This is a genomic window from Pseudonocardia halophobica, from assembly GCF_027922425.1.
Classification (GTDB): Bacteria; Actinomycetota; Actinomycetes; order Mycobacteriales; family Pseudonocardiaceae; genus Pseudonocardia; species Pseudonocardia halophobica.
Window position 1 is genome coordinate 339,360 of record NZ_BSFQ01000001.1, and the last position, 56,265, is coordinate 395,624.

The 56,265-nt window shown below is 74.0% G+C and carries 54 protein-coding genes (2 of these 54 running past the window's edge); 33 read left to right on the forward strand and 21 right to left on the reverse strand.

Annotation, left to right across the window (positions count from 1 at the left end; translation table 11 throughout):
• Positions 1–948, forward strand: the 3' portion of a protein-coding gene (locus PKE99_RS01655) for a hypothetical protein (protein ID WP_156067277.1). 273 nt of this gene lie to the left of the window's left edge; the window shows 948 of its 1,221 coding nt (coding positions 274–1,221); its start codon lies beyond the left edge, outside the window; its stop codon occupies positions 946–948.
• A gap of 336 nt (positions 949–1,284) precedes the next feature.
• Here the strand turns inward: PKE99_RS01655 and PKE99_RS01660 are convergent, their stop codons facing one another.
• A complete protein-coding gene (locus PKE99_RS01660; RefSeq protein ID WP_063739673.1) occupies positions 1,285–3,963 on the reverse strand; it encodes a heterodisulfide reductase-related iron-sulfur binding cluster in 2,679 nt (892 codons plus the stop codon).
• Positions 3,964–4,484: 521 nt separating this feature from the next.
• Between PKE99_RS01660 and PKE99_RS01665 the strand changes: the two genes are divergently transcribed.
• The 11 genes from PKE99_RS01665 to PKE99_RS01715 all read left to right on the forward strand — a co-directional run bounded on the left by PKE99_RS01665 (position 4,485) and on the right by PKE99_RS01715 (position 17,114).
• Positions 4,485–4,748 carry a hypothetical protein gene (locus PKE99_RS01665; protein WP_037041961.1) on the forward strand — a complete coding sequence of 88 codons (264 nt, stop codon included), beginning with the start codon at positions 4,485–4,487 and terminating at the stop codon, positions 4,746–4,748.
• Positions 4,745–5,428: a hypothetical protein gene (locus PKE99_RS01670; protein WP_197040500.1), complete on the forward strand. Its 684-nt coding sequence runs from the start codon at positions 4,745–4,747 to the stop codon at positions 5,426–5,428. The genes PKE99_RS01665 and PKE99_RS01670 overlap by 4 nt, the downstream gene beginning before the upstream one ends.
• Positions 5,415–8,495: an ATP-binding protein gene (locus tag PKE99_RS01675; RefSeq protein WP_081923851.1), complete on the forward strand. Its 3,081-nt coding sequence runs from the start codon at positions 5,415–5,417 to the stop codon at positions 8,493–8,495. Before PKE99_RS01670 ends, PKE99_RS01675 begins: the two co-directional genes overlap by 14 nt.
• Positions 8,492–10,423 (forward strand): hypothetical protein, encoded by a 1,932-nt coding sequence (locus PKE99_RS01680; RefSeq protein WP_051736946.1) that lies wholly within the window; start codon positions 8,492–8,494, stop codon positions 10,421–10,423. Before PKE99_RS01675 ends, PKE99_RS01680 begins: the two co-directional genes overlap by 4 nt.
• On the forward strand, positions 10,413–11,003 hold the full coding sequence (locus PKE99_RS01685; protein WP_037041959.1) for a hypothetical protein: 591 nt from the start codon (positions 10,413–10,415) through the stop codon (positions 11,001–11,003). Before PKE99_RS01680 ends, PKE99_RS01685 begins: the two co-directional genes overlap by 11 nt.
• A 4-nt stretch (positions 11,004–11,007) precedes the next feature.
• Positions 11,008–12,018, forward strand: coding sequence for a C40 family peptidase (locus PKE99_RS01690; RefSeq protein ID WP_156067274.1), 1,011 nt, complete (start codon positions 11,008–11,010; stop codon positions 12,016–12,018).
• Positions 12,019–12,040: 22 nt separating this feature from the next.
• A complete protein-coding gene (locus PKE99_RS01695) occupies positions 12,041–12,481 on the forward strand; it encodes a hypothetical protein (RefSeq protein WP_037041957.1) in 441 nt (146 codons plus the stop codon).
• Between the two features lie 274 nt (positions 12,482–12,755).
• Complete coding sequence (gene dnaK, locus PKE99_RS01700) at positions 12,756–14,627, forward strand: molecular chaperone DnaK (RefSeq protein ID WP_037042443.1); 1,872 nt, start codon at positions 12,756–12,758, stop codon at positions 14,625–14,627.
• A complete protein-coding gene (grpE, locus tag PKE99_RS01705; RefSeq protein ID WP_051736945.1) occupies positions 14,624–15,358 on the forward strand; it encodes a nucleotide exchange factor GrpE in 735 nt (244 codons plus the stop codon). The genes dnaK and grpE overlap by 4 nt, the downstream gene beginning before the upstream one ends.
• 49 nt (positions 15,359–15,407) lie before the next feature.
• Positions 15,408–16,616 carry a molecular chaperone DnaJ gene (gene dnaJ, locus PKE99_RS01710; protein ID WP_037041955.1) on the forward strand — a complete coding sequence of 403 codons (1,209 nt, stop codon included), beginning with the start codon at positions 15,408–15,410 and terminating at the stop codon, positions 16,614–16,616.
• 24 nt (positions 16,617–16,640) lie between these two features.
• Positions 16,641–17,114, forward strand: coding sequence for a heat shock protein transcriptional repressor HspR (locus PKE99_RS01715; RefSeq protein ID WP_037041953.1), 474 nt, complete (start codon positions 16,641–16,643; stop codon positions 17,112–17,114).
• 38 nt (positions 17,115–17,152) lie between these two features.
• Here PKE99_RS01715 and PKE99_RS01720 read toward each other — a convergent pair whose 3' ends face one another.
• Positions 17,153–17,629, reverse strand: a complete 477-nt coding sequence (locus PKE99_RS01720) for a hypothetical protein (protein ID WP_037041952.1) — start codon at positions 17,627–17,629, stop codon at positions 17,153–17,155.
• A 188-nt stretch (positions 17,630–17,817) separates the two neighbouring features.
• Between PKE99_RS01720 and clpB the strand changes: the two genes are divergently transcribed.
• The 7 genes from clpB to pyrE all read left to right on the forward strand — a co-directional run bounded on the left by clpB (position 17,818) and on the right by pyrE (position 24,234).
• A complete protein-coding gene (gene clpB, locus PKE99_RS01725; RefSeq protein WP_037041951.1) occupies positions 17,818–20,430 on the forward strand; it encodes an ATP-dependent chaperone ClpB in 2,613 nt (870 codons plus the stop codon).
• 75 nt (positions 20,431–20,505) lie between these two features.
• Positions 20,506–20,847: a YbaB/EbfC family nucleoid-associated protein gene (locus tag PKE99_RS01730; RefSeq protein ID WP_051736944.1), complete on the forward strand. Its 342-nt coding sequence runs from the start codon at positions 20,506–20,508 to the stop codon at positions 20,845–20,847.
• A complete protein-coding gene (locus PKE99_RS01735) occupies positions 20,844–21,164 on the forward strand; it encodes a hypothetical protein (RefSeq protein WP_037041950.1) in 321 nt (106 codons plus the stop codon). Before PKE99_RS01730 ends, PKE99_RS01735 begins: the two co-directional genes overlap by 4 nt.
• Positions 21,161–22,054, forward strand: coding sequence for a hypothetical protein (locus PKE99_RS01740; protein WP_051736943.1), 894 nt, complete (start codon positions 21,161–21,163; stop codon positions 22,052–22,054). Before PKE99_RS01735 ends, PKE99_RS01740 begins: the two co-directional genes overlap by 4 nt.
• Positions 22,055–22,165: 111 nt before the next feature.
• Positions 22,166–22,843 (forward strand): TtfA family protein, encoded by a 678-nt coding sequence (locus PKE99_RS01745; RefSeq protein WP_051736942.1) that lies wholly within the window; start codon positions 22,166–22,168, stop codon positions 22,841–22,843.
• Positions 22,844–22,875: 32 nt separating this feature from the next.
• A complete protein-coding gene (locus tag PKE99_RS01750; RefSeq protein WP_037041949.1) occupies positions 22,876–23,646 on the forward strand; it encodes an SDR family NAD(P)-dependent oxidoreductase in 771 nt (256 codons plus the stop codon).
• Between the two features lie 3 nt (positions 23,647–23,649).
• A complete protein-coding gene (gene pyrE, locus PKE99_RS01755; RefSeq protein ID WP_037041948.1) occupies positions 23,650–24,234 on the forward strand; it encodes an orotate phosphoribosyltransferase in 585 nt (194 codons plus the stop codon).
• Positions 24,235–24,327: 93 nt separating this feature from the next.
• Here pyrE and PKE99_RS01760 read toward each other — a convergent pair whose 3' ends face one another.
• From PKE99_RS01760 to PKE99_RS01770, 3 genes are all read right to left on the reverse strand, one after another.
• On the reverse strand, positions 24,328–25,332 hold the full coding sequence (locus tag PKE99_RS01760) for a hypothetical protein (RefSeq protein WP_051736941.1): 1,005 nt from the start codon (positions 25,330–25,332) through the stop codon (positions 24,328–24,330).
• The gene (locus PKE99_RS01765; protein WP_051736940.1) at positions 25,332–26,663 is read right to left on the reverse strand and encodes a DUF4142 domain-containing protein; all 1,332 of its coding nucleotides are present in this window, start codon (positions 26,661–26,663) and stop codon (positions 25,332–25,334) included. The genes PKE99_RS01760 and PKE99_RS01765 overlap by 1 nt, the downstream gene beginning before the upstream one ends.
• Positions 26,664–26,820: 157 nt before the next feature.
• Positions 26,821–28,158, reverse strand: a complete 1,338-nt coding sequence (locus tag PKE99_RS01770; protein WP_037041947.1) for a ferredoxin reductase family protein — start codon at positions 28,156–28,158, stop codon at positions 26,821–26,823.
• A 422-nt stretch (positions 28,159–28,580) separates the two neighbouring features.
• On the opposite strand from PKE99_RS01770, the gene PKE99_RS01775 reads away from it, so the two are divergent.
• From PKE99_RS01775 to PKE99_RS01785, 3 genes are all read left to right on the forward strand, one after another.
• Positions 28,581–29,276: a hypothetical protein gene (locus PKE99_RS01775; RefSeq protein WP_156067270.1), complete on the forward strand. Its 696-nt coding sequence runs from the start codon at positions 28,581–28,583 to the stop codon at positions 29,274–29,276.
• Positions 29,273–31,705, forward strand: a complete 2,433-nt coding sequence (locus tag PKE99_RS01780; RefSeq protein ID WP_081923850.1) for an AAA family ATPase — start codon at positions 29,273–29,275, stop codon at positions 31,703–31,705. Before PKE99_RS01775 ends, PKE99_RS01780 begins: the two co-directional genes overlap by 4 nt.
• Before the next feature lie 151 nt (positions 31,706–31,856).
• The gene (locus PKE99_RS01785; RefSeq protein WP_051736939.1) at positions 31,857–32,246 is read left to right on the forward strand and encodes a Rossmann-fold NAD(P)-binding domain-containing protein; all 390 of its coding nucleotides are present in this window, start codon (positions 31,857–31,859) and stop codon (positions 32,244–32,246) included.
• A gap of 112 nt (positions 32,247–32,358) precedes the next feature.
• Here PKE99_RS01785 and PKE99_RS01790 read toward each other — a convergent pair whose 3' ends face one another.
• From PKE99_RS01790 to PKE99_RS01800, 3 genes are read right to left on the reverse strand one after another with little or no spacing between them, the layout of a single operon-like run.
• Positions 32,359–33,384 carry an NAD(P)-dependent alcohol dehydrogenase gene (locus PKE99_RS01790; RefSeq protein ID WP_037041944.1) on the reverse strand — a complete coding sequence of 342 codons (1,026 nt, stop codon included), beginning with the start codon at positions 33,382–33,384 and terminating at the stop codon, positions 32,359–32,361.
• Complete coding sequence (locus tag PKE99_RS01795; protein WP_037041942.1) at positions 33,381–34,064, reverse strand: iron-sulfur cluster assembly protein; 684 nt, start codon at positions 34,062–34,064, stop codon at positions 33,381–33,383. Before PKE99_RS01795 ends, PKE99_RS01790 begins: the two co-directional genes overlap by 4 nt.
• Complete coding sequence (locus tag PKE99_RS01800) at positions 34,064–35,077, reverse strand: amidohydrolase family protein (RefSeq protein ID WP_037041939.1); 1,014 nt, start codon at positions 35,075–35,077, stop codon at positions 34,064–34,066. Before PKE99_RS01800 ends, PKE99_RS01795 begins: the two co-directional genes overlap by 1 nt.
• Positions 35,078–35,259: 182 nt before the next feature.
• On the opposite strand from PKE99_RS01800, the gene PKE99_RS01805 reads away from it, so the two are divergent.
• A complete protein-coding gene (locus tag PKE99_RS01805; RefSeq protein ID WP_231498079.1) occupies positions 35,260–36,684 on the forward strand; it encodes an AAA-type ATPase lid domain-containing protein in 1,425 nt (474 codons plus the stop codon).
• 85 nt (positions 36,685–36,769) lie between these two features.
• A complete protein-coding gene (locus PKE99_RS01810; RefSeq protein WP_231498078.1) occupies positions 36,770–37,423 on the forward strand; it encodes a TrmH family RNA methyltransferase in 654 nt (217 codons plus the stop codon).
• A gap of 208 nt (positions 37,424–37,631) precedes the next feature.
• Here the strand turns inward: PKE99_RS01810 and PKE99_RS01815 are convergent, their stop codons facing one another.
• Both PKE99_RS01815 and PKE99_RS01820 read right to left on the reverse strand, forming a co-directional pair.
• The gene (locus tag PKE99_RS01815) at positions 37,632–38,330 is read right to left on the reverse strand and encodes an SDR family oxidoreductase (RefSeq protein WP_037041934.1); all 699 of its coding nucleotides are present in this window, start codon (positions 38,328–38,330) and stop codon (positions 37,632–37,634) included.
• 2 nt (positions 38,331–38,332) lie between these two features.
• Positions 38,333–39,541 carry a thiolase family protein gene (locus PKE99_RS01820; protein WP_037041932.1) on the reverse strand — a complete coding sequence of 403 codons (1,209 nt, stop codon included), beginning with the start codon at positions 39,539–39,541 and terminating at the stop codon, positions 38,333–38,335.
• A 182-nt stretch (positions 39,542–39,723) separates the two neighbouring features.
• On the opposite strand from PKE99_RS01820, the gene PKE99_RS01825 reads away from it, so the two are divergent.
• Positions 39,724–40,068 (forward strand): DUF1330 domain-containing protein, encoded by a 345-nt coding sequence (locus PKE99_RS01825; RefSeq protein WP_037041930.1) that lies wholly within the window; start codon positions 39,724–39,726, stop codon positions 40,066–40,068.
• 46 nt (positions 40,069–40,114) lie between these two features.
• Here the strand turns inward: PKE99_RS01825 and PKE99_RS01830 are convergent, their stop codons facing one another.
• The 4 genes from PKE99_RS01830 to PKE99_RS01845 all read right to left on the reverse strand — a co-directional run bounded on the left by PKE99_RS01830 (position 40,115) and on the right by PKE99_RS01845 (position 42,908).
• Positions 40,115–40,558, reverse strand: coding sequence for a hypothetical protein (locus tag PKE99_RS01830; RefSeq protein ID WP_037041929.1), 444 nt, complete (start codon positions 40,556–40,558; stop codon positions 40,115–40,117).
• A 64-nt stretch (positions 40,559–40,622) separates the two neighbouring features.
• On the reverse strand, positions 40,623–41,261 hold the full coding sequence (locus PKE99_RS01835; protein ID WP_037041927.1) for a DJ-1/PfpI family protein: 639 nt from the start codon (positions 41,259–41,261) through the stop codon (positions 40,623–40,625).
• 84 nt (positions 41,262–41,345) lie between these two features.
• Complete coding sequence (locus PKE99_RS01840; protein ID WP_037041926.1) at positions 41,346–42,350, reverse strand: GlxA family transcriptional regulator; 1,005 nt, start codon at positions 42,348–42,350, stop codon at positions 41,346–41,348.
• Between the two features lie 96 nt (positions 42,351–42,446).
• Entirely contained in the window at positions 42,447–42,908 is a 462-nt protein-coding gene (locus tag PKE99_RS01845; protein ID WP_051736938.1) for a DUF4262 domain-containing protein, read from the reverse strand.
• Positions 42,909–42,962: 54 nt separating this feature from the next.
• Between PKE99_RS01845 and PKE99_RS01850 the strand changes: the two genes are divergently transcribed.
• The gene (locus PKE99_RS01850) at positions 42,963–44,051 is read left to right on the forward strand and encodes a glycoside hydrolase family 76 protein (RefSeq protein ID WP_037042423.1); all 1,089 of its coding nucleotides are present in this window, start codon (positions 42,963–42,965) and stop codon (positions 44,049–44,051) included.
• Between the two features lie 12 nt (positions 44,052–44,063).
• Here PKE99_RS01850 and PKE99_RS01855 read toward each other — a convergent pair whose 3' ends face one another.
• From PKE99_RS01855 to PKE99_RS01870, 4 genes are read right to left on the reverse strand one after another with little or no spacing between them, the layout of a single operon-like run.
• Positions 44,064–44,774 carry a DedA family protein gene (locus tag PKE99_RS01855; protein ID WP_051736937.1) on the reverse strand — a complete coding sequence of 237 codons (711 nt, stop codon included), beginning with the start codon at positions 44,772–44,774 and terminating at the stop codon, positions 44,064–44,066.
• Positions 44,775–44,787: 13 nt separating this feature from the next.
• A complete protein-coding gene (locus tag PKE99_RS01860; RefSeq protein WP_037041925.1) occupies positions 44,788–45,513 on the reverse strand; it encodes a DedA family protein in 726 nt (241 codons plus the stop codon).
• Between the two features lie 35 nt (positions 45,514–45,548).
• Positions 45,549–45,833 (reverse strand): hypothetical protein, encoded by a 285-nt coding sequence (locus tag PKE99_RS01865; RefSeq protein ID WP_037041924.1) that lies wholly within the window; start codon positions 45,831–45,833, stop codon positions 45,549–45,551.
• Positions 45,834–45,855: 22 nt separating this feature from the next.
• Positions 45,856–46,482, reverse strand: a complete 627-nt coding sequence (locus PKE99_RS01870; RefSeq protein ID WP_081923849.1) for a SigE family RNA polymerase sigma factor — start codon at positions 46,480–46,482, stop codon at positions 45,856–45,858.
• Between the two features lie 155 nt (positions 46,483–46,637).
• Between PKE99_RS01870 and fbaA the strand changes: the two genes are divergently transcribed.
• The 3 genes from fbaA to PKE99_RS01885 are packed head-to-tail and all read left to right on the forward strand — an operon-like array spanning position 46,638 to position 49,246.
• Complete coding sequence (gene fbaA / locus PKE99_RS01875) at positions 46,638–47,672, forward strand: class II fructose-bisphosphate aldolase (RefSeq protein ID WP_037041922.1); 1,035 nt, start codon at positions 46,638–46,640, stop codon at positions 47,670–47,672.
• A 44-nt stretch (positions 47,673–47,716) separates the two neighbouring features.
• A complete protein-coding gene (locus tag PKE99_RS01880) occupies positions 47,717–48,130 on the forward strand; it encodes a DUF3151 domain-containing protein (protein ID WP_037041921.1) in 414 nt (137 codons plus the stop codon).
• Between the two features lie 27 nt (positions 48,131–48,157).
• On the forward strand, positions 48,158–49,246 hold the full coding sequence (locus PKE99_RS01885; protein ID WP_051736936.1) for an FUSC family protein: 1,089 nt from the start codon (positions 48,158–48,160) through the stop codon (positions 49,244–49,246).
• Positions 49,247–49,264: 18 nt separating this feature from the next.
• Here PKE99_RS01885 and PKE99_RS01890 read toward each other — a convergent pair whose 3' ends face one another.
• Both PKE99_RS01890 and PKE99_RS01895 read right to left on the reverse strand, forming a co-directional pair.
• Complete coding sequence (locus PKE99_RS01890; RefSeq protein WP_037041920.1) at positions 49,265–50,872, reverse strand: ABC-F family ATP-binding cassette domain-containing protein; 1,608 nt, start codon at positions 50,870–50,872, stop codon at positions 49,265–49,267.
• A 128-nt stretch (positions 50,873–51,000) separates the two neighbouring features.
• Complete coding sequence (locus tag PKE99_RS01895) at positions 51,001–51,516, reverse strand: hypothetical protein (RefSeq protein ID WP_037041918.1); 516 nt, start codon at positions 51,514–51,516, stop codon at positions 51,001–51,003.
• Between the two features lie 60 nt (positions 51,517–51,576).
• Between PKE99_RS01895 and PKE99_RS01900 the strand changes: the two genes are divergently transcribed.
• The 4 genes from PKE99_RS01900 to PKE99_RS01915 all read left to right on the forward strand — a co-directional run bounded on the left by PKE99_RS01900 (position 51,577) and on the right by PKE99_RS01915 (position 55,933).
• Complete coding sequence (locus tag PKE99_RS01900; RefSeq protein WP_051736935.1) at positions 51,577–52,005, forward strand: hypothetical protein; 429 nt, start codon at positions 51,577–51,579, stop codon at positions 52,003–52,005.
• A 164-nt stretch (positions 52,006–52,169) separates the two neighbouring features.
• Positions 52,170–52,844, forward strand: coding sequence for a lysophospholipid acyltransferase family protein (locus PKE99_RS01905; protein ID WP_037041916.1), 675 nt, complete (start codon positions 52,170–52,172; stop codon positions 52,842–52,844).
• A gap of 64 nt (positions 52,845–52,908) precedes the next feature.
• A complete protein-coding gene (locus tag PKE99_RS01910) occupies positions 52,909–54,174 on the forward strand; it encodes a DUF6986 family protein (protein ID WP_037041914.1) in 1,266 nt (421 codons plus the stop codon).
• Positions 54,175–54,331: 157 nt separating this feature from the next.
• Positions 54,332–55,933, forward strand: coding sequence for an alpha/beta hydrolase (locus PKE99_RS01915; protein ID WP_037041912.1), 1,602 nt, complete (start codon positions 54,332–54,334; stop codon positions 55,931–55,933).
• Between the two features lie 79 nt (positions 55,934–56,012).
• On the opposite strand, the gene pucL is transcribed toward PKE99_RS01915, so the two are convergent.
• Positions 56,013–56,265: the 3' portion of a factor-independent urate hydroxylase gene (gene pucL, locus PKE99_RS01920; protein ID WP_037041910.1), read on the reverse strand. 644 nt of this gene lie beyond the right edge of the window; only the last 253 of its 897 coding nucleotides appear in the window; the start codon falls outside the window, past its right edge; it ends in the stop codon at positions 56,013–56,015.

The following is a 56,265-nucleotide window of genomic DNA, read 5'->3' on the forward strand; positions in this document are numbered from 1 at the left end:
CGGGTCGGTTCGGAGCGGGACGAACGCGGCGCTCCCCGGGACGGGGACGGGCCGGGGCGTTCGTCGGGCTCCGCCGGAGGACCCGACCCGAGCGGGCGGGAGCCGCGCGGGGACCGGGCGCCGGCGGCGGAGGCGTTGCGGAGGTTCCGCCCCCGGAGCTGGCGCGGGGCGATCGGGCTCGGGATCCTGGGCGCGGCGGCCCTGCTGTTCCTCTTCGTGGCGTTCGACGACCAGGCCCGCTGGTGGGTACCGGTCGCGGCCGGGCTCGTGGTGCTCGTGCTCCTGGCGCTGCTGCGGCTGGACCGGCTGCTCAAGGGCTGGACCTGGCACGTCGCCGGGATCGCGATGCTGGCCGGGCTCGTGCACGAGACCGCCGGCAACCCGTGGTCCTGGGCCTTCGCCGCGAGCATCGGGGTGCTGATCGCCGGGCTGCTGCGCTTGCCGCGGTGGCAGCTCGCAGCCGTCGGGGCGGCGTTGTGTCTGGTGTCGTTCGTGGGCTACCAGTTCCGCGCCGCCGAGGTCCGCGACCAGGAGGCGCAGATCGCGCAGCAGGCCGGGACGCAGATGCGGGCGGGCTTCGGCTACGACCGCCCCGACCTGGTGCTGACCAAGCTCGGCGAGGGCCTGACCCCGGCCGACCCGGAGGCGGTGTGCCGGCTCCTCGACCCCGCCGCGCAGACGCAGCTGGCGCAGACCACCGGCACCGCCGACTGCGCCGCGGGGGTCGGCGTGGCCGCGACCCGTGTGCCCGCGGGCAGCCCGACCTCCGCGCCCCGCGCCTCCACCTCGCCCACCCCGGTCCCGCCGCCGGGCACCGTCCTCGCGCTCGACGGCTGCTCCACCGCCTGGGGCCTCGCCGTCCCCGCACTGGGCACCGTCGAGGTGGTGCGCACGGAGAACACCGCCAAGGCCACCTGGCGGGTCGCGAGCTTCCGCCCCTGCCCCTGACCCTCGCCACCTCAGCGGCACTCCCGCGAGTCGCGCTCCGACAGCCCGCCGGACTCCGCAAGATCACTGTTCGGGACCACGCCTGGCCAAGGGCGGCCCCGAACGGTCCGGAACGACGATCACGGCTCCTCCGCGGTGCCACTCCGACGACGCGTCATGATCACCCTCGGTCCGCCGTATCCCGAGACCGGGAACGACTGCGCCCGACCGTGACCTCCGATGATCACGTCCGCCTCGTCCCACGACTGCGCCCGCCGGCGTCCCCACCCACACAGCACCCCCGAGAACGCCACCGGCCCCGCGATCGGGGACCGCGGGGCCGGTGAGTGGACTGCGTCAGGAGGTGGAGTCGCCCTTGTCGCCGGTGCCGGAGGAGGCGTCGGTGCGGGCGTGGCCGTTGGTCTCCGGCTTGGGGCCGGAGCCGTTGCTGCCCGTGGACTCCTTCGACGCCTCGGTCGACCCGGTCGGGGGCTCCGACGGCCCGGCCGTCCCGGCCTCGGTCTCCGCGGTCGGCTCCTTGCCCGAGCCCTCGACCGCGGCGTCGTTCATCCCGGTGGTGACCTCGGACTTGTCCGCGTCGGGCCCCGTGGTGTCGGCGTCGGCGGCCTTCTCCGCGACCGCGTCCCCGGGCGCCTCGGCCGGCTTCACCGTCTCCGCCGCGGCGTCCGTGGAGGTCGAGGCGTTGGCGGCCCCGGAGTCGGCGGCGCCGGCCGGGGTGTTCTCGGTGAGCGGGGCCGAGGTGGTCTGCTCGACGTCGCCCTCGGTCGCCTCCTCGGCGGCCGGCGTCGCGACCGCGGAGTCGCCGCGCTGGACCGAGGCGAGCAGCATCTGCGCGACGTCCTGGACCTGGACCTGCTCGCCCTCGCCGCCGGCCTGCTTCTGGGTCAGGCCGTCGCCGATCATCGTGCGGCAGAACGGGCAGCCGACGGCGATCGTGCCGGCCGCGGCGGCCGCGCCGTCGCCCCCGGCGGGGGAGAGGGTCTCGAGCGCCTCGGTGGTGCGGGTGACGTTGATCCGCTGCCCGATCCGCTCCTCCATCCACATCCGCGCCCCGCCGGCGCCGCAGCACATGGAGCGGTCGCCGTGGCGCGGCATCTCCGTCAACGTGCCCACGGCGGAGACCAGCTCGCGCGGCTCCTCGTAGACCTCGTTGTGCCGGCCGAGGTAGCACGGGTCGTGGTAGGTGACCTTCTTCGAGGCGTCCGGGTCGGCGACCGGGACGAGCTTGCCGGTGCGGACCAGCTTGTTCAGCAGCTGGGTGTGGTGGATGACCTCGTAGTGCCCGTCGAGCTGCGGGTACTCCCGCGAGAGCGAGTTGAGGCAGTGCGGGCAGGTGGTGACCATCTTCCGGGTGCCCGGCTCGCGGCCCTCGAACACCGCGTTGAGCATCTCGGCGGTCTGCTGGGCCATCATCTGGAACAGGAACTCGTTGCCCGCGCGCCGCGCCGGGTCGCCGGTGCAGGTCTCCTCGGTGCCCAGGACCACGTAGTTCACCCCGGCCCGGTGCAGCAGCTCGGCGGTGGCGCGGGTGGTCTTCTTCGCGTTGTCGTCGAAGGCGCCGGCGCAGCCGACCCAGAAGATGTACTCGGTGTCGGCCGACAGCTCGCCGTCGAACACCGGGACCTCGAAGGGCAGGTCCTGGGTCCAGGCCAGGCGGTCCTTCTGGTTGGAGCCCCAGGGGTTGCCCTTGTTCTCCAGGTTCTTGAACAGCCCGGACAGCTCCGTGGGGAACTCGGTCTCGATCATGACCTGGTAGCGGCGCATGTCGACGATGTGGTCGACGTGCTCGATGTCGACCGGGCACTGCTCCACACAGGCCCCGCAGGTGGTGCAGGACCACAGCACGTCCGGGTCGATGACGCCCAGCACGTCCTCGCCGCCGACCAGCGGGCGCTCGGCCTCCTTCACCGCGGCCTCCGGGATCGCGGCCAGGCGGGCCTCGGCGTCGTCGCCGGTCAGCCCGACCTCGTCGCCGGTCATGTCCTTGCGCCCGCCGGCGAGCAGGTACGGGGCCTTGGCGTAGGCGTGGTCACGCAGCGCGTTGACCAGCAGCTTCGGCGACAGCGGCTTCTCGGTGTTCCACGCCGGGCACTGCGACTGGCAGCGGCCGCACTCGGTGCAGGTGGTGAAGTCGAGCAGGCCCTTCCAGGTGAAGTCCTCGACCCGCCCGGCGCCGAAGGTGTCGGTGTCCGGGTCGGCCTCCTCCAGGTCGAGCACCTTGCCCTGCGACGTCATGGGCTTGACGTTGCCCAGCGCCTTGCGCCCGTCGTCCTCGCGCTTGAAGTAGATGTTCGGGAACGCGGTGAACCGGTGCCAGGCCACGCCCATCGTGGGCTTGGCCGCGATCACGATCAGCCACAGCGTGGCCGAGAGCACCTTCACCGCGGCGAACACCGAGATCAGCGTGGGGCTGCCCGGGAAGATCGTGGACAGCGGGCCGGAGACGAAGGTCGACCAGTCCGGGGCGTCGAACGCGCCGAGCGCGAGCTTCGAGGCGCGCACCACGAGGATGCCCACGCCCTCCAGGAACACGATGGCCTCGACGAAGTAGGCCCGGCCCATGTGCGAGCCGTAGAACCGCGACGCCCGCCCCAGCCGGCGCGGGTTCTTCACCTGCCGGTAGACGATCAGCGGGAGGATGCCGACCACGGTGCCCACGCCGAGGATCTCCACCCACAGCGAGTACGGGCCCCACTCGCCGATGATCGGCAGGTGGAAGGTCGGGTTCCACACCTCGACGAACGCCTCGACCAGCGCCAGGAACAGCCCGCCGAAGCCGACCATCACCAGCCAGTGGAACACCCCGACGTGGCTCCACTTCAGCATCCGGGTGTGGCCGAGGGTCTCCTTGAGCATGGTGGCGAACCGCGGCCCGAACGGGCCGTTGCGCGTGGCGTCGGCCTGGCCCAGGCGGATGATGCTCACCATGCTCGCCACCGTGCGCCACACCAGCGCCACGGCCACCACGGCGGACAACACCGTGACGATGCCGAGCACGTACTGCACCCAGGTCATGTGGACGAACCTCCCTGTCGTGGTCCCGGCAAGAAGGCTATACGCGTGGTTACTGACGAGTAGCAACACGAAACGGCCTCGTTGCGGTTCGCGACGACAATCGCGTGAGCGGGAGAATAGGTCACCGGGGTGGCCCTGTGCCCTGTGACGGGCACGGCACGCTGCGCAGACGGGGGGCGCCGGACGCGCTCCGCAACCGCTGCTCCCCCGGTCAGGGCGCCGAGGACAGGGTGCCCTTCTGAGAGCGGAATCACCGAATGTCCGGGTCGTGCCGCCCACCGGGCGGGACGACCGGTCACCGGAGCCGCGCACCTCTAGCCCGATCGGCGGGCCCCGCTTCACGGTCGGTGGGAGATCTGGGACGAACGGGTGCCGCCGGGAAGCCGGAAACGCGTGCGAACGGGTGGCTCTGGCGTGGTCACACCAGGTCTTCAGGTCGGCGTGGCTACCCTGGTCCGCTGGCGGCCCGTGCTCCCCCCTTTCCCGCAGGGTGCCCGCCCGACCACGGCAGGAGAACACCGATGACCGGACCAGGGGCCCGCACCCTCTGGTACGCCCAGAACCTCACGACGAACGGCCTGCAGGGGTGGATCCAGGACAACATCGTCCCGCTCATCCTGCTGGGCATCGCCATCATCCTGCTGTGGATCGGCGGCAAGGGTGACAACGCCGGCGTCGCCCGCCGGAGCGTCGGACTCCTCGTCGGCCTGGTCGCGCTGGGTATCGCGGTGTCGGGCAACGGGCCGCAGGTCGGTGCCTTCCTCGCCAGCCTGATCACCGGTTGACCGTGCTGGTCCGCACCGACGACGAGGTGTACCGGGTCGACTCCGTCTGGCTGGGTCCGCCGCGCGCGACCTTCCCGTGGCGCGCGCGGTACGTCTCCTACGGTGTCGGCCTGCTCGTCATGATCGTGATCATGTTCCTGCAGCGCCGTATCGGCATCGGGCTGGACTTCTTCTCCGTGGCCTGGGCGCTGGTGCTGACCGTGGTCGCCACCCGGTTCCTGGGCAAGAAGATCGACTACGAGCGCCCGCTGAGCCAGGTCGCGGAGCACTTCCGGCACGAGGTCACGGGTCCCCGGCGCCGCCGGCGCGGCGCGGGCGGGCCGGTGCGTTTCGCGCACGTCCGGACCCGACGCGCCCTCCCGCGGTCGGGCCGCCCGGCCGTCCCGGAGCCGCGACCGGCCGAGCGGACCGCACCGGAACCCGAGCTCGGGCCCGCCCCGCAGGTCGTCGAGGCCGCGCCCGTGCTGCGGGACGTCACGCCGGTCGAGGCCGCCCCGAGCACGGCCCCGAAGACCGCACCGGACACCGCGCCGAGGACCGCTCCGGAGCCCGCGCCGAGAGCCGCCCCGCGTCGCGTCGGGCGCAGGCCCGCCGCGCCGCAGCCCTGGGCGACCTCGGCGCAGCGCCGCGAGGCCGCCACGAACAACGGGTGGAAGGGGTCGGGCCGTGGCCGCGCGTGAGAAGCGCGATCCCTTCCGCGACGGCCGCCGCCCCGCCGGTCGCTCCCTGCAGGGCGATGCCAAGCTCCCCAAGTTCAGCCCCACGATCGCGCTGCGCAGCATCGACGGGCACGTCACCCGCACGTCCACCCAGGTCATGGCCTGGTACCGGCTGTCCCCGCAGGCGTGGAGCTTCCGCAGCGACAGCCAGCGCGAGATCCTCATCCGGCAGATCGCGGCGCAGCTCGGCGAGCTGCAGGGCCGGTGGCTGCACCTGCGGGTGACCACCCGCCCGTACCCGGTGCACATGTGGGCGGAGTCGTTCGACAAGAACGCCCTCGGCCGGATGCCCGACGTCCCGGGCGCCCTGGGCTGGGACGGCTTCCTGGAGGGCGAGCAGCGCCACCTCATGGGACTGTCCATGAGCGACAAGGAGGTCTTCCTCGGCGTCGAGGTGTCCGGCCGCAGCATGCTCGACCGCTGGGTCGAGCGGGCGGCGCCGGTGCTGGGGCGGGTCGTGCCGGCGGCGGTGCGGGCCGAGCTGTCCGCGCTGGAGTCCGAGCTCAACCACCTCGACGCGCTCGTGGCGGGCTCGGGGCTCGACGGCGTGCCCGCCTCGGCGTCGGACATGGCCTGGCTGATGCACCGCTCGGTCGCGCTCGGCCTGCCCGCGCCGCGCAGCCTCTCGTCGGTCCCGGTGGGCGTGACCCGCTGGGAGGAGGAGGACCTCGCGGCCTTCACGGACGGCGTCGAGCTGCACCAGGAGCCCTACGCCCCCACGGTGAAGGTGACCGGCCGGGTCCGCGGCCAGGCCGTCACGCGGGACGTGGCGGTGCTCTCCCTCGGCCTGATGGAGGGCCTGCGCATCCCCGAGGTCGACGACCCGTGGATGCAGCATTCCGACCGGCTCCCCTTCCCGGTGGAGTGGTCGGCGCGGATGTACATCCGCAAGCCGGAGGAGGTGACCGGGGAGCTGCAGCGCCAGATGGGCAAGGTGCGCAGCCAGATCCGGCACTACACCCACGACCACGACCTCGAGCCGCCGATGTCGCTGGCCCGCCAGGCCGACCGCGTGCTCGAGGTCGAGGACGAGCTCACCAGCGGCCTGACGCAGCTCAACACGCGGCTCTACGGCTGGTGGCGGATCGCCGTCTCCGGGCCGGACGAGGGCGAGGCCATCCAGCGCGCCCAGCAGGTGCTGGACCTGTACTCGCCGAAGGTGCAGATCGAGCACCCGGAGGCGCAGTACCGCTACGCCCGCGAGTTCATCCCAGGCGAGGCGATGGCGTCCACGGCGTACCGCCGGCGCGGGTCGGTCACCTGGGCGGCGGCCGCGGTCCCGGCCGCGACGGCGAGCGTGGGCGACCGGCGCGGGATCATGCTCGGCGAGACCTGCACCGCGACCCGACGACCGGTGGCCTGGGACCCCTGGCTCGCGCAGGAGGTCCGGCGGGCCTCCGGCCTCACCGCCGTCGTCGGCGGGCTGGGCTCCGGCAAGTCCTTCCTCACCGGCCTGATCGTCTACAAGACACTCCGCGCGGGTGCACGGTGGACGGTGCTCGACCCGTCGGGCCCGCTGGCCGAGCTGACCCGGCTGCCGGAGCTCGCCTCCTTCTCCCGGCACATCAACCTGCTGCGCGCCGACCCGGGCATCCTCAACCCGTACCGGGTGGTCGCCGAGCCGCGGCCCGAGCACTTCGCCGACGACGAGGACCCCGAGCGGTCCTGGCGCCGCGAGCGGTCCCTGGCCGCCGCCACCCGCCGCCGCCTGGTGCTCGACGTGCTCACCGGCCTGCTGCCCTACGACGTCGCCCGGCTCCCGCACACCCGGATCGTGCTGCTCCGCGCGGTGCGCGAGGTCGGCGGCGCCCCGGACCGGCACCCCGGCCTGGTCATCGACGCGCTGCGCCGGCACCAGCGCGAGGGCGAGGAGCACGCCGGGGTGGTCGCGGACTTCCTCGAGGAGCGCCGCGAGCTCCCGCAGGCCGCGCTGCTGTTCCCGGACACCAGCCGGGACGACCCGTGGGCCGCCGACCGGGACTACCGGCTGACCGTGCTCACCATGCAGGGCATGACGCTGCCGCGGCCGGGCAGCCCGCGCGAGGAGTGGACGGACAACGAGGCGCTGGCCGTCGAGCTGCTCAACCTCGCGTCGTGGCTGACCCAGCGCACGATCTACGACGCCGACCGCAACCTGCGCAAGGGCGTCGCGCTCGACGAGACGCACTTCCTGTCCCAGGTGCCCACCGGCAAGGTGCTGATCGACCGGCTCGCCCGCGACTCCCGCAAGTTCAACGTCCGGGCGCTGTTCGCCTCCCAGCTGGCGGGCGACCTGCTGCGGGTCTCCGGGTTCGCGTCGCTGGTCAACGCCGTGTTCGTCGGCCGCACGGACGACGAGGAGGCCCAGACGGACGCGCTGCGCCTGCTGCGGGTCCCCACCGGCGTCGGCTACGAGCAGATGCTGAGCACGCTCTCCCCGCGCCCGCGGCACGACGACCGGCCGGACGACACCCCGCGCCAGTTCGTGTTCGCCGACGGGCACGGCGGCGTCGAGAAGATCCGGATCGACCTCGAGGCGCCGCACCTCGACCACGTCCGCGAGGCCCTCGACACCAACCCCGACGCCAGCCGGGTCGCCGTCAGCGGGGCTCCGGTCCTCGCGGCGGACTCCGGAAGGGCGCCCGACGAGCCGCGCCCGGTCGGCGCGCGGCAGGTCGTCGTGCCACCGGGCGGGATCGACCTGGACGAGGATCTCGACCCCGTCGACCTGACCGCCCCCGAGATCCGCACCGGCGAGGCCACCCGCGTCGGACCGGGCCGGCCGGGCTGGGACGACGGGGTGCGGGTGGTCCCGGGCTCGCTGGAGCCGGACCCGGACGACCTCGACGACGAGCAGCTCGACCTCCTGGACGACCTGGAGGAGGGCTGGGCGGACGTGGACGACGACCTCGCCGAGCCGACGTCGGTGGGTGAGGACCTCCCGGTCCACGACGGGCACGGGAGTGACGGCCGTCCCGCCGCCGAGGAAGCCGGCGACGTCGCCGCCGAGCGCGCCCGCTCCGGCGCCCCCGGCGAGGGCGGGCGGTGAACGCCGCGGCGTCCGTCACGGCGTCGACCGGCGGGACCACCGGGCTCCTGGCGGTACTGCTCGTCCTGGCCGCCGCCGTGGTGGTCGCGGTACGCAAGGACCGCGCCCGCCGGCACGCCGGGGCCCCGCGCCGTCGTCGCGGCGCCGCCCTGCTGCTGGTCCTCGCCGTGGTGGCGGGCAGCGGGCTGGTCGGCAGCCCGGCCGTCGCACAGGGCTTCGACTGCAAGCAGAGCCCCGAGCCGGACCGCCCCGGCACCGGACTCGTGGGCTCGCTGGACCCGCCCCGGCCCGACGGCGGCGAGCCCGGCTCGGTGTACCGCGAGGTCGGCTACGCCGGGATGACCTGGCACAACTACGACCTGGGCTGCGCCGGCGGCGTCCTCAACCCGGCGACGACCACGGACACGTGGCTCGGCAACCAGACGTTCAACGTCGCGAAGTTCGCCGTGGGCGGCGTGAACTGGGCGCACTACCTGATCGCGGACGGCGGGGCCCTGCTCGACCCGCTGGACAACGTGATCACCGCGGCCACGCGGGCCATGTACGACTCGGTGTTCACGCTGTGGATCGGCGTGGCGCTGGTGATCCTCGCGGTGATCCTGCTGGTCCTGGCGCTGCGCGGCGACCTGGCCCGGCAGACGCAGCGGGCGGCGTTCGCGCTCGGCGCCCTGGTGCTCGCCGGCGCGGCCTACCTGGCCCCGGTGAACTGGGCGCGGGCGGCGGACACGCTGCTGCTCGACGGCGTCACGCAGATGCAGGAGGGCTTCCTCTCCCAGGTCGGCCTGGGCGACCGGGACACGCTGCCGACCGTGCTGGTCGACCAGGTGGTCTACACGAACTGGCTGCGCGGCAACTTCGGCTCGCCGGACGTCCCGCAGGCCACGGACCTCGGCCGGCCGCTGCTGCGCGCGTCGACCTTCACGATCAACGAGGTCGCCGAGGGGCAGGACACCCCGCAGCTGGCCGAGCAGAAGAAGAACGACTACGCCACGCTCGCCGGGCAGATGGGCGACCGGTACAGCTACTTCCAGGGCGAGTCCGGCAGCCGCGTCGGCGTCGGCGTGCTGTCGGTGGTGCAGGCGGTGTGCATCGCGCTGTTCCAGCTGCTGTCGAAGGTGCTGGTGCTGGTCGCGATGCTGCTGCTGCGGCTGATGGTGATGACGGCGCCGGCGATCGCCGTGGTGGCGGTGCTGAAGCCGGACGTGCTGCCCGCGCTGCTGCGCGTGGCCGGCGCCGCGATCGTCAACACGATCATCGTGGGCGCGCTGGCCGGGCTGCACGCGCTGCTCGTGGTGTCGCTGTTCCGGCCCGGCGCGGGCATCGACCTCTGGCTGTCGTTGCTGGTCACCGGCGTGGTCACGGTCGTGCTGTGGGCGGTCGCGCGGCCCTTCCGGCGGCTGGTGTCGATGGTGTCGCTGACGCGGGACCAGTTCGGCGGGATCGTGCCGTCGATCGGCGGCGGCCCCATGTCCCGGGTGTGGCAGCGGGTCCGCGGCGCGGACCCCGAGGACCGGCAGGGCCGCTGGTGGAACGAGCGCCGGGGGTCCGGCGCCGGGGACGATCCCGACGCCGTGCGCCCCGAGGCCGAGTACTCCCGCGTCCCTCCCGTGCAGGCCACGGTCAGCCCGGCCGGACCGGGTGCGCGCACCCCGCGGCGGCACGCCGAGGTCACCGGCGCGGACGCCGCCGCCCTCTCGGCCGCGCGCCGTCCGGCCCTGCCCGCGGGCGGGTCCCCGACCCCGGCGGCGACCGGCGCGTACCCCACGCGCAACGACCCCAGCGAGATCGACGAGCGCGTGATCTACCGCAGGTCGGATCCGGCGGCGGCCCGCGCCGTCCAGGCCCGACCGGTCGACGCCGAGCTCGTCGACGGCGTCCCGGTCTACCGGATCTACCGCCCCGCCCGGACGGGCCGCGATGCCGATTAGGTCCCCGCGCGGGCGCGCGGCCGCCTACCGGGCGGTGTGGGGGTGGCCCCTCCGCACCCCGCTGCGGCTCGCGGTCACCGTCGTCGTCGTGCTCGGCCTGGCCGTGCTGGTCAGCCTGGCCGTGGGTGCGCTCCGTCCGCCCGCGCAGGCGCCGGTGGTGACCAAGCCCGGCGCGACGACGGCCACGACCGGGGCCCGGGCCCCCGCCTCGCCCACCCCGACGGCCCTCCCGCCGGTGGCGGCGCTGACCCCGACCACGCTGCCGCTCTCCGCCGCCCCGGCCGAGGCGCTGCAGGTGGCGCAGAACTGGGCCACCGCCTGGGCCACCCACCCCGCGGGCACCACCAACCAGCAGTGGGTGAACTCGCTCGTCCCGTACACGACGCCGGAGTACGTCGGCACGCTCACCGGCGTCGACCCCGCCAACATCCCGGCCACCCGGGTGACGGGATCGGCGACGGCCACGCAGGTGTCCCCCGCCTCCGTCGTCGTCGACGTGCCGACGGACGCGCTGACCCTGCAGGTCACGGTCGTCGACACCGAGGCGGGCTGGCGCGTCTCCGGCTACGACCGGGCCTGACGGGGTGCGCCTGCTCCGGCCGCTGCGGCTGCTGCTGCCCTTCGTGGCGATCGGCGTCGCGCTCGTCGTCTTCCTGACGCTCGGTTTCCTCGCCTTCGCGCCCAACGCCGGGCAGCCGCGGGTCACCAGCGGGTGCGACGCCGGCATCGGGCCTATCGGGACCGTCGGGCGCGGGGGCGCGGCGGGGGCGACCATCGACACGCTGACGGACGAGCAGCGGCAGAACGCCGCGACGATCATCGGCGTCGGCAAGGAGCTGCAGGCTCCGCCGCGGGCGTGGCTCGTCGCGCTGGCCACGGCGATGCAGGAGTCGACGCTCCGCAACATCGACTACGGCGACCGGGACTCGCTCGGGCTTTTCCAGCAGCGGCCCTCCCAGGGCTGGGGCTCGCCGGCGCAGGTCACCGACCCGAACTACAGCGCGCGGATCTTCTACGACCGGTTGCTGCAGGTGCCGGACTGGGAGGACCAACCGGTCACCGTGGCGGCCCAGACCGTGCAGCGGTCGGCCTTCCCCAGCGCCTACGCGAAGTGGGAGGGGCTCGCGGCGGACCTCGTCGAGCAGCTCGGCGACGTCACCGACCCCACCGGCTGCGGGAGCGGCTCGGCCGAGCTCCCGGCCGGGGTCGCCCGGACGGCCATCGAGTTCGCCCTCGGCGAGGTCGGCAAGCCGTACGTCTGGGGCGCCACCGGCCCGAACACCTACGACTGCTCGGGGCTGATGCTGCGGGCGTTCGAGAAGGCCGGGATCAAGCTCCCCCGGGTGTCCCGGGACCAGTACCGGGCCGGCGGCCACCTCCCCGTTCGCCAGGCCCAGGCCGGCGACCTGATGTTCTACGCCTACGACCGCACCGACCCGACGACGATCCACCACGTGTTCCTCTACCTGGGCAACGACCAGATGGTCGAGGCGCCCTACAGCGGGCAGAACGTCCGGGTGCAGCCCGTAAACTGGGACTACAAGGAGCTCGTGCCCCTCGCGACCCGCCCGGGCACCCCCTCCAACACCGCCTGAACCCCATTCGGGAGCACGCACGATGGCCCGCCCGGACGCGTCCCGTCCGTCCCGCCCGCGCTCGACCACGCCGCTGGCCGACTACCTCGACCGCCCCGCCCCGGGCGCCGGCCCGGACTACCTGGTGGTGCCCCGCGGGCTCGCCGAGGCGATGCCGCTGCGCTGGCAGCAGGTGTTCGCCGGGCTGCTGGCCGACCTGCACGACGCCTACGGCCACCTGGACTGGCCGGACTACCGCGTGGTGCCGAGCCGCTGGGAGCTGCTGCGCGACCTCGACGAGGAGCAGCTCGCCGCGGCCGGGTACGTCGCCGACCTGGACCCCGAGGGCGGGCTGGAGTACCGGGACGCCACCGGCGAGGCCGTCGCCGACCCGGAGCACCACCGGGCCCTGGCCCCGGTCGAGGAGACGCTCCCGCGCCCGGGGGACGAGGTGCCGCCGCCGCGGCCCGCTCCCGCGTTGTAAGGAGCTCTACGGCTTTCTCGTTCCTCCGCTAGACGACGACAGACTCCGCGATCCGCGGAAAAGTTGAGTCGGGTGGGAACAAGTCGGGTACGCCGCCCGTTGGACCGGGCAGCAAGTTGAGTGAGCTAGGCTCAAGGCCGGGTTGACGGCAGGCGCCTCGATCGCGAAACTTGAGCCGGATCCGCTCAACGGCGGTACGGAACCCGACAGTTCTACACAGCACTACGAAGCACAGCGTTCGACAGACACAGTGTTCGACACGGAGGCACACACCATGGCTCGTGCGGTCGGTATCGACCTCGGGACCACCAACTCCGTCGTCTCCGTCCTGGAGGGCGGGGAGCCGACGGTGATCGCCAACTCCGAGGGCAGCCGCACCACGCCCTCGGTCGTGGCGTTCGCGCGCAACGGCGAGGTCCTCGTCGGGCAGTCCGCGAAGAACCAGGCCGTCACCAACGCGGACCGGACGTTCCGCTCGGTGAAGCGGTTCATCGGCTCGGACTGGAAGACCCCCGAGATCGACGGGAAGAGCTACGCCGCGCAGGAGATCAGCGCCCGCGTGCTGCAGAAGCTCAAGCGGGACGCGGAGGCGTACCTCGGCGAGGAGGTCGTCGACGCCGTGGTCACCGTCCCGGCGTACTTCGAGGACGCGCAGCGCCAGGCCACCAAGGAGGCCGGCCAGATCGCGGGGCTCAACGTCCTGCGCATCGTCAACGAGCCCACCGCGGCCGCGCTGGCCTACGGGCTCGACAAGGGTGAGACCGAGCAGACGATCCTCGTCTTCGACCTCGGCGGCGGCACCTTCGACGTCTCGCTGCTCGAGATCGGCGACGGCGTCGTGGAGGTCAAGGCCACCAACGGCGACAACCACCTCGGTGGCGACGACTGGGACGAGCGGATCGTGACCTGGCTCGTCGACAAGTTCAAGGGCAGCCACGGCATCGACCTGACCAAGGACAAGATGGCGATGCAGCGGCTCCGCGAGGCCGCGGAGAAGGCCAAGATCGAGCTCTCGAGCTCCTCGAGCGCCACGATCAACCTGCCCTACATCACCGTCGACGCCGACAAGAACCCGCTGTTCCTCGACGAGACGCTGTCCCGCGCCGAGTTCCAGCGCATCACCTCGGACCTGCTCGACCGCACCCGCGCGCCGTTCAACCAGGTGATCAAGGACGCCGGCATCTCGGTCGGCGACATCGACCACGTGGTCCTCGTCGGCGGCTCGACCCGGATGCCCGCCGTGACGGAGCTCGTCAAGGAGCTGACCGGCGGCAAGGAGCCGAACAAGGGCGTCAACCCGGACGAGGTCGTCGCCGTCGGCGCCGCGCTGCAGGCCGGTGTCCTGCGCGGTGAGGTCAAGGACGTCCTGCTGCTCGACGTCACCCCGCTGTCCCTGGGCATCGAGACCAAGGGCGGCGTGATGACCAAGCTGATCGAGCGCAACACCACGATCCCGACCAAGAAGTCCGAGATCTTCACGACGGCGGACGACAACCAGCCGTCGGTGCAGATCCAGGTCTACCAGGGTGAGCGCGAGATCGCGGCCTACAACAAGAAGCTCGGCATGTTCGAGCTGACCGGGCTGCCGCCGGCCCCGCGCGGCGTGCCGCAGATCGAGGTCTCCTTCGACATCGACGCCAACGGCATCGTGAAGGTCTCCGCGGTCGACAAGGGCACCGGCAAGAGCCAGGACATGACGATCACCGGCGGGTCCGCCCTGGGCAAGGACGAGATCGACCGGATGATGCGCGAGGCCGAACAGCACGCCGAGGAGGACAAGAAGCGGCGTGAGGAGGCCGAGGTCCGCAACCAGGCCGAGACCCTCGTCTACCAGACGGAGAAGTTCGTCAAGGACAACGAGGACAAGGTCCCGGCGGACGTCAAGGACTCGGTGAACGCCGCCGTCGGCGAGGTGCAGGAGGCCCTCAAGGGCACCGACACCGACGCGATCAAGTCCGCGATGGAGAAGCTCGCCACCGAGTCGCAGAAGCTCGGCCAGGCCCTCTACCAGCAGCCGGGCGCCGAGGGCGCCCCGGGCGGCGCGGCCGGGGACAACCCGGGCACCGGCGCCACGGGCCAGCAGGCCGGTGCGGACGACGTGGTGGACGCCGAGATCGTCGACGACGAGGAGAAGAAGGACAAGTGAGCACCCCGTACGGATCCGACCGCAGGCCGGGCCCGGAGGGGGAGCAGGAGGAGCCGGTCCGCGTGCGCGACCGGCGCCGGATCGACCCCCTGACGGGGGAGGTCCGGTCCTCGGCCGACGTCGGCAGCCAGCAGGCTGCCGGCGCCCCGGCCGGGGCCGCCCCCGGTGGTGAGCCCGAGCCCGGGATCGAGCTCGACGACCCCCGGATCGCCGACCTGGAGAAGCAGCTCGAGGAGCGCACCCAGGACCTCCAGCGGGTCACCGCGGAGTACGCCAACTACCGGCGCCGGGTGGACCGGGACCGGGAGGGCGTGGTCGTGGCCGCGCGCGTCTCGTTCGTGTCCGACCTGCTCACCGTGCTCGACGACCTCGAGCGCGCCGAGCAGCACGGCGACCTCAACGGCCCGTTCAAGTCGGTGGCGGACAAGGTCGTCGGTGTGGCGACCCGCCTCGGGCTCGAGGCCTTCGGGGCGGACGGCGAGCTGTTCGACCCGGCGCTGCACGAGGCCGTCCAGCACGAGCCGGCCGAGGCCCCCGGGCCCACGGTCACCGTGCTGACCGCGGTGCTGCGGCGCGGCTACCGCATGGCGGACCGCGTGCTGCGGCCCGCGATGGTCACCGTCGCCGACCGGCCCGAGTCCGAGGTGCCGGCCGCGGCCGAGGTGCCCGACGCGCCCGCGGGCGAGCCGGGTCCGGTGCCGTCGCCGGACGAGCCGACGAACCCGGCCTGAGCCGGGCGCGCGGACACCACTTCAGACAGACGTACCGGAAGGAGGCGGGATGACCCAGCGGGACTGGATCGAGAAGGATTTCTACCGTGAGCTGGGCGTCTCGTCCTCGGCGTCGGACTCGGAGATCAAGAAGGCGTACCGCAAGCTCGCCCGCGAGCTGCACCCCGACGCCAACCCGGGCGACGCCGTGGCCGAGACCCGGTTCAAGGCCGTCTCCGAGGCCTACGGCGTGCTCTCCGACCCGGAGAAGCGCGCGGAGTACGACGAGACCCGCAAGCTGTTCGCCGGCGGCGGGTTCTCCGGCGGCTTCCCGGGCGGCCAGGGCTTCCCGGGCGGGTTCCCCGGCCAGGGCGGCGCCCAGGGCTTCGACCTGGGCGACCTGTTCGGCCAGGGGACCGGCTCGGGGGGCGCCGGCGGTCTCGGCGACCTGTTCGGCAACCTGTTCGGCAACCGCGGTGCCAGCACCGCCGCCGGGGGCTACTCCGGCGGGCAGCGCCCGCAGCAGGGTGCGGACGTCGAGAGCAGGCTGACGATCCCGTTCGAGGACGCGGTGCGCGGCGCCACCATGACGCTGAACATCTCCTCGCCCGGGACCTGCGACACCTGCCACGGCTCCGGGGCCAGGCCCGGCACCGGCTCGCACACCTGCCCGATCTGCGGCGGCGCGGGCGTGGTCAGCCGCAGCCAGGGGGCGTTCGCCTTCTCCGAGCCGTGCCGGGACTGCCGCGGCACCGGCCGGGTCGTCGACGAGCCCTGCCCGGAGTGCGGCGGCGACGGCGTGAGCACCAAGGTGCGCACGCTGACCGTCCGCGTGCCGGCGGGGGTCGACGACGGGCAGCGCATCCGGCTGCCCGGCAAGGGCGAGCCGGGCCGCTACGGCGGTCCGCCCGGCGACCTCTACGTGCGGATGAGCGTCACGCCGCACCGGGTCTTCGGGCGCTCGGCGAAGAACCCGAACGACCTCACCCTGAAGGTGCCGGTGACCTTCCCCGAGCTCGTCCAGGGTGCGACGCTGACCGTGCCGACGCTCGACTCCACGGTGTCGCTCAAGATCCCCGCGGGGACCCAGAGCGGCCGGACCTTCCGGGTCCGCGGGCGCGGCGTGCAGGCGAAGAAGGGCGCCGGCGACCTCCTCGTCACCGTCGAGGTCGCGATCCCGCAGCGGCTCGACGAGGCCGCGGCGGCGGCGTTGCAGGAGTACGCGGACGCGACGAAGGCGTCCGACCCACGGGCGGACCTGCTCGCGGGCGAACGCTGAGCACGAGGGACGAGGTGAGGGGACATGTCGGACCGTGACGGCCGTGGCCCCGAGGGCGCCCTCCCGCCCGGCGCGGGCCAGGACACCCCGGTCTTCGTGATCTCCATCGCCGCCGAGCTGTCGGGGCTGCACGCGCAGACCCTGCGCAGCTACGACCGGCTGGGGCTGGTGAGCCCCGGCCGGTCCCCCGGCGGCGGCCGGCGGTACTCGGCCCGTGACATCGCGCTGCTCCGCGAGGTCCAGCGGCTCTCCCAGGAGGAGGGCGTGAACCTCGCCGGGGTGAAGCGGATCATCGAGCTGGAGCAGCTGGTCGACCAGCTGCGCTCCCGGGTCGAGGAGCTGACCGAGGAGCTGGCGGCCGCGCACGCGGCGGCCCAGCAGGCGGCCGCGATGGTGCACCAGAGCTACCGCCGCGACCTGGTCCCGACCGAACGGGGCTCGCAGGTCGTGGTGTGGAAACCGCGGGCCCCGCGCCGCCGTTCCGACCCGCAGGACTGAGACGGATGTGCCGGACCCCGTACCGCGCGGTGCGGGGTTCAGCCGTTCTCGGCGGAGCCCTCGCGGGTCGCGTCGATCTCCCGCTCCACGTCCGCGTACGGGCGCCGGGCCAGGGTCGCGCCGGGCAGTCTCGCGTCGAGCAGGCCGGGGTCCGGCTCGTCGACGTCGGCGATTACGGCCGTGCCGCCCGCCGGGACCGTCCGGGCGAGGTGGCCGATCGCCAGCTCCTCCGGGCTCTGCTCGGCGGCGCCGTAGAGGGACACCAGCTGGTTGCCGAACAGCAGGGTGTCGATCGGCCCGAGCAGCAGGGTGACCAGCGCGCCGAGGCGCGGGTGCCGTTCGGTGAAGGACACCGCGTCGCCGGTCTCGTGGTCGAGGGAGAGCGCGCCGTCGGCGTCCCGGTGCACGATCGCCGCGGCCCGCAGCTCCAGCGAGCCCGCGCCGTCGAGCGCGCCGAGCACGTCGAGCACCTGCCGGGGCTCGGCACCGGTCACCACCACGACGTTCTCTGCCATGCGGTGCACGCTAGCGCGCCGATCACGCTCTCGCCGCGACGCCGGCAGGTCGCCCGGCGGGCACCGCGGGGGTGCGATGCGTAGACTTTCTCCGCGTTGAGCGGAACAGACTCAACTTTCCTGCCGTTGAGGATTACGAGAGGGCACACCACGTGCCCGGAGACCGCACGACCCGAGGAGACACGGGGATGGATTCCTTCAACCCCACCACCAAGACCCAGCAGGCGATCTCGGCCGCCGCGCAGGCCGCCGCGCTGGCCGGCAACCCGGACGTCGGTCCCACCCACCTGCTCGGCGCCTTGCTGGCCCAGGGGGACGGGATCGCCGCTCCGCTGCTCGCCGCCGTCGGCGCCGACGCCGCGGCCGTGCGCACCGAGCTGACCCAGCTCGGCAACCGGCTGCCGTCGGCCTCCGGCTCCACGGTGGCCGCACCCCAGCTGAACCGGGACGCGCTGGCCGCGATCAAGTCCGCCCAGCAGCTCGCCACGGAGATGGGGGACGAGTACGTCTCGACCGAGCACCTCCTCGTCGGCCTGGCCGACAAGGCCGGCCCGGTGAGCCAGCTGCTGCGCCGGCACGGTGCCACCCCGGAGGCGCTGCGCGAGGCGTTCGGCAAGGTCCGCGGGTCGTCCCGCGTGACCAGCCCCGACCCCGAGGGCACCTACCAGGCGCTGGAGAAGTACGGCCAGGACCTGACCGCGCGCGCCCGCGAGGGCAAGCTCGACCCCGTCATCGGGCGGGACACCGAGATCCGGCGCGTGGTGCAGGTGCTGTCCCGGCGCACCAAGAACAACCCGGTGCTGATCGGCGAGCCCGGCGTCGGCAAGACCGCGATCGTGGAGGGCCTGGCCCAGCGGATCGTGGCGGGCGACGTCCCGGAGTCGCTGCGCGGCAAGCGCGTCGTGGCCCTGGACCTGGGCTCGATGGTCGCCGGCGCGAAGTACCGCGGTGAGTTCGAGGAGCGGCTCAAGGCCGTCCTGAAGGAGATCACGGACTCGGCCGGCGAGATCATCACCTTCATCGACGAGCTGCACACCATCGTCGGCGCGGGCGCGACCGGCGAGGGCGCGATGGACGCCGGCAACATGATCAAGCCGATGCTCGCCCGCGGCGAGCTGCGGATGGTCGGCGCCACCACGCTCGACGAGTACCGCCAGCACATCGAGAAGGACCCGGCCCTCGAGCGCCGCTTCCAGCAGGTGCTGGTCGGCGAGCCGAGCGTCGAGGACACCGTCGGCATCCTGCGCGGGCTCAAGGAGCGCTACGAGGTGCACCACGGCGTGCGGATCATCGACGCCGCCCTGGTCGCCGCGGCCACGCTCTCGGACCGCTACATCACCGCCCGGTTCCTCCCGGACAAGGCCATCGACCTGGTCGACGAGGCCGCGTCCCGGCTGCGGATGGAGATCGACTCCCGGCCCGTCGAGATCGACACCGTCGAGCGCTCCGTGCGCCGGCTGGAGATCGAGGAGATGGCGCTGGCCAAGGAGTCCGACGAGGCGTCGAAGGAGCGGCTGTCGGCCCTGCGCGCCGAGCTCGCCGAGCAGCGCGAGGAACTGTCGGCACTGACCGCACGCTGGCAGAACGAGAAGACGGCCATCGAGTCCACCCGTGAGCTCAAGGAGCAGCTCGAGCAGCTGAAGGGCGAGTCGGAGCGCGCCGAGCGCGACGGCGACCTCGGGCGCGCCGCCGAGCTGCGCTACGGCCGCATCCCGCAGCTGGAGAAGGAGCTCGCCGAGAAGACCGCCGTCGTGGAGCGCCACGAGGAGGTCATGCTCAAGGAGGAGGTCGGCCCGGACGACGTCGCGGACGTCGTGAGCGCCTGGACCGGCATCCCCGCCGGCCGGATGCTGGAGGGCGAGACCGCCAAGCTCCTGCGCATGGAGGACGAGCTCGGCAAGCGGGTCGTCGGCCAGACCGAGGCCGTGCGCGCGGTGTCCGACGCCGTCCGCCGGGCCCGGGCGGGCATCGCGGACGAGAACCGGCCCACCGGCTCGTTCCTGTTCCTCGGCCCCACCGGCGTCGGCAAGACCGAGCTGGCCAAGGCGCTCGCCGAGTTCCTGTTCGACGATGAGCGGGCCATGGTCCGCATCGACATGAGCGAGTACTCGGAGAAGCACTCCGTGGCCCGGCTCGTCGGGGCGCCCCCCGGCTACGTCGGCTACGACCAGGGCGGCCAGCTCACCGAGGCCGTGCGGCGCCGGCCGTACACGGTGGTGCTGCTCGACGAGGTGGAGAAGGCCCACCCGGACGTCTTCGACACGCTCCTGCAGGTGCTCGACGACGGGCGGCTCACGGACGGCCAGGGCCGGACCGTCGACTTCCGGAACACGATCCTGGTGCTGACCTCCAACCTGGGCAGCCAGGCGATCGCGAACCCGGCGCTCGACGACCAGGGCCGCAGGGACGCCGTCATGTCGGTGGTGCGCGGGCACTTCAAGCCCGAGTTCCTCAACCGGCTCGACGACGTGGTGGTCTTCCACGCGCTGTCGACCGAGGAGCTGACCCACATCGTCGACATCCAGCTCGACGTGCTGCGGCAGCGGCTGGCGCGGCGCCGGCTCACCCTCGAGGTGTCCGACGGCGCCCGCGAGTGGCTGGCGATGAACGGGTTCGACCCGGTCTTCGGTGCCCGCCCGCTGCGCCGGCTGGTGCAGTCCGCGATCGGCGACCAGCTCGCGAAGGAGCTGCTCTCCGGCGCGGTGCGCGAGGGCGACACCGTGCGCGTCGACCTCGACCCCACGGCCGAGGGCGGTACCGGCGGCCTGATCGTCGGGCGGGGCGTGCCGGCGGCCGTCTGAGCCGGCCGTTGACGATCGTGAAGTGATCGTCCGAAGCGCCATGGGCGCGGACCGTGATCCCTACGGTCCGCGCCCATGAGTGTTCCCAGCAGCAGCGTTCCCCGCGTCGGTGTTCTCGGCGACGGGCAGACCTGGCTCGCCGACTACCGGCGCCGGATCGAGGAGCTGCGGGGCCGCGCCGAGCTGGCGCAGGCCGAGATCGCGGCGTTGACCGCCACCGCCGCCAGCCCCGACGGCGCCGTCCGGGCGACCGTGGACAGCACCGGCGCGTTGACCGGGCTGGCCTTCGGGCCGGCCGCCGACGGGCTGGACCGCGGAGCCCTGGCCGACCTCGTCGTCGCGACGACGGCGAGCGCCGCCGCCGAGGTGTCCCGCCGGGCGACCGCGGCGCTGGGCCCGCTGCTGGAGCACCGGTGAGCGTGTCCGACGGGTTCGCGGTGGACCCCGCGGTGCTGGAGGCCCACGCCGCCACGCTCGAGGCAGCCGAGCGGCGGCTCGCCGGCGGGATGCCCGGCCCGGGCGTCCTGTCGCCCGACGCGTTCGGGCTGGTCGGGCGGCTGTTCGCGGGGGCGGCGAGCGAGGCGGCCGAGGCCGGGGTGGCCGTGCTGGAGGCCGCGCGGCGGGGCCTGGTCGCCGCCGCGGCGTCGGCGCGGGAGGCGGCCGCGACCTACCGGGAGGCCGACCTGGCCGCGGCCCTCGCGCTGGAGCGGGCGACCGGGCCGGCCTCGCCGTGACCGCGCCCTTCACGCCCACGCCGGCCGCGGCGCCCGGGACGTTCGACGGCGCTGGTCTGGCGTCGAGCGTGGCCGACCTCGCCGACGCGGCCGCGGTCGACCGGCCCGACCCGGCCGCGCTGGCGTGGACGGCGGCGGGGGCCGGGCTCGACGCGCTCGGGTTCGTCGCGGACCCCTTCGGCGAGCTCGCCACGGCCGGGATCGGCTGGCTGATCGAGCACGTCGGGTTCCTCCGCGAGCCCCTCGACCGGCTCGCCGGGAACCCGGCCGAGGTCGTCGCGCGGGCCACGGACTGGCACCGCGGGGCTCGGGCTGCGGCTGCCGAGGCGGCAGAGCGCGTCCGCCCGGATCTCGGGGGCTGGACCGGTTCGGCGGCCGACGCCGCGCGCGCCGCGGCCGCCCGGGACGCGGAGGCGCTGACCGGCCTCGCCGCCGGCTGCGCGGCCGTGGCCGACCGGCTGCTGGAGGTCGGGGCGACGATCGGGGCCGAGCGGGCGCTGATCCGCGACACGGTCGCCGGGTTCCTCTGGGACCTCGCCCGCTGGGCGGTGGCCTCGATCGCGAGCGCCGGCACCCTCACCCCGCTCGCCGTCGCCTCCGCGGTCGGCGAGGCCGCGATCCTCGCCGCGCGGATCGCCGACGGGATCCGCACGCTGCTCTCCTGGCTCGACGAGGCGCGGGCGGCCCTCGGTGCCCTCCTCGCCACCTTCTCGCAGGTCACGGGCCGGTTCGCCGTGCCCGGCGCGGCCCGGATCCTCGAACCCCTCGGCGGCTCCGGCGACGCGCTGCTCGGCCTCGGCCGGGACGCCGTCGTCGAGACGGGGAAGGAGGGCGCGAAGGCCGACGGCGTGCGCGCGGGCTGGGCCGAGCCCGCGCGGCCGCTCGCGTGAGGACGGTCCGATGTGCCGTTCGGCGCCCGTCCGGCCCGTTCGGCCGTCTTCCCCGGACGGGTGATCGTGGCGTTCCCGCACGTTCCGGGCCTGCGGCGCTAGGGTCGCCGCGTGGGTGTTCCGTCGTGGGTCTGGTTCGTGATCGCCGTGGTCGCGCTGTTCGCCGGCGCCGCGCTGCTCCTCGCCGACCGCCGGCGCGGCGGGGCCGGGGAGCCCGGGGTGCGTGACCGCAGGCGATGGGCCGCGCTGCACGACTGGGAGTACCTCGACAGCGACCCGGTGCTGCCCAGCCGCTGGCGCTACGGGACCGTGCAGAACGGCGGGCCGGGCATCGCCCGCAACCTGGCCAGCGGCACCGTCCCCACGCCGGAGGGCGGCCGGCACGGCTTCATCTTCGACCACGAACAGCAGGGCACGGTCAACGCCGTGGTCGTGGCCGTGCAGCTGCGCGAGGGCCTGCCGGCGGCCGTCGAGCTGCGGCTGCCGTCGGCCCCGCTGCCCGAGACGGACGGCGCCGGGCTGGACCTGCTCGAGCCGGTGGGCGAGCGGTACTCCTTCGTCTCCGACGCCGAGGCCATCCGCCCGCTGCTCACCGCGCGGGTGGCCGACGCCGCCGACGCGGTGGGGGACGACATCGAGCTGCTCTGGGCCGAGGACACCTGGGTGCTCGCCGCGGCGCCGGTCGACGTCACCCCGGAGCGCGGCCAGGACCTGCTCGCCGACCTCGCCGAGGTCGCGACCGCCCTCGAGCACGCGCTCGACGGCACACGCCACACCACGGGCAGCTGAGCCCGGCCCCCGGGCCGACTAGTGTCGCCCGCGTGCCCTCCGTCCTGATCACCGGCGCCACCTCCGGCATCGGTGCCGCGTTCGCCGACCGGCTCGCCGCCGAGGGGCGCGACCTCGTGCTCGTGGCCCGCACCGTCGAGCGCCTCGAGGAGGCGGCCGCACGGTACCGCGAGGCGGGTGTCTCGGTGGAGGTCCTGCCCGCCGACCTGACCGCGCCGGACGAGCGCGCCCGCGTGGTCCGCCGGCTCGCCGACCCCGACCGCTCCCCGGTGGACCTGCTGGTGAACAACGCCGGCATGGGCCAGCGGGGCAGCTTCCTCGCCACGTCCGCCGAGGACCTGCAGGCGCAGCACGACCTCAACGTCACCGCGGTGCTGCACCTGACCCGGGCGGTCGTGCCGGGAATGGTCGACCGCGGCCGCGGCTCGATAGTCAACGTGTCGAGCGTGGCGGGGTTCCTGCCGGGCAGCGGCTCGACCTACACCGCCGACAAGGCGTGGGTCACCGCCTTCACCGAGGGCGTCGCCGCGTCGCTGGCCGGCACCGGGGTGCGGGCGCTGGCCCTCTGCCCCGGGTTCGTCCGCACGGAGTTCCACGAGCGCGCCGGCATCGACGTCGGCGCGCGCACCGGGCCGCTGTGGCTCGACGCCGCCCGGGTGGTCGACGACTGCCTCGCCGACCTCGCCGACGGGCGCGTCGTGTCCGTCCCGAGCCTGCAGTACAAGGCGATCTCGTCGGTGGTGGGCGTGCTGCCGCGCCGCGTGGTCCGCCGGCTGGTCGCCACCTTCGACCGGGAGCGCTGAAGCATGAGCACCGCCACCGACCCCACCGACGACACCGACCGGCTGCGGCTGGCCGAGCTCGTGCGCGAGCACGGGGTCGTGCACGGGAAGGTCACGCTGTCCTCCGGCCGCGAGGCCGACTACTACGTCGACCTGCGCCGGGTCACGCTGCACCACGAGGCCGCTCCGCTGGTCGGCCGGCTGCTGCGCACGCTGACCGCGGACTGGGGGTACTCCGCCGTCGGCGGGTTGACCCTGGGCGCGGACCCGGTCGCCGACGCCGTGCTGCACGCCGCCGCGGCCGAGCGGGCCGCCGACCCGGGGGTCCCGCCCGTCGACGCGTTCGTGGTCCGCAAGTCGACCAAGGAGCACGGGCTGCAGCGGCTGATCGAGGGCCCGGACATCACGGGCCGGCCGGTGCTCGTCGTCGAGGACACCTCCACGACGGGCGGGTCGGTGCTGCAGGCCGTCCGCGCCGTGCGCGAGGCCGGGGCCACCGTCGTCGGCGTGGCGACCGTGGTCGACCGCGCCACCGGGGCCCGGGAAGCGATCGAGGCCGAGGGCGCGCAGTACCGCGCGCTCCTCGGCCTCGCCGACCTGGGGCTGTAGAAGAGGTCCCGACCCCCGCCCGGCCCGCCCCATTCCCGGCCGTCGTACCGGGTCTTCGGGCAGGACGGGGGCCGGCTCCGGCCCCCGCCGGGGTCAGACGACCCGGATGCGGACCGAGTCGAAGGCCGGGGTCTGGTCGGCCCGCTCCATCATCGGGATGCGGTGCGAGCCGTCACCGGCCCACGAGCTGCACTGGGCGGTGCCCTTCGGCAGCCCCGTGACGTCGATGGTCACCGTGCTCTCGCCGGCGCCGCCCTTGTTGTCCTGGGTGGCCACGAAGAAGGCCGGCTTGTCGCCCGCGGCGGGGGCCTCGTCGAGCGAGATCATCCGGCAGGCCGTGTGGAAGTGGCCGCGCTGGATGCCGTTCTCGTCGAGCAGCGAGCTCTCCAGGTAGTAGCCGCCGGCCGCGGCACCGAGGAACCGGTCGCGCTTGAGGTTGCTCGTGGTCACGTCGATGCTGAAGGGCTGGTTCGCCTGTACCTGCTGCGGGAACTTCGTGATCAGCAGGGACGGGTTCTGGGCGGCGTCACCGACCTCGCCGAACTCGGTGGAGACGCAGCGGTCGCCCTTCTGGAACCCGTCGTGCGGGGGCAGGTTGCTCTTCGAGCAGTCGCGGGCGAGGACGTCGAGACCGTTGATCTTCTCGCCGCCGCCCTGGTCGGCGGCCTGCGCGTCCTCCCCGGCGGCCTGCTCGTCGCCCTGGGCCTCCTCCGCGGCGGCCTGGCCCCCGTTCTGCTGGCCGTTGCGCGCGTTCGCGTCCGCCTGGTCGGCGCGGTTCTGCCCGCCGCGGGCCTGCTGCTGCGCGTCGGCGGCGGCGTCGTCGGTGCCGGCGGCGTCCTCCGCGGCACCGGCGGCGTCCCCGGTCCCGGCTGCGTCCTGGTCCTCCTGGTCGGCGACCGGCGCGGCGGACCGGGAGGCCTGCCCGCTGCCGCCGGTCGGGATCCGGTCGGCGGCGGCGGCGTACCCGCAGGCCGTCGGGACGACGAGCATGGCGGCGGCCGCGGTGGTCAGCAGGACGCGCCGAAGGCGGGCGGACCGGGCGGTGCGCCCGACGCGGGGGGTCTCGGGGGTGTCTGGGGTGTCGGTCCGGGTTGCCATCAGCGGGTCATTCCTCGGGTAGCGGATCGGGGGGAGCGGGCGGCCGGGTCGGACTCGTCGAGCCGGTGGCCGCCGGTGTCGGTGGGGCGCGGCACGCGGTGGCCGCCGGTCTGGCCGGCCCGGTCGGAACCGAGCAGGTCGTCGAAGCGGAACCCGCCCGAGTCGGCGCCGCGGCGCCGCCGGTGCGAGCCCGTGTCGGACACGGAGGGGAAGCCGCCGGAGTCGCTGACGGCCGTCGCGGTGCGGGCGGTGGGGAAGCCGCCGGTGTCGGCCGCGTTCCGGACGCGGTGGCCGCCGGTGTCCGAGGCCGACCGGGTCAGCCGGTGGCCGCCGGTGTCGGCGCGGCGGAAGCCGCCCGAGTCGTCGACGCGGAAGCCGCCGGAGTCGTCGACCCGCAGGCCGCCGCTGTGCGAACCGCCCTGCGACCCGCGCCGCCGGGCACGGTGGCCGCCGGTCGAGGTCGCGCCCGAGGGCTGGGCGGCGCCGCCCACCGGCAGCGGGGCGCGCTTGCCGCGTCGGCCCGACGACTCCTCCCGCGGAGCCGGAATGGTGAGCACCGGTGCGGAGTGCAGGGCCGCGAGCTGGCTGCCGGTGGCCGGGGCCGCGGCGGTCGGGGCCTTCTTCTTGCCACGGCGCAGGGTGACCAGCAGGCCGATCGCGGCACCGGCGCAGGCCAGGAACACGATCGCGGGGACGATCATGTCGGCGGGCCTGGTGGCGCCGCTGAGCAGGCCCGGCGAGGGCGACTCGGGCAGGGCCGAGTAGTCGACGAGGCCGGTGGCCTCGAGCATCGCGATGTGCCCGGTCACGTACTGGAACGAGGTGTCGGCGAACTGCCGGACTAGCTCGTTGCGGGTCCCGACCCGGACCTGGGCGATGACCGGCAGCACGTTGCCGTGCGCCTCGCGCACGATCTGCACGGCGGTCTTGTCGTAGTCCGTGCCGGTCGTGTTCGTGATCTGGTTCATCCAGCCGATCTGCTGGTCCGTCGGCCGGCTCGGCAGCTGCACGCCCAGCTTGTCCGCGACCTCGCGGTCGATCTGGTCGAGCACGGCGTGCTGCTCGGCGAGGTGCTGACCGGTCTCGCGCACCTGCTGGTTGGTGGCCTGCTGGGCCATCTGCTGACCGGTCGGCGCCTCCCACAGGCCGGCCTGCCGGACCTTGATCAGCAGGTCGCGGTCGGCGGGTCCGAGCGGACCCCACTGGGTCTGCTGCCAGCCGCCGGTGCCGGGCGCGCCGGACGTCCAGGACTGCAGGACGGACACCGTGACGGCGCCGAGGACGGCGACGAGCAGGGCCCAGCGCACGGAACGCGGGATGCGGTGCAACATCGATGGACCTTTCGGGGAGCGGCCCGTGGGGAGCGGGTGCGTGCCGGCCGCGAGGGGGAGCGTGGCCGGGTGGAGCGGAGCGACCGTCGGCACGGTGCGGGGTCGTCGGGATCGGTTCCCCCGCCGGGCGGCACCGGCCGGCGGAGGGGGTCGGGGATCAGGCCATGTCGAACTGCTCGGTGTGGATGTGGTCGTCGGCCACGCCCATGACGGTCAGTGCGCCGTGCACGTCGGAGACCATCGAGGGCGGACCGCAGAGGAAGTAGTCGTTGCGCGCGCCCACGTCGAGGGTGCGCAGGACGCTGGTCAGCAGCGCGACGTCGATCTCGCCCGTCGCGCCCGTCCAGGCCGCGGACGGCCGGCGGAGGACCTCGGTGACCTCCAGGTCGAGGTAGCTGCGCAGCATCGCGAGCTCGTCGCGGAACAGCAGGTCGCCGGTGTCGCGGGCGACGTAGATCAGCCGGTGCGGCCGCTGGTCGCCGCGGTCCGCCGCGGTGCGCAGCATGCTCATCATCGGGGTGATGCCCACGCCGCCGGCGATCAGGACCAGGCCGGCGGCCGGGACGTCGTCGCAGGTGAAGGAGCCGTACGGGCCGTCGACCCACACCGACTCGCCGGGGCGCAGGTCGCGCACGCCGGTCGCGAAGTCGCCCGTGCCGCGGATGGTGAACTCGGTGTACCGCGGGTCGTGCGCGCTGCTGGCGATGGTGAAGGGGTGCTCCTCCACCGCCGAGCGCTGCAGCCGCACCCAGGCGAACTGGCCGGGCGAGAAACGCAGGCCCTCGCCGCCGTCGCGCGGGGACAGCACCAGCGTGGTCACGGTCGGGTTCTCGGCCCGCACCGCCTGCACGACGAACTCGCCGCCGTGCTCGAGCACCGACCGGCCCCACCAGCGCATCGTGAACACGACCACGACGAGCATGCCGAGCGCGGTGAGGATCGGGCCCATCACGGCGTCGTTCACCAGGTGCTGCAGCCACAGGACGTGCAGTGCGGAGCCGCCCAGCACGAACACGGCCAGCATCACGTGCAGCCAGCGCCAGACCTCGTAGCGCAGGTTGAACCTGCGCCGGTAGAGCGCCAGCACGACCAGCAGCGCGATCGACACCGTGGCGGCGACGGCCGCGCGGGCCCGGTTCGGCGCGGTGGACACCATCAGCAGCGAGACCTGGGTGGGGTTGGCCGCGACGACGGCCGCCAGGTGCACCGCGATGAGGACCGCGGAGAGGATGCCGAGCTGGCGGTGCAGCCCGACGACGGTCTCGATGCCGAAGGCCCGGGTCAGCCCGCGCAGCCGGGACGGCAGCGCGGCGGTGCAGACGAGCGCGGACAGGGCCACGAGCCCGGTGACGGACGACAGCTGCCGCCACATGCCCATGGGCTCGGAGGTCAGCAGGTGCACCAGCGCGGGGCCGGCCAGCACCGCGAGCAGTGCCGTCACCCATGCCGTGCGGGCGCCCGCCGCCGGGGCCGCCGAGACCGTCGTCCTGTCCACGGCGAAGGACGGTAGGCAAGGCCCGCCCGAGGGGTACGGAAGCTTAAGGGCCCGCCGGGCGACGGCGCCCGGGGCGGGCCCGGCGGTCGGCGACGGGCGCGAAAATGATCCGAACGCCCGGGCAATTGCTCCGAACGCCGAGCAACCCCCTCAGATTCGGGCCGCGAGTGCGCCGGACGGTCGCCCACCGCCACCGCTCGCAGACCGACCGTGTCCGCACGGCGCAGGGCGCGCGGCGGGGCCCGGGAGGTCACCCCCTCACCGGCCGTTGACCCCTCCGCCCCTAGCGTGGCCCACGACGGCCGCAGAGGTCACACTTCGGGCAGTGGGAAACGCCTTCGCAACCTGAACGGTGCAGTGTCGGGGACGTTTCGTGCCGCATACTCGAAGGTCACGGAAGAGTCACGGTGGGGGAGGGCTCCATGGCAGGACGAGCGGGGCGCCGGGCACGGCGTGGGCCCGCGCTGCTCGCGCCGATGCTGCTGGCGACGGGGATGGTGGTTGCGCTCCTCGCCGGCTGCGGGGCGCCGTCCTGGACCTACGTCACCAACTCCGCCGACCGTACCTACTTGAAGGTGCCCACGTCGTGGAAGCAGGTCCCGCCGAACGAGGTGGAGAGCCAGCTCGGCGTCGAGCCCGCGAAGGACTCCAGCGAGGGCGTGTGGATCCAGGCGTACGACTCCGACGCGCAGCCGTCGCTCAACCACATCATCGGTGAGTCCGCCGAGTCGCCGGCCATCCTGGTGACCGTCCAGCCCATTCCGGTGAAGTCGCGCGGGCAGATCTCGCTCGACACGATCAGGGACTTCATCTACCCGGTGTCCGACACCGCGCGCCAGACGATGCAGCTGGGCGGCCAGCAGAGCGGGCTGACCGGCTTCACCCTGCTCGGGGACCAGGTGCTGACCCCGGGCGAGGGGATCCGCGGCGTGCACACGGTGTTCTCGTACCGGGTCAACGGCGGTGCCCCGCAGATCTTCGACCAGACCGGCTACCTCAACGACGACGCCAGCAAGCTCTACCTCGCGCTGGCCCGCTGCTCGGCGGACTGCTTCGAGAAGCGGCAGTCCGAGATCGACGGCGTCGTCTCCTCGTTCACGGTTCGGGAGGGCCCATGACCATCACCGACGACCCGGCCGACCCCGGGAAGCCGGGGCAGCCGGAGGGTCCGCCGCCCGAGCAGCAGGCGCACCACGAGCCGCCGCCGGAGAAGTTCGAGCCCCGGCGCAGGAAGGCGTCCCTGTGGGACCGCGGCAAGCTGCTGCTGCTGTTCGTCGTCGCGTTCCTGGTGATCGTGTGGTCGCAGGTCGCCGACAACCCGCTGATCACCTTCACGGACGCGTTCCGCATCGAGACCGTCGAGTCGCAGTGGCTGCTGTGGCTCGCCGGGCTGGAGCTGCTGCGGCAGATCCACTACTTCGTGTCGGAGCGGTGGTCGGCCTACCACGTCTTCTGGACGCGGAAGGTCTTCGGCGGCACCGACCGGGCGCTGAAGAAGCGGTTCTCGGACTGGACCCGGTTCCGGCTCGCCCGCGTGATCAAGATCGTGCTGCTGCTGGTGCTGGTCGCCCTGGTCGCCGGCGCGGCCCTGGGCACCTCGCCCTTCCTGGCCATCTTCCAGGCCCCGGCGCTGATCTGGCAGGCGCTGCCGTTCATCCTCCAGCTGGCCTTCGCGTTCTTCTTCATCGCGTTCCAGTTCATCGGCCTGTTCTGGCTGCTCTCGCGCGGCGGAGTGGACACCTACTACCCGGACGACATCAAGACCCGGTTCGCCGACGTCTGGGGTCAGGACCACGTGGTCCAGCGGATCCGCGAGAACATCATGTTCCTGGAGAAGCCGGACGAGATCGAGGCCAAGGGCGGCTACGTCCCCGGCGGCCTCCTGCTCTGGGGCCCGCCCGGCACCGGCAAGACGCTGATGGCCGAGGCCGTCGCGGGCGAGACCGGGAAGCCCTACGTCTTCGTCGACCCAGGCGCCTTCATCAACATGTTCATGGGCGTCGGCATCCTCAAGGTGAAGTCGCTGTTCCGGAAGCTGCGCAAGCTCTCGCTGCGCTACGGCGGCGTCATCGTCTTCTTCGACGAGGCCGACGCGCTGGGCAACCGCGGCTCGCTGGCGGTCACCGGGCCCGGCGGCGGCCCCCGCGGCTTCGGCCCGGCGCCCTTCCACGGGACCGGGTGCCACGGCTTCTCCTACCTGTCCCGGGACACGCAGTCGATGCTGTTCCGCGAGTCCATGGCGTCGGCGCCGCCGGTCGAGGAGCCGCGCAGCCGCTTCGTGATGGGCGGCGCGATGAACGGCGGCGGCGGGGGCGGGATGGGCACGCTGCAGGCGCTGCTCACCGAGCTCTCCGGCCTGAAGAAGCCGCGCGGCCTGCTCAACCGGTGGGGCCGGCGGGCGCTGGGCATGCGGCCGAAGCCGCCGCCCAAGTACCGGATCCTCGTCATGATGGCCACGAACATGCCGGAGTCGCTCGACGAGGCGCTGCTGCGGCCGGGCCGCATCGACCGGATCTACCGCGTCGGCTACCCCTCGAAGGCCGGCCGGATCCGCACCTACCAGGGCTACCTGGACAAGGTGCCGCACGAGATCACGGACGAGCACCTCGACAAGCTCGCGACGATCACCCCGTACGCCACCGGCGCGACGATCAAGGACCTGGTCAACGAGGCCCTGATCACCGCGATCCGGGACGGGCGCGAGGTCATCACCTACCGCGACCTGATGAAGGCCAAGCAGCTCAAGGAGCTCGGCCCGCCCGAGGACGTGGAGTACATCGAGCGCGAGCGGCACGCCGTCGCCGTGCACGAGGGCTGCCACGCCGTCGTCGCCTTCCGGGTGCGCGAGCACATGGAGATCGACCTGGCGACGATCGAGAAGGGCTCGGACTACCTGGGCATGGTCGCGAGCATCCCGCCCGAGGACCAGTTCACCCGGTGGCGCTCCGAGTACGAGGCGGACATCCTCGTCTCCCTCGCCTCGCTGGCGGGCGAGCGGATGTTCTTCGACGGCGACAGCTCGTCCGGCGTGTCCGGCGACCTCGAGTCGGCGACCACGGTGGCCTCGTTCATGGAGGGCTTCTGGGGCATGGGGTCGACGGTGTCGTCGTATTCGTCGGCCCGGCGGCTCGAGGTCGGCGCCCCCGGCGGCGGCAAGGGCGCGCCGGGCAAGGACGGCAGTGCCGAGGAGGTGCTCCGCCGGGCGCTCGCCGACCGGATCGAGGACCACCTCGACGGGCTGCTGGACAAGGCCGCGGAGATCCTCCGGGAGAACCGCTCGTCGGTGCTGGCCATCGCGCACGCGCTGGAGACGCACAAGACGCTGACCGGCGAGGACGTCGAGGCGGTGCTCACCGGGCGGGAGGGCCCGACGATCGACGGCCGCATCTACGCCGACCCGGACTTCCTGGCCCAGCTGGAGGAGTACCACGCCGCGGCGGCCGGGGCGCACCGCGCCCACGCGCCCGTCCGGCTGGCGCTGCCCGCGATCCGGGAGCGGGAGGAGGGCAGCTCGGCCGCGGCCACGCCGCCGGCGGCGACCCCCTGACCGAGCACGCGTCGAACGCCGGCCCGCGGACCATCCGCGGGCCGGCGTTCTTCTCGCGGCAACTCCGTACGGTGTACTCCGGGACGGTCGAGGAGGTGCTCCGGATCGCCCGCGAGGGAGCTGGGCGCCGCAGATCGTCGCGACGGACGCCGTGCGCGAGCCGTACCCGCACGGCCGCAGCACCCCGATCGCGATGGACGACATCGCCCGGGTGGCCGCGGTGGCCCTGACGACGCCCGGGCACGAGGGCCGGTCGTACCCGCTCACCGGACCGGAGGTGCTCACCCGCGTCGACCTGGTCGAGCGGATCGGCGCGGCCCGCGGGAAGCCGGTCGAGTTCGTGCAGGTCACCCGGGACGAGGCCGTCGAGGTGCTGCGGCCGGAGATGGGCGGGACCGCGGAGTGGTACGTGGACACGATCCTGAAGGGCGGCGTCGACTGGCCCGCTGAGGTGCAGCCCACCGTCGAGGAGGTCACGGGCGCGCCCGCGACCACCTTCGCCGAGTGGGCGGTGGACCACGCCGCCGCCTTCCGCCCCTGAGAACGCATGAGGGAACCATAATGCGAATTCGCACCCGTCCTGGGTGCACTATGGAACCATAATGCGACGAATCCGGGTCGGAAATCGCATCATGATTCCATAGTGCAGGGGGTTACGGAACGAGGATCGCCCGGCCGCGGACCCGTCCGGCGTCGAGGTCGTCGATCGCCTGCTGGAAGTCGTCGAGCCTGTAGCGCTGGGTGTGCAGCGTGACCAGGCCGCGCGCGGCGAGCTCCATCAGGTCGCACAGGTCGTTGTAGCTGCCGACCAGGTTGCCCACGATGTTCTTCTCGGCGGAGATCAGATCGATCGTCGGCACGTCGACGTTCTCGCCGTACCCGACCACGTGGTAGTCCCCGGCCTGCTTGGTCATCCGCAGGCCCTCGGACGTGCTGCCGCCCTCGCCCACGAAGTCCACGACGACCTCGGCGCCCTCCCCGCGGGTGAGCTCCAGGACGTGGTCCACGTGCCCGCCGTCCGCGACCACCCCGAGGTCCGCGCCGATGGACTCGGCGAGCTTCACGGCCTCCGGGTTCCGGTCCACCACGACGACCTTCGCCGGCGTCGACGCCTTCAGCACCTGGATCCCGATGTGCCCCAGCCCGCCGGCGCCGATCACCACGCAGGTGTCGCGCGGGCCGAGCCGCCGGGCCGCCTTGGCCGCCGCGTGGTACGCGGTCAGACCCGCGTCGGCGAGCGCGGCGACGTCGGCCGGCTCCAGCGCGTCGTCCAGCTTCACGACGCTGCGGGCGGAGGTTCGCAGGTACTCCGCGTAGCCGCCGTTGGTGTCGATGCCCGGGAACCGGGACCGGTTGCAGTGCACGTCGTCGCCGGAGCGGCAGGCCCGGCAGAGCCCGCAGGTGATCAGCGGGTGCACGATCACCTTGTCGCCCTCGGCCACGTTGGTCACGGCGGAGCCGACCGCCGCCACCCAGCCCGCGTTCTCGTGGCCGATCGTGTACGGCAGCGTGACCTGCGACTTCTCGGCCCACTGCCCCTCGAGGATGTGCAGGTCGGTCCGGCACACGCCCGCACCGCCGATCTTGACGATCACGTCGTACGGCTCGACGACGGTCGGCTGCGGGACCTCGGTCATCTCCAGGTTGCGGTGGTACCCGACCACCTGCACGGCCTTCACGAGACCTTGTCCTCCAAGTCGTAACGGGTGGCCAGCAGGCCACGGCAGAAGTGGGCGTTGCCCTCGATCGAGATCCGGGTGGACCGCGCCAGGCGCAGCTGCAGCGGCAGCTCGACCTCCGGGTACGGACTGCCGCTGTGGTCGACGAACACCGGCAGGTCGTCGCCGGTCCGCAGCCCGATCGCGGCGCGGCGGCGCAGCAGGGCGCGGGTGGCGTCGTCGAGCGGCAGGTCGCCGATCGTGACGCGCCCCAGGTCCTCGACCGCGTGCCCGCCCCGGACCATCCGGGTCAGCACCCGTTCCATCGCGGCGGTGTGGGCCTTGCGCCGGAACGTGGTCCGCAGCTCCTCGAGGTCCTGCTCGGCCTCGTGGGTGAAGGTGCCGCGGTAGCCGGCGTCGGCGGCCAGCCCGGTGTTGATGAGGTCGGAGTCGTGGTGGTCGTCGAGCTCGACGACCACGCGGCGGGTCCACGGCAGCGCCGTGAGCACGTCCTTCGCGTCCGACGCCATCAGGTAGGCGAAGTTCGGGGCGCAGAAGCTGGTGGGCAGCCGCAGGTGCACCACGACGTCGGCGCCGGTCACGTCGAGGGACCGCACGAAGTTCAGGTCGGTGATCGGCTCGTCGAGCTCGGGGTCGACGACGGCGTCGAGCGCCCGCCAGGCGTCCTCCTGCCGGCCCATCACGCCACCGCCACGGCCTGCGGCTCCTCGCGCGGGAGCTGCAGCTCGGCCGGGACCGGGATGTCGTACATCGCGGCGGCGTTGAGCCCGAGGATCTTCTTCTTCTGCGCGGTGGTGAGCGGCGCGTACTCGGTCATGTCCTCGGGAATCTGGAAGTCGACGAACATCTCGACCAGCCAGCGCGGGGTCCAGAGGGCGTAGTCGCTGGAGAACTGGATGCGGTCCTCGTCGAGCCAGTAGAGGAGCTCGCCGATGATCTGCGCGAAGTACTTGGGCCGGGTGTGCATGAACGGGATCGCGACGGCGAGGCCGGCGTGCACGTTCGGCTCCTGGGTGGCGATCCAGCAGAAGTCCTCGAGCCGCGGCAGCCCGCAGTGCTCGACCACGAAGTTCATCTCGGTGAAGTCCGAGGCGACCTTGTCGACGTCGGCAACGTCGAACGCGTCGCGGTCCAGGGGCCGGATGGTCGGACCCTTGTGAATGTGGATGTTCTTGATCCCCAGCTCCTGGGCGGTCTCCAGGTAGCGGTAGGACCACGGGTCGTCGAGCTTCCAGCCGCGGGACTCGCCGTGCCACTCCGCCGTGTAGAGCTTGCAGCCCTTGAGGTTGAACCGCTTCGCATCCTCGCGCAGCTGCTTGAGCCCGGTCTCGCCGAACCGCGGGTCCCAGAAGTGGTTGTAGGTGAGCTTGTCCGGGTTGGCCTCGGTGAGCCTGAACGCCTCCTCGGTCTGCCCGAACCCGTTGTTGTAGAACTCGCCGAGGTACGCCGGCTGGAAGATGGCGTGGTCCACGTACCCGACCTCGAACAGGTCGTGCATCAGCCGGTCGCCGCCCTGGTAGAGGTACTCCTGGTAGGGCCAGACCTCGGACTCCGGGCTCAGGTTGCGGTGGTAGTCGTAGAAGCAGTCGATGAACTGCTTCCCGTGGATGTTCCGCTGGTTCTCCGGTCGGGCGTCCCACAGGGCGACGTGGGCGTCGACGATGAAGTAGTTCTCCCCGTCCTTCGAGTACATCGTTGTCCTCCTGGCTGATCGGCTCTGGTCGTCGCAGGCAGCGTGTTCGGGTCGGCGGCGACGCTAGGCAGCCGGACGGCCCGGTCGGGCCGATCCGAGTCTCAACCTGAGACGCGGCTCGCACCGGGTGCCGGACCGGCTGTGTCAGAGTCGAGGGGCAGGTGGCGCTCGAGGAGGTGCGCGTGGAGGAGATCCGACGAGGCGGCGGCGTCGCGGCCCCGCGGTTGTCCGCGTCGTGGCGGCGCAGCGAGAGCTACGGGGTCCCGCTCGACGCGGTGAACCCGGCGTTCACCGGCGCGGTCGACGACCAGTCGCTGTTCTCCGAGTGCGGCAACGAGGTGCTGCACGGCCTGCGGGACACCCTCGCCGGCGAGCCGGTCAGCCTCATGCTCACCGACGCCGACGGCCTCGTGCTCAGCCGGATGTGCGACGAGAAGGCGCTGGTCGACGCGCTCGACCGGACCTACCTCGCCCCCGGCTTCGCCTTCTCCGAGCGGGAGGCGGGCACCAACGGGCTCGGCCTCGCGCTGGCCGACCGCGCGCCGTCGCTCGTCCGCGGCGACGAGCACTACTGCACCGGCCTCTGGGGCTACACCTGCGCGGCGGTGCCGGTGATGGACCCGGTGTTCGGCCGGCTCGTCGGCAGCGTCAACCTCACCACCTGGTCGGACAAGTCCGACGGGCTCCTCCTCGCCCTCGCGCAGATGGCCGCCGGGCACACCAGCGCGCTCATGCTCGCCCGCGGCCGCGGCGCCGAGCCCCGGCCGACGCCCCGCGGCGAGGTCTTCCGCGTCTACTCCGCGCACCGCGGCGCCGAGGCGCCGCCCGAGCTCGGCCGGGCGTGGCGGGCCGCGCTCGACGAGGTGGTCGCGGCGTTGCGCGCGGGGCAGGTCGTCGCCGTGGTCGGCGAGACCGGCGCCGGCAAGACCGCGCTGCTCGGCACGGCGCTGCGGACGGTGCACCGCGACCACCGGATCCTCAACGCCCGGCCGCCGAACCCGCGCGACGCCGAGGCCTGGCTCGCGCTGTGGACCCCCGAACTCGCGAAGGAGACGACGAGCGTCATCGCCGGCGGGGTCGACGCGCTCCCGCAGTGGGCCGCCACCGAGCTGGCGGGGATCGTGGCGGCCGCGCCACGGGCGTCGCTCGCCGTGACGGCGTCGGAGGCCGCGGCGATCCCGGCCCCGCTCGCCCGGCTCGTCGACGTCGTGGTCGAGGTGCCGCCGCTGCGCCGCCGTCCCGACGACGTCCTCCCCCTCGCCGAGCACCTGGGCGCCCGGGCCCGCGGGCGGGAGGTCCGGTTCACCCCGGCGGCGGTCAAGGCGATGCGGACCTTCTCCTGGCCCGGCAACGTCGAGCAGCTGCGCCGGGTGGTCCGCGAGGCCGTGACCCGCAGTGACGTCGTCGACGCCCGGCACCTCGCCCCCGAGGTCCTCTGCGGCTCCAGCCGCACGTTGACCCGCATCGAGACCCTCGAGCGCGACGAGATCGCCCGCTGCCTCGCCGAACCCGGCGTCACGGTCACCCGGGCCGCCGAGATGCTGGGGATGAGCCGCGCCACGGTCTACCGCAAGATCGCCCAGTACGGCATCCGCACCTCCGACTGACCCGCTCCCCGGCGCCGCGGTGTCGGCTGTGCGGGGTGGCGGAGCCGTGTGCGTGTCGGGTAGGGCAGAGCGGGATCATGGGGTGGTGGAGGAGGACACCCGCGGGGCGACCGAGTGGGCCGTGCCCGGCCAGGTGGGCGTCGGTCCGTGGGAGGGGCCGTGGCCCGACGACCCGCGCTACGACCCCGAGCTCCTCGCGCACGGCGACCGGCGCAACGTCGTCGACGCCTACCGGTACTGGCGGCGGGAGGCCGTGGTCGCCGACCTCGCGGCGCGCGCCCACCCGTTCCACGTCGCGATCGAGAACTTCGGCCACGACCACAACATCGGGACCGTCGTCCGCACGGCCAACGCGTTCGCGGCGGCCGCGGTCCACGTGGTCGGGCGACGGCGCTGGAACCGGCGCGGCGCGATGGTCACCGACCGCTACCAGACGCTGCACCACCACCCGGACGTCGCCGGACTGCTCGCCTTCGCCCGCGAGCACGGGCTCGCCGTGATCGCCGTCGACAACACCGCGGGCTCGGTGCCGCTGGAGACGGCCGAGCTGCCGCGGGAGACCGTGCTGCTCTTCGGCCAGGAAGGCCCGGGCCTGACGGACGAGGCCCGGGCCGGCGCCGACCTCCTGGTCTCGATCGCCCAGTTCGGCTCCACCCGCTCGATCAACGCCGGCGTCGCGGCCGGCATCACGATGCACGCCTGGATCCGCCGGCACGCCGACCTCTCCCGCGCCTGGTAGCGGAGCCGCCCGAGATCGCCGCGAGTGTGACGCTGCGGCGGTGCGAATTGCCCTCCCGTCACGCTCGCGCGGATCTTCGGGGACGTGCACCGCCGAGATCGCCAGGAGTGTGTTGCTGCGGCTGTGCGAACAGCGCTACCGGCGCGCTCGCAAGGATCTTGAGGACGCACCCCGAGATCCTCACCGGCACTTCACCGCGGCCCGGTGGTCAGCGGGACGGGGCGAGGGCGGCGGGTGGGCCGCTGAGCAACTGCTTGGCCCCACGGGTGAGGTCGTCCGCCAGGACCTCCTCCTCACCTGCGGCGACGGCGTCGAGGATCTGCGCGGCGACCTGCGCCGGCGGGATCTTCGGGACGTCGAGGCGGGCGGTCATGTCGGTGTCCATGTAGCCCATGTGCGCCCCGACGACGAGCGTGCCCTGCCCGCGCAGTTCGGCGCGGACCGAGTTGGTCAGCGACCACGCCGCCGCCTTCGACGCCGAGTACGAGCCGGAGGCCGGGAGGGCGAACCAGGACAGCACGGACAGGACGTCGACGACCGCGCCGCCGCCGTTGCGGGCGAGCACCGGCGCGAACGCCCGGACCACGTGCAGCGGGCCGAGGTAGTTCGTCTCCAGCTCGGCCCGCACCGCCTCGAGGTCGGCGGTGAGCAGCGACCCGGCTCCGGCCCGGCCGGCGTTGTTCACGACGAGCGTGACGTCCTCGCATGCCTCGGCGGCCCGTCGGACCGACTCGGGGTCCGTGACGTCGAGTGCCACGGGGACGAGCCGCTCGTCGGTGACAGACTGCGGGTCGCGGACGGCCGCGTAGACGGTCTTGGCGCCGCGCTCGAGCAGCTGCGCGGCGAGCTCCCGGCCGAGCCCGCGGTTCGCGCCGGTCACCAGCGCGACGCTTCCGGAGATGTCCATGGTCAGAGCCTCTCGATGATGGTGGCGTTGGCGGTGCCGCCCGCCTCGCACATGGTCTGCAGGCCGTAGCGCCCGCCGGTCCGCTCGAGCACGCCGAGCAGGGTGGTCGCGAGCCGGGCCCCGCTGGCGCCGAGTGGGTGGCCGATGGCGACGGCGCCGCCGTCGACGTTGACCCTCGCCGGGTCCGCGCCGGTCTCGGCGAGCCAGGCGAGGACGACCGAGGAGAAGGCCTCGTTGACCTCGAAGGCGTCGATGTCCTCGATCGTCAGCCCGGCCCTGGCCAGGACCTTCCTCGTGGCCGGGATGATCCCGGTGAGCATGAACACCGGGTCGTCGCCGGTGACCGTGGTGGTGTGGATCCGGGCGCGCGGCCGCCAGCCGCGCTGCGCGGCGATCTCGCTCGTGGTCACGACGAGGGCGGCGGCGCCGTCGTTGATCGGCGACGAGTTGCCCGCGGTGACCTTCCAGTCGAGGTCGCCGAAGCGGTCGGTCCAGCGGGGGTCGGCGAACGCGGGCCGCAGCCCGGCGAGCGCCTCGAGCGTGGTGCCGGGACGGACCGTCTCGTCGCGCTCGAGCTGCGTGACGCTGCCGTCGGCGTGCGTGACCTTGAGTGGCGCGACCTGCGAGGCGAAGAACCCCTGGTCCCACGCCGCCGCGGCGCACTGGTGGCTGGTCAGTGCGAACTCGTCGAGCTGCGTGCGGGAGAGACCCCACTTGCGGGCGATCAGCTCGGCGCTCACACCCTGCGGGATCAGCCCGCCGGGGTAGATCCGGGCGATCGACGGGCCGTGCACGTCCGCCCGCACGCCGTCGACGTTCGCGGAGCTGCCGATCGGCACGTGCGACATCGACTCGACGCCGGAGGCGACGACCACGTCGTAGACACCGGCGATCACGCCCTGCGCCGCGAACGACAGGGCCTGCTGGCTGCTGCCGCACTGGCGGTCGACGGTGGTGGCCGGCACGGACTCCGGCAGGCCCGCGGCCAGCGCGGCGAACCGGGTGGTGTTGCCGCTCTGCTCGCCGACCTGCCCGACGACCCCGCCGATGACGTCGTCGACCTCGCCCGGGCGCAGCCCCGGCACCCGCTCCACCGCGCTCCGGATGGCGTGCGCGTGCAGCTCGACCGGGTGCACCTCGGCGTAGGCGCCACCCGGCTTGCCCTTGCCGACCGGCGTCCGGACGGCCTCGACGATCACCGCGTCCCGCATCGGATCCTCCTCGATCTGAGTTCCTCGATGCAACCCAGTCTGCGTTGCAAACAGGAACTCAGCAAGGGTGCGCCGCGTCACGCCCGGTCGAGGTGTACGGCCGCCTTACCCCGGACGTCATCGACGGGCGCCCGCCCGGGGGCGACGCTCGACGCCGACACCCCGAACGAGGAGGAACGGACATGACCGCCTACGCGATCGCCCACCTGCGCAGCGTGACCGCGAACGCCGAGATCGTGGAGTACCTGCAGCGGATCGACGCCACGCTCGCGCCCTACGGCGGCACCTTCGTGGTCCACGGCGACCTGCCCGAGGTGCTCGAGGGCGAGTTCCCCGGCAACCTCGTGGTGATCGCCTTCCCCGGGCTCGAGGAGGCCCGGGCCTGGTACCGCTCGCCCGGGTACCAGGCGATCCTGCCGCTGCGGACCCGCAACTCGGACGGCGCCGCGATCATCGTGCAGGGCGTGGGGCCGGAGCACCTCGCCACCGACGTCCTGGCCGGTCTCCCGGTCGAGGCCGCCCGGTGACGAGGTGACCTGCGGGTGGCGCGGCCCGCAGCTAGTGGTCGTGGCCTCAGTGGTGGTGGCCGACGTACTCGGCGGGCCGGCGCAGCATCGCCAGCAGCATGCCCGGGAGCATCAGGACGTGGCCGGCCGTCATCACGCCGTGCCCGTCGAGGACCCCGGCCCAGAACGGCACGAAGAGCACCACGAACGGCAGGTACATCGCCGCCGCCATCTCGCCGATCGCCGCCCGGGAGTGCCGGCGCACCAGCATCCACGCGCTCATCCCGACGGTCATCGAGGTGGCCATGAGCAGCGAGTGCAGCTCGACGGAGCCGCTCACGTCGGGCAGGCCGGCGAGCCGCCACAGCGGGAGCAGCACGACCATGCCGAGGACCATCGCGACGACCATCTCGACGTAGTGCCGGACGAACCGGCGGTCCGTGACGACGGCGCGCAGCTCGGCACGGGTGCGGGGACGGGTGGTGGCGGGAAGGGTGGAACGGACCGACATGTCGTCTCCTTCGACGGTCACAGGGGTCCGGGTCGCGGACCCTCGAGAGGGGGCGGAACACGGATCAGGAGCGGGCGGCGCGGTACTCCGCGATCCGCGCCATGACCTCCTCGCCGACCTGGTCCGGGTGGCCGGCCTTGTACGGCGGCTCCGGGTCGTACTCGACGTAGACCTGGGCGGCCTGCGCGGCGACCTCGTCGACCAGGCGCGCGACCAGCCGGATCGCCATGTCGATCCCGGACGAGACGCCCGCGGCGGTGACGATCCGCTGCTCCGGCAGCTCGACGACGCGCTGTCGCACCGGCTCGGCGCCGAAGCGCGCCAGGATGTCGACCGCGCCCCAGTGCGTGGTCGCGGGCAGGCCCCGGAGCAGCCCGGCCGCGCCGAGTATCAGGGACCCGGTGCAGACCGACGTGGTCGCGCGGGTGCCGGGGTGCACGGCGCGCACCCAGTCGACGAGCGGGCTGCCGTCGAGGTGGTCGCGGCTGCCGACGCCGCCGGGCACGACCACCACCGCCGGCTCGGGTACCTCGGCGAACGTGGCGTCGACCGTGAGGCCGAGCATCCCGTTCTCGGTGCGGACCTCGCCGCGCTCGGCACCGACGAACACCACCTCGAGGTCCGGGACGCGCTGCAGCACCTCGTAGGGGCCGATCGCGTCGAGCGCGGTCAGGCGGGGGAACAGCGGGATGGCGACCTGCATGGCGGGCTCCTTCGGGCAGGGCGGGCAGGGCGGGCAGGACCGGGTGACCGGCCGCCGGCGGCGGCCGGCCGGTAGGTGCCCGGGTCAGCTCCCGGCGATACCGGGCCGGCCGGCGAACCGGCGGCGGTAGTGGTCGGGCGCCACCCCGAGGCGGCGCAGGAAGGCGCGGCGCATGGTCTCGGCCGAGCCGAACCCGGCCCGCGAGGCCACCGCGGTGACGGTGAGCCCGCCCGACTCGAGCAGACCGCGGGCCGCCTCGACCCGCACCCGTTCGACGTACACGCCGGGCGGGGTGCCCACGAGCCGGGTGAACTCGCGGGCGAAGTGCCGCTCGCTCATCCCGACCCGCGCCGCGAGCACCGGGACCCGCAGGTCCGCTGCCGGCTCGGCGTGCACGATGTCCTGCGCCGCGCGCACCGACGGCCGCGGGGCCGGCGGTGCCCAGACCGGGCTGGCGTACTGGCTCTGCCCGCCCGCGCGGCGGACCGGCAGCACCAGCTCGCGCGCCACGCTCTGCGCCACGTCCGGCCCGAGGTCCTCCTCGACCAGCGCCAGCGCGAGGTCCATCCCGGCGGTGACCCCGGCCGAGCTCCAGATCCGGCCGCTGCGCACGTAGATCGGGTCCGGCTGGACGTCGACCTCCGGATGCTCCTCGGACAGCCGCTCGGCCCACCGCCAGTGGGTGGTCGCGGGCTCGCCGCGGAGCAACCCGGCCGCAGCCAGCAGGAACGCCCCGGTGCACACCGACACCAGCCGGCGGGTCTGCGGCGCGACGTGCCGGATCCAGCTCACCAGCTCGGTCTCGTTGCCGCGGCTGCCCGGCGGCCCCTGCCGCCGCGCACCGCCGCCGCCCGGGACGAGCAGGGTGTCGATCGGCCCGGCCGGCAGGCCACTGCGGGCGACCAGGTCCAGCCCGGTCTCCGAACGCACCGGGCCCGGCCGGACGCCGACCAGCTCGACGTCGTACCCCCGGCCGCCCGCCACGTAGGTCGCGATGCGCAGCACCTCGTGCGGCCCCACGACGTCGAGCGGCTGGATGCCGTCGAAGAGGGGGACCACCACGCGGTGGCGGCCGGATCGATGGGTCATGACTCCACGGTCGCGGACCCCCGATTTGGCGTCAACGACGGGGAGCCCTCGGATCCGGCCACGGATTCCGCCGCCGCACCCCGCCGATCCCGCCCCTCACCCGCAGAACCGGCACGGCAGGTCCTCCCCGGCCTCCTCGGCGTAGCCCTCCTCGGGGACCACCAGCAGCGCCTCGACCGGCGGCCCGCCCGGGACCCGGTACAGCCGGTTCGCCCCCAGCAGCCAGTCCGCGGAGTCGGGGAAGGCGAGCAGGCTGACCAGGCCCTCGGGCAGACCCACCGTGTCCCCGGGGCCGAGCCGGCCGCCGAGCCGGACGTACTCCCCCAGCCGGTTGAGCGCCCGCGCCGCCGTGGCCTGGTTGACCGCGAACACGATCAGCTCGGGATGGTCGAAGCCGGACAGCCCCACCGTGTAGACGAAGGGCGGACCGTCGGCATCGCCCAGCACCGCCTGCAGCGCCCAGCCGTGCCGGCGGATGGTCTCGCGCTGCCAGGCCTCGTACTGGTCGATGCGGTGGACGAGCTCGGAGGGGATCTCGGACGGGATCTCGGGGTTCATGCCGCGGACGGTAGGCCCGACCCCCGACAGAAAAACTCTGCGATGATCGCCGCGATGACCAGCCTGTGGACGGACCGGGCGGCCGCCGCGGAACGCGCGGTCACCCGTCGCTACCTGCACCGCGTCGGCGGCGTGCTGCCGGCCACCCGGATCGGCCGGATCCGCAGCCCGCGGCCCGCCGCGCCGCGCGAGCGCGCCCGGGCGCTCGTCGGGCCGTGGCACTACTGGTGGCAGGCCCACCTGCTCGACTGCCTGGTCGACGCCCAGGTCCGGGCACCGGACCGGCGTCGCGGGGCCGCGATCGCCGGGATGGTGCGCGGCGTGCGGATCCGCAACCTCGGCCGCTGGACCAACGACTACTACGACGACATCGCCTGGTTCGGGCTGGCCGTCCAGCGGGCGGGGGTGCGGGTGCGCAGCCGCCGCGGGGCCCTCGACGCGATCACGGCCCGGATCCGTGCCGCGCACACCCCGGCGGGCGGCGGCGGGATCTGGTGGCGCCGCGGCGACGACTTCAAGAACGCCCCGGCCAACGGCCCGGCCGCGATCCTGCTGGCCCGCACGGGCTCGGCGGACGACCTGGGGACCGCCGCCGCGCTCACGGACTGGATGGCGGCCACCCTCGTCGACCCGGCCTCGGGCCTGGTCCGCGACGGCGTCCGGCTCGACGCCGAGGGCGCGGTCCGGGAGGTCGCCGGCACCACCTACACGTACTGCCAGGGCGTCTACCTCGGCGCCTGCGTCGAGCTCGCGCAGCGGGAGCGGGACGTCCGCTGGCACGACCGGGCCGCCGCGGTGCTGACGGCGACGGCGCGCGGCCTGGCCGAGCCGAGCGGGGTGATCGGCGGCTACGACGACGGCGGCGACGGCGGCCTGTTCAACGGCATCCTCGCCCGCTACCTGGCCGACGCCGCGGTCCGGCGGCCGAGGCTGCCGCACGCCCGCGACCTCGTCCTCGCCAGCGCGGAGTCGGTGTGGGACAACCGGGCGGACACGGCCGCGGGGCCGGCGTTCGCGCACGACTGGCGCCGGCCCGCCCGCCGGCCCGCCGCCGGCGCCCCGGAGGGCGACCTGTCGGTGCAGCTCTCGGGCTGGATGCTGCTGGAGGCCGCCGCCCGCCTGGAGCGCACGGGCGCGGCCTGAGGACCGGGCCGCTCAGGGCCGGTCGACCGGCGCGGGGTCGACGCCCGGGTCGGCCCCGGAGGCGGCGGGGCCGGACCCGACCCGCGCCTCGTCGTCGACCGGCCGCCGCACCTCCATGACGTACCGGACGACCCCGACGGCCGTGCCGACCACGAAGAAGGCGATCGCCGCGACCACCGCCACGTGCCGCACCCACGGGATGCGGTCGAGCAGCCCGGCGGCGTAGTAGCCGAGCATCATGAGCGTGGGCACCCAGGCGAGGGCGCCGACCAGGTTGGCCAGCAGGAACTTGCGGTTGTCCATCCGCGCGGCGCCGGCGATGGCCGGGGCGAGCGTGCGGACCCACGGCACCCAGCGGGCCACGACGATCGACCAGAACCCCCACCGGTCGAGGAACCGCCCCGCCCGGTCGAGGTTCTCCCTGGTCAGGAGCTTCCCACCCTTGCGGACCTTGATCCGGTTCCCGGTGTAGCGCCCGACGAGGTAGCCGACCTGGTTGCCGGCGACGGCGACGATCACCGCGGCGGCCGAGAGCAGCCAGGCCGAGAGCTCGTGCTGCTGGGCGGCGAGCACCACGCCCGCCGCGACGAGCAGCGAGTCGCCCGGCAGGAACAGCCCGATGACGAACGCGCACTCCAGGAACACGAACGCGAGCACGACGACCCAGACCGTGACCGGCCCGGCCGAGCCGAGCGGGTCGAAGGCCAGGACCGTCTGTCGCACGTGCTCCTCCGGGTCAGCGGTGGTGGCCGGGCGGCCGGTCGTCCGGCCGGACGACCGGGATGCGGGTGGTCGCGTCGGGGTCGTACCCCTCGGCCGCGACGGCCCCGTGGGACTGCCGCCGGGCGCGCAGGAACTCGATCGCGATCGGCACCACCGAGAGCAGCACGATCAGGATGAGCATCAGCTCGATGTTGTCCCGCACGAACTGGATCTGGCCGAGGAAGTAGCCGAGCACCGTGACGCCGGCGGCCCAGGCCACGCCCCCGATCAGGGAGTACGTGAGGTAGCGCTTCGCCTCCATCTTCCCGACGCCGGCCATCACGGTGATGAACGTGCGGACGATGGGCACGAAACGTCCGAGGACGATCGCGCGGTTGCCGTACCTGTCGAAGAACTCCTGCGTCTTGACGACGTGTTGCGGCTTGAACAGCCTGCTCTTCGGCTTGTCGAAGATCGCGGGTCCGGCCTTGCGCCCGATGCCGTAGCCGCAGGCGTTGCCGACGAAGGCCGCGACCACGAGCAGCAGGCAGACCACCCACAGCGGGGTGCGGATCGCGCCCGACGCCACGAACAGTCCGGCGGTGAACAGCAGGGAGTCACCCGGCAGGAAGAACCCCAGCAGCAGGCCGCACTCGGCGAACACGATGAGCGCCAGGCCCAGCAGCGCCCAGGGGCCGAGCCAGCCGATGATGACGTCGGGCTTCAACCATTCGGGGCCCAGGGCAAGCGTGTGGGTCACGCGGAGGACGGTACCGGGCGCACCTGTGCGTCCCGTCAGCCGACCGTGGGAAGGACCCCGGGGAACAGCAGCGAGACGAGCCCGATCCCCGCGCCCAGCACCAGGCCCGCGAGCAGGGCGATCACCAGCGCCCAGAGGAGCTGCCGGCGCAGCGCGGCGTCGGCGCGCGGCTCCGGGGACCGCCGCGGGGCGGTGTGCGCGACCGGGTGCCCGGCCGGCGCGGACGCGGACGAGACCGCCTGCGCGTGCAGCGCCTCGGCCAGCCGGCGACCGGGGTCGACCGACGGGTTCGGGTTCGCGTGGGCGTGCGGGTTCGTCATGGTTGGTGTGTCCTCCCGGGGACTATCTTCCCCCGGACCGTTCGGCCATGACACGGGCCACCGCGTCGAGCGCCCGGCTGGCCGTCGACTTGACCGTCCCGCGGGTGATCCCGGCGGCCTCGGCGATCTCGGCCTCGGACAGCCCGCCGTAGTAGCGCAGCACCAGGACCTCCCGCTGCCGCGGCGGCAGCGTGCCCAGCGCGTCGACGACGGCCTGGTGCTCGGCCGAGAGCATCGCCAGCGACTCCGCGGACCGGGCGTTGACCTGGTGCGGGGCCACGTACTCGCGGGCCGTGCGGCGGCGGCGCAGCACCGACCGGGACCCGTTGACGACGGCGGTGCGCAGGTAGCCGACGGCCGCGGCCTCGTCGCGCAGCCCGGCCCAGTGCCGGTGCAGCCCGGCGAAGGCCTCCTGCACGACGTCCTCGGCGGTGGCCGGCTCGTCGACGAGCAGCACGGCCAGCCGGACCAGCCGCATCCGGTGGTCGCGGTAGAGGTCGGCGAGGGTGAGCGGGGCACCGGGGACCTGCGGCGGCGGGGCGGCCACCGCGGGGTCGGGCCGCGAGTCGATCCGGCGCAGCCTGCTCAGCGTGCGCTCGACCGTGCTCTCGTAGCCGCCGGTGTCCACCGGGTTCGCTCCAGCCCCCACGGGTCCACCTTATCGAGCGTGCGATCCGCGCAGACGGAGCTCGGGAGTCCGTGCGGGACGGGCCCGGCGGAGTCGACCATCACGTCATTCGGCACGTCGGCGCTGGTGGGTGATACTGGCGGGCGAACGACGCGGACCCGAGGAGGGCACTTCAGATGCCGATCGCCAGCCCCGAGATCTACAACGAGATGCTGGACAAGGCCAAGAGCGGGGAGTATGCGTACCCGGCCATCAATGTGACCAGCTCCGAGACGCTGCACGCGGCCCTGCGCGGCTTCGCCGAGGCGGGCAGCGACGGCATCGTGCAGGTCTCGACGGGCGGTGCCGAGTTCCTCTCCGGAACCCGGGTGAAGAACATGGTCACCGGCGCGACCGCGCTCGCCGAGTTCGCCCACGTGGTCGCGGACTCGTACCCGGTCAACGTGGCGCTGCACACCGACCACTGCCCGAAGGACAAGCTCGACGGCTTCGTCCGCCCGCTGATCGCGATCAGCCAGGAGCGCGTGGCCAAGGGCGGGAACCCGCTCTTCCAGTCGCACATGTGGGACGGCTCCGCGGTCGAGCTCGAGGAGAACCTCAAGATCGCGGCCGAGCTGCTCGACGAGGCGGCCAAGGCCAAGATCATCCTGGAGATCGAGATCGGTGTGGTCGGCGGCGAGGAGGACGGCGTCGCCAACGACATCAACGAGAAGCTCTACACCGCGCCCGGGGACTACGAGCGCACCGTGGAGGCCCTCGGCGCCGGCGACAAGGGCCGCTACCTGCTGGCCGCGACCTTCGGCAACGTGCACGGCGTCTACAAGCCGGGCAACGTCAAGCTGCGCCCGGAGATCCTCAAGGAGGGCCAGCAGGTCGCCACGCAGAAGCTGGGCCTGGCGGAGGGCTCCAAGCCGTTCGACCTGGTGTTCCACGGCGGCTCCGGCTCGCTGCTGGAGGAGATCCACGAGGCGCTGTCCTACGGCGTCGTGAAGATGAACGTGGACACCGACACCCAGTACGCCTACACCCGCCCGATCGCGGCGCACATGTTCGAGAACTACGACGGCGTGCTGAAGGTCGACGGCGAGGTCGGCAACAAGAAGACCTACGACCCGCGCTCCTACGGCAAGAAGGCCGAGGTCGCGATGTCCGAGCGCGTCGTCGAGGCGTGCGAGTCGCTGAAGTCGGCCGGCAAGTCCCTGGCGGGCTGAGCCCGGCCGGATCGCACGAGGGGTCGACGGGGCAGGATGGAGGCATGAGTCTGCACGGCAACCTGCTGGGCCCCGAGCCCACGCGCCTGCCCGTCGACCCCGCCGCGGCCGCGCTGGCCGCGGGCGAGGACCCGGCCGACGTCGCGGCGGCCAACCCCGCGTCGTCGATCGCCTGGGCCACCCTGGCCGAGAACGCCCTGGCCGACAAGCACACCGTGGCGGCGTACGCGTACGCCCGCACCGGCTACCACCGCGGCCTGGACCAGCTGCGCCGCAACGGGTGGAAGGGCTTCGGCCCGATCCCGTGGTCGCACGAGCCGAACCAGGGCTTCCTGCGCGCGCTGGGTGCGCTGATGCGCTCCGCCGAGGCGATCGGCGAGACGGACGAGGTCGAGCGGATCCGCGGCTTCCTCGCCGACTCCGACCCCGCGGCGGCCGCGGCGCTGGGCGTGTCCTGACCGCCGTCGTCGGATGAACGCTATCCGATGAGCGTGGCCGCGCGGGCGCGCGCCCGGCTGCACCTGGGCGCGCGCCGCCTGCGGATGTCGGCGCTGCCGATCGTCCAGTGCGGGCTGGCGGCGGGCCTGGCGTGGTTCGTCGCGGCCGACCTCGTCGGGCACCCACGCCCCTTCTTCGCCCCGATCGCCGCGGTGATCAGCCTCGGCGTCTCCCTCGGGTCCCGGCTGCGCCGGACCGCCGAGCTGGTGGTGGGCGTGAGCCTCGGGGTGCTGGTCGGCGACCTGCTGGTCGCCGCGATCGGCTCCGGGCCGTGGCAGATCGCCCTGGTGGTGATGCTCGCCGTGGCGGCCGCGGTGTTCACCGACGGCGGCACCCTGATCGTCGCGCAGGCCGGCTCGTCGGCCGTGCTGGTCGCGACCCTGCTCCCACCGGGGCAGACGGGCGGGATCGACCGCTGGGTCGACTCCCTGATCGGCGGCACGGTCGGGCTGCTCGTGGCCGCGCTGCTGCCGTCGCACCCGCTCGGCCCGGTCCGGCGGCAGGCGCGCCGGGCCCTCGACGAGCTCGCCGCCGTGCTGTTCGGGGTGGCGGAGGCGCTCCGGCAGCGGGACGAGGCAGCGGCGGCCGACGCGCTGCAGCGCGCCCGCCGCAGCCAGCCCCTGGTCGACGAGCTGCTCGCATCGGTGAAGTCCGGGCGCGAGGTCACCGCGGTGGCCCCGCTGCGGCGCCCGCACCGCGCCGAGCTGGCCCGGTTCGGCGAGCTGGCCCGACGCACCGACTACGCCTTCCGCAACACCCGGGTCCTCGCCCGCCGCGCGCTCACCGCGCTGCAGGACGACGAGCCCACCGTCGAGGCCCTGCCCGACGCCGTCGCCCAGCTCGCCGCCGCGGTGCAGAAGCTGACCGCGCAGGTCGGCGAGGGCGATCGCGAGGCGGCCCGGGAACCGATCCTCGACCTCGTGCACGACTCGCCGGTCCTGGGCGCCGCCGCCGGCGACCTCGGCATGTCCGAGCAGGTGATGATCGCCCAGCTGCGCTCGATCGCGATCGACCTGCTGCAGGCCACCGGGCTCAGCCGGTCCGACGCCCAGCAGGCCCTGCGCGCCGAGCTGTAGACCCGCACCATCGACGGCTCACGGGCCGCGCAGCGCCAGCTCCCGGCCCGCCCAACGGCGGCGCAGCCAGCGGTCGTGCGAGGCGACGACGACGGCGCCGGGCCCGGTCCCCAGGGCCTCCTCCAGCTCGTCGGAGAGCCGGGGCGAGAGGTGGTTGGTGGGCTCGTCGAGCAGCAGGAGCTGCGGCGGGTCGGCGACCAGCAGGGCCAGCGCGAGCCGCCGACGCTGCCCGACCGACAGCTCGCCGACCCGGGCGCCCAGGTCCCGGGGCGCGACCAGGCCGAGCGAGACCAGCGGCACCGCCTCGGCGCCCTCCGGGCCGAGCGTGCGCTCCCAGGTCTCGCGCACGGTGCGGTCCGGCCGGGCGAACACGGTGTCCTGGGCGAGCATGCCGACGCGCAGCCGGCGGCGGCGCCGGACCTCGCCGTCCGCGGCGAGCGTCCCGGCCAGGACGGCGAGCAGCGTGGACTTGCCCGCCCCGTTCGGCCCGGTGACGAGCAGCCGGTCGTCCGCGGTCACGTCGAGCCGCTCCAGCGAGAGCCGTCCGGGCACCCGGATCCCGCGGAGGGCGACCAGGATCCCGTCGGACGAGGCGGCGGCCAGCGCGGGCGCGCGGAACCGCAGCGGCGCGGGCGGGCGGCGCACCTGGTCCCGCTCCAGCTCCTCGAGCCGCCGGGTCGCGGCCCGGACCCGGCTCGACACCTGCCGCTCGATGCGCTGCGAGCGCCGCCCGTAGCCCATCTTGTCCCGGTCGGGCATCGGCCGGTCGTGCGCGACCCGCCGCGAGGTCACCGCCACCGAGTGCCGCAGCGCCGCGAGCTCCTCCTGCTCCTCGGCGAACCGGCGCTCCCAGCGCTCCCGCTCGGCGCGCTTCGCCGCGAGGTAGTCGGTGTAGGTGCCGCCGTAGCGGGTCGGCCCGTCGAGCGCGGGGTCGAGGTCGACGACGTCCGTGCACACGGCGTCGAGGAACGCGCGGTCGTGGCTCGCCACCACGACCGCGCCCGGCATGCCCCGCAGCTCCTCCTCGAGGAACGTCGCCGCGGCGTCGTCGAGGTGGTTGGTGGGCTCGTCGAGCAGCAGCGCCGCGGGTCGGCGGAGCAGCAGCGCGGCCAGCGCGAGCCGCCCACGCTGCCCGCCGGACAGGGTGCCGAGCGCGCGGTCGTGCCCGACCCCGCCGAGCCCCAGCCCGGCGAGCACCAGCCCGGCGCGGCGGTCGGCGTCCCACGCGGCGTGCCGCTCGGCCGACTCCAGGCGTTCGCCGTAGGCGGTGAGGAGGTCGGTGTCGTCCGGCGCCTCGGTGAGCGCACGCCCGATCCGGTCCAGCTCGGCGAGGTCGGTGCGGGCCTCGCGCAGGGCGTCGTCGACGACGTCGGCGACGGTGTGGGCCGGGTCGTACGGCATCTCCTGGTGCAGGAACCCCAGGTCCGCCGGCCGCGTGACGGTGCCGCCGTCGGGCTCGTCCGTTCCGGCCAGCAGCCGCAGCAGGGTCGACTTGCCGGCCCCGTTCTCGCCGATCAGGCCGATCCGCCGGCCGGGGGCGGCGGTGAGGGACACGCCGTCGAGCACCCGGCGCGTGCCGAGGGTGCGGACGAGGTCCTGGGCGAGCAGAGCAGCGGGAGCGGACATGGCGACACCACCGGGGAAGATCGGGATCTCGCGCCCGCCGGGCTCGTGCCGCGGCCGCGGGCGCAGGGTGGTGTCAGAGGCCCATGATGCGATCACCTTCGCCCACGGCGGCCCGGCCCCGCAACCGATTAACCGCCGAAGAGCATCCTCCAGGCGGATCGGCGCAGGCCACGGGGCAGGCGCGGGGCCCTGCGCCGGGCCGGGTCGGGCTCGTCGAGCCGGGCCCGCAGGTGCTCGGGGACCCACGGCCCGTCGTCGCGGAGCAGCCCGCCCGCGACCGCCTCCGCGCGGACGTGCCGGCGCACGAGCGGGACGTAGACCGGGCCGAACCAACACCACAGCGGAGGCTCCGCCGGCAGGCCCATCCAGTCCCCCAGCGCGGCGAGGTAGGGCTCCTCGCCGCCCGGCCGGTCGTGGACGAGGGTGCCGCGGTCGAGGAGGACGTCGCGGCACACCGAGGCCGACACGTACAGCGTGTGCCGGCCGGCGAGGGCGAGCGCGAACGCCCGCACCCGGCCGTCGGTCGCGCCGCGTTCGGCGTGCAGGGTGTGCGCCGCGACCGGCCCCCAGCTCGTGGTCGGCCGCGCCGCGAGCGACGCCGCGTGCACCGGCGGGGTGCCGGTGGCGGGTGGGGGCCGCCCCACCGCGGGCTCGGGGGCCGACCGGGCGGACCGCGGCGCGCCGGACGGGAAGCCTTGCGGAGCATGACCACCACCACCGGGACGGCGCCCACCGCCGTCAGCACCTCCGTCGCGCTGTGGTTCACCGCGATCGGCTGCGGGGTCGCGGAGACCCTCGTGCGGTTCGCGACGCCCGAACCGCCCGGCCCTATCGCCCTCGCCGTCCGGTTCGCGATCTACCTCGGGCTCGCCGTCCTCGTCCTCGGGCTGTACTCCGGCCGCGACGCGGCGCGGTGGGCGGTCGCGCTGCTGATGGGGCTGCTCGGGACCGCCTCGCTCGTCGTCGAGCCGCTGCGGTGGCTGGCCGCGGGCGGCGCCGTGCCGGAGTTCCTCGCCGCGGCCGACGGACCGACGATCGTGATCGTCGTGCTGCGCGCGGTGCACGTGCTGGCCGTCCTCGCGGCGCTCGCCGCCATGTTCCGGCCGGCGGCGGACCGCTGGTTCGGGCGTTAGCGGAGCGCACAAATCTGCACCGCCTCCCTCACGTGGCGGAACCGCCGACGTCACGTCGTCGGTACGTTCCAGAGCGGTGACCTGGGCGTCACAATGGGTGCGCGACACTGGTCCGGACGACGTCGGGGTGCGTCCGGCCGGGTCCCGGGGGAGGATCAAGAGTCATGCAGTTCCTGATCAGGTGGGTGCTGGCGCCGCTGGTGCGGATGATCTGGCGGCCGCGGGTGCAGGGGGTGCAGAACGTCCCGGCGCACGGGCCGGTGATCTTCGCCGCGAACCATCGTGCGGCCGTCGACACGGCCGTGATCCCGCTGGTCACGCCGCGGCCGGTGGCCTTCCTCGCCAAGGCCGAGTACTTCACCGCGCGCAGCCTCAAGACCCGGCTGATCGGGCGCTTCCTCGGCGCGCTGGGCTACGTCCCGGTCGACCGCGCCAACGCCAAGGCCGGGCTCGCCGCGCTGGAGGCGGGGCGCACGGTCCTGGAGGCCGGCGGCGCCTTCGGCATCTACCCGGAGGGCACCCGCTCGCTCGACGGGCGGCTGCACCGCGGGCACACGGGCGTCGCGTCGCTCGCGCTGTCCACCGGTGCCGTGGTGGTGCCCGTCGGGCTGGTCGGCACCGAGAAGGTGCAGCCCGTGGGGAAGAAGCTGCCGCGCGTGGCCCGCGTCGAGGTCCGCTTCGGGCGGCCGCTGGACTTCAGCCGCTACGACGGCCTGGAGGGCTCCGCCGCCATCCGCCGCGCGGTCACGGACGAGGTCATGGACGCGATCGCCGACCTGAGCGGCCAGGTGTACGTCGACCGCTACCACCGCCGCCCCGGCGAGGCCGCGGCCGCCTGACGCGCGGGAGGGATCACGCCGTTCCGTCCGGTGTGATCGGCCCCCGGTGGGGCAGGATCCGTCCATGACGGATCTCGCCGAGGAACTGGCGACCGCGGTCGACCGCGACCTCGCCCCGGTCGACGCCGTGCTCGCGACCGCGTATCCCGGCGACGTCGGGACCCGCCAGCCCGTGCACACGGTGTACGTGCCGGCGGACCGCTTCGACCGATCCGTGTCCGCCGCCTGGGGTGCCACTGCCTGCGAGGTGTTCGACTCGCACGCCCCCGGCCAGGCCGAGCTGGCTGCGTGCTGGGGGATCCCCGCCGGCGGGGCCGACGCGCTGCGTGCCCGGGTGCGGGACAAGCTCGTCACCGAGCCGATCGAGGACCTGCGGATCGACTTCGAGGACGGCTACGGCGTGCGGCCCGACGCCGAGGAGGACGCCGAGGTCCGCCGCGCGGCCGCGGAGCTCGTCGCCGCCGTCGACGCCGGGACCGCACCGCCCTTCACGGGGATCCGGTTCCGCAGCCTGGAGGCGGCCACCCGCCGTCGCGGGATCCACACGCTGACCGCGTTCGTGGCCGAGCTGGCGGCGCGCGGCGGAGTGCCGGCGGGATTCGTCGTCACGCTGCCGAAGGTCACCGCGCCGGCCCAGGTCACCGCGCTCGTCGCGGTGCTCGACGCGCTCGAGGAGGCGCACGGCCTGCCCGCCGGCACGCTCCGTTTCGAGATCCAGGTCGAGACCCCGCAGACCGTGATCGGGCTCGACGGCGCCTCCCCGCTGCCCGGCATGATCGCCGCCGCGGAGGGCCGCTGCTCGGGCCTGCACTACGGCACCTACGACTACTCCGCCTCGCTCGGCATCGCCGCGGAGTACCAGAGCATGGAGCACCCGGCGGCCGACCACGCCAAGGCCGTGATGCAGGTGGCGGCGGCGGGGACGGGCGTGCGGCTCTCCGACGGATCCACCAACGTCTTGCCGGTCGGGAGCCCGGAGGCGGTGCGGGCGGCCTGGGCCCTGCACGGCCGGCTCGTCCGGCGCTCCCTCGAACGCGGCTTCTACCAGGGCTGGGACCTGCACCCGGCCCAGCTGCCCAGCCGGTTCACCGCGGTGTTCGCCTTCTTCCGCGGCGCGGCCGATTCGGCCGCGTCCCGGCTGCGGGCCTACCGCGAGCGTGCCGACTCCGGCTTCCTCGACGAGCCCGCCACGGCCACCGCGCTCTCCGGGTTCCTGCTGCGCGGCATCGACTGCGGCGCGCTCGACGGCGCGTGGGTCGAGAAGGCCGCCGGCGCCGGCCTCGCCGAGCTGTCCCGGCTCGCCCGCCGCACCACGCGTTCCCCGCGCTGACCGGCTCGGACGGGGCCGGCCCCACCCTGGCCGTCGGGTTCGCCCCCGCCGGTTCGGGTGTGCGCTCCCTCGTCCGGGTGAGCCCCGCACCCCCATCCTCCGCTGAACCCGCCGCGGACCCGTGGCCGGGCCCGCGGAGGATCGGGGAGGAAGGACTGTGGGGACCAGGAGAACCAGGCGGGCGGCGGTCGCCGTGCTCGCCGCGGCCGGGGCGGCGGTGCTCTCGTCGTGTGCGGTGCCGGGGATACTGCTGACGGCACCGACGCCGGCACCGGCACCCGTCGCCGCGGCACCGGTCGAGCCGCCGGCGCCGCTCGCGCCCTATTACTCGCAGGTGCTGGCCTGGGGCCCGTGCCTCCCGCTCGCCGACGACGACCGCGAGCGCGAGCTGTTCGGCGCGCCCGGGGTGGAGTGCGCGCGCCTGACCGTGCCGCTCGACTACGCGAAGCCGGAGGGCCGGACCGCGGAGATCGCCGTCCTGCGTGCGGCGGGCGAGAGCGTGAACCACATCGGCTCGCTCGTCCTGAACCCCGGTGGTCCGGGCGGTTCGGGCGTGGAGATGGCGGCGGCCTTCGCGGCGCAGGGGGCGGCCGGCGTGTTCGACATCGTCGGCTTCGACCCGCGGGGGGTCGGGAAGAGCACGCCGACGATCGACTGCACCACCGACGCGGAGTGGGACGCCGCCCGGGCCGAGTCCCTCCGCGGCCTCGTCGCCGAGGGGACCGCGGCCATCGAGGCGCGGGCGCGGCAGGACGCCGAGAACTGCGTGCAGCGCTCCGGCGGCGCCGACGTGCTGGCCAACTCGGGCACCCGCGACGTGGCGCGCGACATGGACGTCCTGCGCGCGGCGCTCGGCGACGAGAAGCTGACCTACCTCGGCTACTCCTACGGCACCCGGATCGGCGCGACGTACGCGGAGATGTTCCCGCAGAACGTCCGCGCCATGGTGCTCGACGGTGCCGTGGACCCGACGCAGACGGCGGCCGAGGGCGCGATCGCGCAGATGACCGGCTTCCAGGGCGCCTTCGACGCCTACGCCGCGGACTGTGCGCAGCGGGCCGACTGCCCCCTCGGGACGGACCCGTCGCGGACGACGGCGGAGTTCCAGGCCCTGACCCGGCCGCTGCTCGACCACCCCGCGCCCGTGTCCGACGGGCGCACCCTCTCCTACTCCGACGCCGTGACCGCCGTGATCGCCTCGCTCTACAACCCGGCGGCCTGGCCGGGCCTGACGCAGGGCCTGCAGGCCTTGCGCGCCGGTGACGGGACCCCGCTGATGACGGAGGCCGACGGGTACTACGGCCGCCGTCCGGACGGCAGCTACGGCAACGACCAGGAGGCGCTCATGATCGTGAACTGCGTCGACGGCGGCCCGATGGCGGGCGCGGCGGAGCGCGCGGACCTGCAGCGGCGGGCCGCCGAGGCGGCCCCGTTCGCGGACCCGGGCCTGCCGGCCGGCGACGGCGCCCTCGACACCTGCGCGATGCTGCCGGTCACCCCGACCTCCCAGCCGCACCTGCCGCACGCCGAAGGCCTGCCACCCACCCTGGTGGTCTCGACGACGGGTGACCCGGCCACGCCCTACCAGGCGGGTGTCGACCTGGCCGCGGCGCTGGGCTCGCAGTTGATCACGGTCGAGGGGACCCGGCACACCGCTGTGCTGCAGGGGAACTCCTGCGTGGACTCGGCGGTGGGCGCCTACCTCGTGAAGCTGAAGGTGCCGACCGAGGACCCGCACTGCCGATTCGCGGACAGCTGACCGACGACCGGGGCCCGGCGGCAGTCGTCTGCCGCCGGGCCCTCGCGCGTGGTCCGTGGAGTCCATGGGGTCGGCGCCATCAGATGAAGCCCTTGACCCCTTCCCACGCCCCCGGGGCCGGGGGCACGTCGTCGCGGACGATCGACGCCTCGATCAGCCCGTAGGGCCGGTCGGCGGCGAACCAGACCTCGTTGGGGTTGTCGAGGCCCCACTTCTCGAGGTCGACCAGGAAGTGGTGCTTGTTGGGCATGGAGAACCGGATCTCCGCGACCTCCGGGTGGGCCGCCAGCGCCGCCTCGCCCATCGTGTACAGCGTCTGCTGCAGCGACAGG

What these genes read in the sequence shown, in the direction of transcription:
- PKE99_RS01730 (WP_051736944.1), top strand. Translation starts at nt 20,506, where the DNA reads ATGAGTGTTCCCAGCAGCAGCGTTCCCCGCGTCGGTGTTCTCGGCGAC.
- PKE99_RS01865 (WP_037041924.1), bottom strand. Translation starts at nt 45,833, where the DNA reads ATGACGAACCCGCACGCCCACGCGAACCCGAACCCGTCGGTCGACCCC.
- PKE99_RS01910 (WP_037041914.1), top strand. Translation starts at nt 52,909, where the DNA reads ATGACGGATCTCGCCGAGGAACTGGCGACCGCGGTCGACCGCGACCTC.
- PKE99_RS01775 (WP_156067270.1), top strand. Translation starts at nt 28,581, where the DNA reads ATGGCAGGACGAGCGGGGCGCCGGGCACGGCGTGGGCCCGCGCTGCTC.
- PKE99_RS01885 (WP_051736936.1), top strand. Translation starts at nt 48,158, where the DNA reads ATGAGCGTGGCCGCGCGGGCGCGCGCCCGGCTGCACCTGGGCGCGCGC.
- PKE99_RS01685 (WP_037041959.1), top strand. Translation starts at nt 10,413, where the DNA reads ATGCCGATTAGGTCCCCGCGCGGGCGCGCGGCCGCCTACCGGGCGGTG.
- PKE99_RS01760 (WP_051736941.1), bottom strand. Translation starts at nt 25,332, where the DNA reads ATGGCAACCCGGACCGACACCCCAGACACCCCCGAGACCCCCCGCGTC.
- PKE99_RS01795 (WP_037041942.1), bottom strand. Translation starts at nt 34,064, where the DNA reads ATGGGCCGGCAGGAGGACGCCTGGCGGGCGCTCGACGCCGTCGTCGAC.
- PKE99_RS01890 (WP_037041920.1), bottom strand. Translation starts at nt 50,872, where the DNA reads ATGTCCGCTCCCGCTGCTCTGCTCGCCCAGGACCTCGTCCGCACCCTC.
- fbaA (WP_037041922.1), top strand. Translation starts at nt 46,638, where the DNA reads ATGCCGATCGCCAGCCCCGAGATCTACAACGAGATGCTGGACAAGGCC.
- clpB (WP_037041951.1), top strand. Translation starts at nt 17,818, where the DNA reads ATGGATTCCTTCAACCCCACCACCAAGACCCAGCAGGCGATCTCGGCC.
- PKE99_RS01695 (WP_037041957.1), top strand. Translation starts at nt 12,041, where the DNA reads ATGGCCCGCCCGGACGCGTCCCGTCCGTCCCGCCCGCGCTCGACCACG.
- PKE99_RS01815 (WP_037041934.1), bottom strand. Translation starts at nt 38,330, where the DNA reads ATGGACATCTCCGGAAGCGTCGCGCTGGTGACCGGCGCGAACCGCGGG.
- PKE99_RS01830 (WP_037041929.1), bottom strand. Translation starts at nt 40,558, where the DNA reads ATGTCGGTCCGTTCCACCCTTCCCGCCACCACCCGTCCCCGCACCCGT.
- PKE99_RS01800 (WP_037041939.1), bottom strand. Translation starts at nt 35,077, where the DNA reads ATGTACTCGAAGGACGGGGAGAACTACTTCATCGTCGACGCCCACGTC.
- PKE99_RS01660 (WP_063739673.1), bottom strand. Translation starts at nt 3,963, where the DNA reads ATGACCTGGGTGCAGTACGTGCTCGGCATCGTCACGGTGTTGTCCGCC.
- PKE99_RS01665 (WP_037041961.1), top strand. Translation starts at nt 4,485, where the DNA reads ATGACCGGACCAGGGGCCCGCACCCTCTGGTACGCCCAGAACCTCACG.
- dnaK (WP_037042443.1), top strand. Translation starts at nt 12,756, where the DNA reads ATGGCTCGTGCGGTCGGTATCGACCTCGGGACCACCAACTCCGTCGTC.
- PKE99_RS01720 (WP_037041952.1), bottom strand. Translation starts at nt 17,629, where the DNA reads ATGGCAGAGAACGTCGTGGTGGTGACCGGTGCCGAGCCCCGGCAGGTG.
- dnaJ (WP_037041955.1), top strand. Translation starts at nt 15,408, where the DNA reads ATGACCCAGCGGGACTGGATCGAGAAGGATTTCTACCGTGAGCTGGGC.
- PKE99_RS01715 (WP_037041953.1), top strand. Translation starts at nt 16,641, where the DNA reads ATGTCGGACCGTGACGGCCGTGGCCCCGAGGGCGCCCTCCCGCCCGGC.
- PKE99_RS01905 (WP_037041916.1), top strand. Translation starts at nt 52,170, where the DNA reads ATGCAGTTCCTGATCAGGTGGGTGCTGGCGCCGCTGGTGCGGATGATC.
- PKE99_RS01835 (WP_037041927.1), bottom strand. Translation starts at nt 41,261, where the DNA reads ATGCAGGTCGCCATCCCGCTGTTCCCCCGCCTGACCGCGCTCGACGCG.
- PKE99_RS01780 (WP_081923850.1), top strand. Translation starts at nt 29,273, where the DNA reads ATGACCATCACCGACGACCCGGCCGACCCCGGGAAGCCGGGGCAGCCG.
- PKE99_RS01765 (WP_051736940.1), bottom strand. Translation starts at nt 26,663, where the DNA reads ATGTTGCACCGCATCCCGCGTTCCGTGCGCTGGGCCCTGCTCGTCGCC.
- PKE99_RS01845 (WP_051736938.1), bottom strand. Translation starts at nt 42,908, where the DNA reads ATGAACCCCGAGATCCCGTCCGAGATCCCCTCCGAGCTCGTCCACCGC.
- PKE99_RS01850 (WP_037042423.1), top strand. Translation starts at nt 42,963, where the DNA reads ATGACCAGCCTGTGGACGGACCGGGCGGCCGCCGCGGAACGCGCGGTC.
- PKE99_RS01900 (WP_051736935.1), top strand. Translation starts at nt 51,577, where the DNA reads ATGACCACCACCACCGGGACGGCGCCCACCGCCGTCAGCACCTCCGTC.
- PKE99_RS01840 (WP_037041926.1), bottom strand. Translation starts at nt 42,350, where the DNA reads ATGACCCATCGATCCGGCCGCCACCGCGTGGTGGTCCCCCTCTTCGAC.
- PKE99_RS01880 (WP_037041921.1), top strand. Translation starts at nt 47,717, where the DNA reads ATGAGTCTGCACGGCAACCTGCTGGGCCCCGAGCCCACGCGCCTGCCC.
- pyrE (WP_037041948.1), top strand. Translation starts at nt 23,650, where the DNA reads ATGAGCACCGCCACCGACCCCACCGACGACACCGACCGGCTGCGGCTG.
- PKE99_RS01825 (WP_037041930.1), top strand. Translation starts at nt 39,724, where the DNA reads ATGACCGCCTACGCGATCGCCCACCTGCGCAGCGTGACCGCGAACGCC.
- PKE99_RS01820 (WP_037041932.1), bottom strand. Translation starts at nt 39,541, where the DNA reads ATGCGGGACGCGGTGATCGTCGAGGCCGTCCGGACGCCGGTCGGCAAG.